Below are 55913 nucleotides of genomic sequence, written 5' to 3' on the forward strand. Positions count from 1 at the left end.
TGGTTCAGTCGACCGGTACTAATAGGCCGAGGGCTTAACCACCCTAAACATTGCGCTTGCGTCCACTGTGTGATTCACAGCAAACGAACAACCAGAAGCGCCACCCCCGACAAGGGGCCGGCTGCTGATACTGGTTTGTTTGTTCCGCTGATTGCTGTTTCGGTGGTCATAGCGGAGGGGAAACGCCCGGTCTCATTCCGAACCCGGAAGCTAAGCCCTCCAGCGCCGATGGTACTGCACTCGTGAGGGTGTGGGAGAGTAGGACGCCGCCGGACTCAACGTGAAGCCGAGGGCCGCCCCTTAACGGGGTCGGCCCTCGGCTGCTTTTGTGTGTTCGTACCCGAGTAGCTTTGAATGTCGAGGCAAGCCCGCCATGTCGAGGAGGGCCGGCCGTATCGGAAGGATTGATCCGTGACTACTGGACCCCAGGACGAGGGCGGCTCCGCCCCCCGCGATGACGAGGGCCGAGGCGGCCGCGGTCGCGAGGGCGACCGTGGCGGATTCCGGGGCGACCGGGGCGGTGACCGTGACCGCGGCGGCTCCTCCGGTGGCGACCGTGGCGGATTCCGAGGCGGCGACCGTGACCGAGGCGGGTTCCGGGGCGGTGACCGCGACCGTGGGGGCTTCCGGGGCGGTGACCGTGGTGGATCCGCCGGCGGTGGTGACCGTGGCGGCTACCGCGGTGGTGACCGTGGCGGTTCGACCGGCGGCGGCGACCGCGGGGGCTTCCGTGGTGGCGACCGTCCCCAGGGTGGCGGCTATTCCGGTGGCGGCGACCGTGGTGGTTTCCGCGGCGGCGACCGTGACCGTGGTGGCTACCAGGGTGGCGGCGGGGGATACCAGGGCGGCGGCGACCGTCGTGGCGTGACCGGCGGCGGCGACCGTGACCGGGGCGGCTACCGCGGCGACCGTCCCCAGGGCGGCGACCGTCCGCAGAGCGGCGGCTATCGCGGCGACCGTCCCCAGGGCGGCGACCGTCCGCAGAGCGGCGGCTACCGGGGCGACCGTCCTCAGAGTGGCGGTTTCCGGGGTGGTGACCGTCCCCAGGGTGGCGGCTATCGCGGCGATCGTCCGCAGACCGGTGGCTATCGCGGTGACCGTCCTCAGAGTGGTGGCTTCCGGGGTGGTGACCGCCCCCAGGGCGGTGGCTACCGCGGTGACCGTCCGCAGGGTGGCGGTTATCAGGACCGGGGGGATCGCCCTCAGGGTGGCTTCCGCGACCGTGAGCGTGGCGGCTTCCAGGACCGTGGCGACCGCCCCCAGGGCGGTGGCTACCGCGGTGACCGCCCCCAGAGCGGCGGCTTCCAGGACCGTGGTGATCGTCCGCAGGGTGGCGGCTTCCGTGACCGTGACCGTGGTGGGTTCCAGGACCGTGGCGACCGTCCCCAGGGTGGCGGCTTCCGCGACCGTGACCGTGGTGGGTTCCAGGACCGTGGCGACCGCCCCCAGGGCGGTGGCTACCGCGGTGACCGCCCTCAGAGCGGCGGCTTCCAGGACCGGGGGGACCGCCCTCAGGGTGGTGGCTTCCGTGACCGTGACCGTGGTGGGTTCCAGGACCGTGGCGACCGTCCCCAGGGTGGATACCGCGGTGGCTCGTCCGACCGTGGACCGACCCGGGACGACCGCGGTGGTTTCCGGGGTGGTGACCGTCCCCAGGGCGGTGGCTACCGCGGTGACCGTCCGCAGGGTGGCGGCTATCAGGACCGGGGGGACCGCCCCCAGGGTGGCGGCTTCCGCGACCGTGAGCGGGGCGGCTACCAGGATCGTGGGCAGGGCCGGGACGACCGGGGTGGCTTCCGCGGTGGTGACCGTCCGCAGGGCGGCGACCGGGAGACCGGTGGCCCGCGCGGCAGCTTCCAGGGCGGCTCCGGTGGCTCGGGCGGTTACCGCGGTGACCGCGACCGTGGCGGCTACCAGGATCGCGGTCAGGGCCGGGACGACCGGGGTGGCTTCCGCGGCGGCGACCGGCCGCAGGGTGACCGGCCGGGCAACCGCGGCGGCAGCGGCTACCGCGACCGTCCGCAGGGCGACCGTCCCCAGGGCGACCGTCCGCAAGGTGACCGTCCGTTCCGTGACCGCGACGACCGCGGCCCCCGCGAGGGTGGCTTCCGCGGCCGGGACGACCGTGCTCCCCGCGAGGGCGGCTACCGCGACCGTGAGGACCGGGCGCCCCGGGTGCGTGACGACCGGGAGAACCAGCACCCGGCCAACGACGAGCGGCTGCGCGACGACCAGCAGTCCTTCGTGGCGCCGGACATCCCCGAGGACATCGAGGCGACCGATCTCGACAACGAGGTCCGGGCCGAGCTGATGTCGCTGGCCCGCGAGGTCGCCGACAAGGTCTCGCGGCACCTCGTGGCGGCCGGCCAGATCATCGACGAGGACGCCGAGCTGGCGCTGCAGCACGCGATCGCCGCGCGGCGGCTCGCGTCCCGCATCGCCGTGGTCCGTGAGGCCGTGGGCCTGGCCGCGTATGCGGCGGGGGACTGGACGACCGCGATCGCCGAGCTGCGCACCTACCACCGGATGACCGGGCGGCAGACGCACCTGGCCGAGCTGGCCGACTGCGAGCGCGCGCTCGGCCGTCCCGAGCGGGCGATCGACCTCTACCGTGGCGCCGACGTCGAGAAGATGGACAAGTCCGGGGCGATCGAGCTGCTGATCGTGGCGGCCGGTGCCCGGGGCGACCTCGGCCAGCACGAGGCGGCCGTGTCGATGTTGCAGGTTCGCGAGCTCAACGCCGACGAGGACGCCGAGTGGGCCGCGCGCCTGCGGTACGCGTACGCCGACGCTCTTCTCGCCGCCGGCCGGCGCGAGGAGGCCCGGGAGTGGTTCACCCGCGCCGCCACGGCCGACGAGGACGGTCTCACCGATGCGGCCGAGCGCCTGCTCGAGCTCGACGGGGTGACGCTCCAGGACGAGGACACCGAGCCCACCGAGGGTGACGTGCGCAGCGGCACGACCCCCGACGAGGAGGAGTCCGAGCGCGACGGGCGGGCGGCTCTCGACGGCGACGAGGATGAGGACGACTACGACGAGGACGACTACGACGAGGACGAGGAAGACGACGCGCCTGCCGCCCGGTCCGACGCCGACGACGAGGACGACCTCGACGACGACGACGAGCCGGCCGCGCTGAGCGACGCCGACGGGGACGACGGCGCGGCAGCGCGGTCCGACGCCGCCGACGACGACGAGGACGACCTCGACGACGACGAGCCCGCCGCGCTGAGCGACGCCGCCGCCGACGACGACGACGAGCCGGCCGCGCTGGGCGACGCCGACAAGCCGGTCGCGCGGGTCGGCGCCGACCTCGAGGATGAGGACGACGAGCCGGTCGCCGCGGCGGACACCGACGTGAACACCGACCCGGTGGCCGTCGAGGATGTCGCGGAGGAGCTCGAGGCCGACGCGGAGGAGCTGGCGGACGAGAAGCGGGCGCAGTCCGGCGACGAGAAGCCGGCCGGCCAGGGCGACGAGTTCGTGAGCGAGCCGAAGCAGTCCCAGGAGTGAGCGGCGATCTGGTAGGCGGCTACGACCTGGTCATCTTCGACCTGGACGGCGTCGTCTACCTGATCGACAAGCCGATCCCCGGCGCGCCCGAGGCAATCGAGCAGTTGCGGCAGCGGAAGACGGCAGTGGCGTACGCGACCAACAACGCGTCCCGCCGTGCCGCCGCCGTCGCCGACCTGCTCACCGGCATGGGTGTGCCGGCGCAGCCGGCCGAGGTGCTCACCTCGGCCGGCGCCTCGGCCGCCGTGCTCGCCGAGAAGCTCCCCGCAGGCGCCCCGGTGCTGGTGGTCGGGGCCGACGCGCTGCGTGACGAGGTGTCCGAGGCCGGCCTGACCGTGGTCGAGTCGGCCGGGGACAAGCCGGCCGCGGTGGTGCAGGGCTTCGGCCCGGACGTCGGCTGGCAGGTCCTCAGCGAGGCGTCCCTCGCGATCCGGGCGGGTGCTTTGTGGGTGGCGACCAACACCGACCGCACCCTGCCCAGCCCGCGCGGCCCGTTGCCCGGCAACGGTTCGCTGGTCGCTGTGCTGCGGACCGCCCTCGACCGCGAACCCGACCTGGTGGTCGGCAAGCCCGAGCCGGCCCTGTTCACCACCGCCGCGACGCAGGCGAAGGCCGAGCACCCGCTGGCCGTCGGCGACCGTCTCGACACCGACATCCAGGGCGCGGTCACGTCGGGCGTGGACAGCCTGCTGGTGCTGACCGGCGTCAGCAGTCCGGCCGACCTGCTGGCCGCCGAGGAGTCGCGCCGTCCCACGTACGTGTCGGCCGACCTCTCCGCCCTGTTCCGCCCGGCCGAGGAGGCGACCGTGCCCCTTCAGGCGGACCAGGCAGCCGGCTGGACCGTCACCCGCGAGGGTGACACCGCCACCCTCGACGGGGCCGGCGACCCGGTCGTAGCTCTGCGTCTGCTGTGCGCCGTCACGTGGTCAGGCGTCGCCGTGCCGGCCCTCCGGCCGAACTCGGACGCCGCCCGCAAGCTGCTCGAGTCCTGGAACCTCTGACCACACCGCGCCGAGGATCCGGGCGGACGGACCCGCGCGTGGGCCGCGCCGGGCTGAGGTCTGAGTGTGGGCCGCACCGGGCTGAGGTCCGGGTCCGGGCCGCGCCGGGCTGGGGATTTCGGTGTGGACCGCACGGGGTTGAGGAGCCCGGTCGTGGACGCGACGTCCGAAAGCCGCCAGCATCCCACCGGGGCGCCGGGCGAGCATGAGGGCATGCATCTCGTACCGGGCCTCAAGGTCCTTTACTTCGGCACGCCCGTGGTTCTGATCAGCACGGTCAACGCCGACGGCACCGCCAACCTGGCGCCGATGTCGTCGGCCTGGTGGCTGGGGCAGTCGGCGATGCTCGGGATGGGCGACCGCAGCCGGACGGCCGAGAACCTGCGGCGCGAGCGGGAATGTGTCCTCAACCTGCCGTCGTCCGGGCTTGTCGGGGCGGTCGACCGGATCGCCATGACCACGGGACGGCCCGATGTGCCGGCGGCCAAGGCCGAGCAGGGCTACCGGTACGTCGCCGACAAGTTCGCGCTCGGCGGCCTGAGCGCACAGACGTCCGATCTGGTGGCGCCGCCGCGCGTCGCCGAGTGCCTGATCCAGATGGAGTGCCGCGTCGTGCGGGCGCACGGCTTCACCGGTGATCTGCACGCCACGGCGTACGAGATCGAGGTCCTCCGCACGCACGTGGACGACAGCCTGCTGATCCCGGGCACGGCCCACGTCGACCCGCTGCGGTGGGATCCGCTCATCATGAAGTTCACCGAGTTCTTCGGCGGCGGCGTCAACCTGCACCCGTCGCGGCTCGCCCAGGGCTGGCGGATGCCCGCCCTGGACCACACCGGACGCTGAGTGGCCCGCGTCAGAGAAGCTTGCGCAGCTTCAGCAGGTCGAACGGGTTGGCCTTGACCTGGATCTGGCGGGCGGCGATGGCCCGGGTGACGTCGAGCCGGCCGCCGATCAGCGCGATCAGGTCGTCGCTGCTCGCGATCAGGGCGATCTTGGCCTTGGGGTCGTCGCCGTCGGCTATGTCGGTCAGCAGGCCGCCCACGAGCCGGCCGTGGAAGGCCGTCTCGAGATCGGTGACCCGGCACGCCAGCGTGCGGTCGAAGTCGAGTCTGCCCCGCGTCTCCGCGTTGCGCTCGAGCCTCGCCGCCAGGTCGTGCAGTGCCTGCCGGCACTCGTCCACGGTGGCCATCGAACCTCTTTCCTCACGACACCGGTGCGCGTACGGCACCGTACCTCACGAAGTACTGCGAAGCGCCCGGTAGCGTGGCAACCCACGAGCCGTGAGAGGAGCGGAACATGCCGGACGCATGGCGGGCGTATCTGGAGATGGCGCTCGGATTGACCGAAGCACCGCGTAAGCGTGCCCAGAAGGTCGTGGGTGACGTGGTGAACCGTGGCGGTGCCACGGCCACCCAGTTGCAGGGCCTGGTCGACGATCTGCTGTCGGCCGGCATGGCGAACCGTGAGGCGCTGACCAACATCGTCCGCTACGAGGTGGACAAGGCGCTCGGGGTGGTCGGCCTGGCCACCGCCGAGGAGGTCACTGAGCTGACCACCCGCGTCCGGGATCTGGAACGGCAGTTGCGGGACGCCGAGTCCCGGGCCGAGACCGGGGTGGCGGCCGACGCGCCCAGCGAGGGCACCGGTGGCACCCGGATCGACCGGCCGGCGCCGTTGCCGCGACCGGCCAAGAAGGCCGTGGCGAAGAAGGCCGTTCCCAACGCGATGCCGTCGGCGGGCACCATCGGTTCCCAGCCGCCGGCCAACTCACCCCGCGAGACCCCGGCCACGAAGGCGGTCGCGAAGAAGGCGATGGCCAAGAAGGCTCCGGCCAAGGCCGTGCCGACGCCCGACGAGGTGATCCCGGCCGACCTGCGGTCGACCGCGAAGATCGCCCCGGCCACGGCGGAGGCGGAGGCGCTGGGCGCAAGCCCGGCCAAGAAGACCGCGGCCAAGAGCACTCCGGCCAAGAGCACTCCGGCCAAGAACGCTCCGGCCAAGAAGACGGTTGCCAAGAAGGCCGCGCCGGGCACGGAGACACCGGCCAGGAAGGCCGCGCCGAGCACGGAGCCACCGGCCAAGAAGGCCGCGAAGAAGGCGACGGCCAAGAAGGCCACCCCGGCCGCACCGGCCGGCACCGCCGAGGCGCCCACCGCGGGCGTCCGGGACGCCGCCGCCGCCACCGAGCTGCCCCCGGCGCAGCCGAGCCCGGAGGCGTGAGCCGATGACGTTCCCGAAGCCCGGCCCCCAGCCGGGCGGTTTCCGTCCGGGCCCCCAGCCCGGCGGTTTCCGCCCCGGCCCGCAGCCCGGCGGTTTCCGGCCCGGCCCGCCGCGCCCGTCGGTGCCGCCCACCGGCCCGGCCACCAGCCCGGCCACCGGCGGCCCGCAGGCCCCGGCCCAGGTCGCTGTCAACCTGCCGTCGGCGGTCGACGAGGCCACCGGTGAGATCGTGCGGGAGACCGGCCACCCGGCCGTCGACGCCGTGCTTAGCTCGCTGGAGAACGCGTCCCGGCTGGCGCCGTCCGAGCAGATCGCCGAGTACGAGGCGGCTCACCAGGTTCTCCAGGAGACCCTGGCGAGCATCGACCGGTGAAGCGGGCCCGGCTCGACGCCGAGCTGGTCCGCCGCAAGCTGGCCCGCTCCCGCGAGCAGGCCGCCCAGCTGGTCGAGGCCGGCCGCGTGCAGGTGCGCGGCACGGTGGCCCGCAAGGTGGCCGCGATGGTCGACCCGGCCGACCCGGTGCTGGTCACCGGGGAGGACCCGGCGACCGAGTACGTCTCGCGCGGCGGCCACAAGCTGGCCGGCGCGCTCGCCGCGTTCGGCCCGCGAGGGCTGGCCGTCGAGGGGCGTCGCTGCCTCGACGCCGGGGCTTCCACCGGCGGGTTCACCGACGTGCTGCTGCGCGCCGGCGCCCGGCAGGTGGTCGCCGTCGACGTCGGCTACGGCCAGCTGGCCTGGCCGATCCGCACCGACGAGCGGGTCGTGATCTTCGAGCGGACCAACGTCCGGGCGATCACGCCGGAGTCGATCGGCGGCCTCGTCGACCTGACTGTGGCCGATCTCTCGTTCATCTCGCTGCGGCTGGTCCTGCCCGCCCTGGCCGGCTGCACGGCGCCCGGCGGCGACCTCGCGCTCATGGTCAAACCCCAGTTCGAGGTGGGCAAGGACCGGGTGGGGGCGGGCGGCGTCGTACGGGATTGGCAGTTGCGCGCGGAAGCGGTGCTCGACGTGGCCGCGGCCGCCGCCGAGCTGGGTCTCGGCGTGGCCGGGGTGACCGCCAGCCCGCTGCCCGGGCCGAGCGGGAACGTCGAGTTCTTCGTCTGGTTCCGCCGCGACGCCCCACCCGCCGATCGAGCGGAGATCGAAGAAGTTGTCGCCGCCGGGCCCGGCGGCAAGGTAGCTTCTGCCGGGCCGGAGCAGACGGCCGCCCCCTTGGAGGACTCATGACCCGCTCGGCTCTGCTGGTCACCCACACCGGCCGGAGGCAGAGCACGCAGCATGCCCGGACGGTGGCTCAGGACCTGCTCGCGGCCGGTTTCGAGGTCCGGGTGATCGCCGAGGAGGTGGCCGATCTCGATCTGCCGCCCGAGGTGACCACGGTGGAGGGCGGTCCGACCCTGGCCGCGGCCGAGGGCGTCGAGATCGTGCTCGCGATGGGCGGTGACGGCACCTTCCTGCGCGCCGCCGAGCTGGCCCGCCCGGTCAAGGCACCGCTGCTCGGCATCAACCTGGGCAAGGTCGGTTTCCTGGCCGAGGCCGAGATCGACCACCTCGACCAAGCGGTCAAGGACGTGGTGGCCGGTGCCTACAAGGTGGACGAGCGCCTGACCCTGGACGTCCGGGCCGAGTACGGCGGCCGCGTGATCGCCGAGTCGTGGGCGCTCAACGAGGTGAGCGTCGAGAAGGGCCAGCGGGCCCAGATGCTCGAGCTGCTGGTCGACGTCGACGGCCGGCCGCTGGCCCGCTACGGCTGCGACGGTGTGGTGTGCGCGACGCCGACCGGTTCGACGGCGTACGCGTTCTCCGGTGGCGGCCCGGTGGTCTGGCCCGAGGTCGAGGCGCTGCTGCTGGTCCCGATCAGTGCCCACGCCCTGTTCAGCAAGCCGCTGGTGACCGCCCCGACGTCGACGTTCGCGCTCACCGTCGACCCCTACACCTCGTTCGCCGTGCTCTGCTGTGACGGGCGCCGCACCTGGGACCTTCCGCCGGGGGCCAAGGTGACCGTCGAGCGCGGTCAGCTTCCGGTACGCCTGGTCCGGCTGCAGCCCAGGCCATTCACCGATGTGCTCGTGGCCAAGTTCGCCCTCCCGGTGGAGGGGTGGCGCGGCAATCGGCGGTGACGGCCGGTGGGCAAATGTCGGGGGGCACCGATACTGTCTGCCGTGTGCTGGAGGAACTGCGCATCACCGGGCTCGGCGTCATCGACGACACGACGCTGCGGCTGACGGCGGGCATGAACGTCATCACCGGTGAGACCGGTGCCGGAAAGACAATGGTGGTGACCGGCCTCGGCCTGCTGTTCGGCGGCCGGGCCGACGCGGGCCGCGTACGGGCCGATCCGGGCCGCGCGGTCGTCGAGGGCCGGCTGCGGCTGGGCGGCAAGCTGGCCGGCGAGGTGACCACCCGCATCACCGACGCCGGGGGCGAGATCGACGACGACGGCTCGGTGCTGCTGAGCCGCACGGTGACCGTCGAGGGCCGCTCCCGGGCGCATGTCGGCGGCCGCAGCATGCCGGTGGCGATGCTCAGCGACCTGGGCGAGCGGGTGCTCGCCGTGCACGGCCAGTCCGACCAGCTGCGGCTGCTGCGCCCGGCCGAGCAGCGGGCCGCGCTCGACCGGTTCGCCGGGCCCGAGCACGAGAAGCTGCTGGAGACCTATCGCGAGGCCTATGGGCGCTGGCGGGCCGTGGTCGACGACCTGGCCGACCGCCGGCGCAACGCGCGGGCCCGCTCGCAGGAGGCCGATCTGCTCAAGCTCGGTCTCGACGAGATCAGCCGGGTCGACCCGCAGCCCGGTGAGGACGACGATCTGCGCGCCGAGGTGCAGCGGCTCGAGCACGCCGAGGGTCTGCGGGTGGCCGCCGCGCTGGCCGCGCAGGCGCTGGCCGGCGGCATCGAGGTGACCGACGAGGCGCCCGACGCGACCCAGCTGCTGGGCACGGCCCGCCGCACGCTCGAGGCGCAGGCCCCGGTCGACCCGATGCTGGGTGAGCTGGCCGGCCGCATCGAGGAGGCGGCCACCCTGGTCGGCGACGTCTCGGCCGAGCTGTCGGCCTACCTGAGCGGTCTTGACGCCGACCCGGCCCGGCTCGAGGAGATCTACGAGCGCCGCGCCGCGTTGCGCGCGCTCACCCGGAAATACGCCGACGATGTCGAGGGCGTCATCGTCTGGGCCGAGGAGGCGCGCGCCAAGCTGGCCGCGCTCGACTCGTCCGACGAGCTGCTCGACGAGCTCGACAAGGAACGTCAGCGCCTCTCCGCCCAGGTCGGCGAGCTGGCGGCCCGGCTCACCGCGGCCCGGGCCGAGGCCGCGGTCCGGTTCTCCGAGGCGGTCAGCGTCGAGCTCGCCGGCCTGGCCATGCCGCATTCCAAGGTCGAGGTCGCGGTCGTCCCGCGGGTGGCCGGCAGGGACGAGCCGACCGCCGGTGACCTGCCGGTCGGGCCGGACGGGGCCGACGAGGTCGAGTTGCGCCTGCTGGCCCACCCGGGTGCGCCGTCGCTGCCCCTGCAGAAGGGGGCGTCCGGCGGTGAGCTCTCCCGGGTCATGCTGGCCATCGAGGTCGTCTTCGCCGGTGCGGGCGGCCCCGAGACCCTGGTCTTCGACGAGGTCGACGCTGGTGTCGGCGGCACCGCGGCGGTCGAGATCGGCAAGCGGCTGGCCCGGCTCTCGCGCACCCACCAGGTGCTGGTGGTGACCCACCTGCCGCAGGTGGCCGCGTTCGCCGACCGCCACCTGGTCGTCGCCAAGGACACCGGCGGCGCCATCACCACCAGCGGGGTCCGGATCGTCGAGGAGACCGAGCGGGCGCGCGAGTTGTCGCGCATGCTGGCCGGGCTGCCCGACTCCGATCTGGGCATCGCGCACGCGGAGGAGTTGCTGGCCGTCGCGGGGCGCGAGAAAAGGGCCTGACCAGCGCGTTCGGTCATGGCACCATGACCGAGAGGGACTAGCGGGGCGAATGCCCCTTTTGTGGGTGAGATCGCGCATGTCGCGTGCCAGGCGTGTGACGCGGCATGTCAGGATGGCCGTGATGCGACTTCCCACTTTGCGCCGTGCGCGGAGCACCGATCCCGATGCCCTGGCCGGCACCGCCCGCCTCGACCGCCGGACCAAGCGTCTGACCGGTCGGCTGCGCCCCGGTGACATCGCCGTGATCGATCACGTCGACATCGACCGGGTGGCCGCCGACGCGCTGGTCGGCGTCGGCGTGGCCGCCGTGCTCAACGCGAAGCCGTCCATCTCGGGGCGGTACCCCAACCTCGGCCCCGAGGTGCTGATCAAGAACGGCATCGTGCTCATCGACGACCTCGGTGAAGAGGTCTTCGAGCGGCTCAGCGAGGGCGACTCGGTGGTGATCGAGGGCGACACCGTGCTGCTCGACGGCGAGCCGGTCGCCACCGGCGTGCGGCAGGACACCGAGACCGTCGCGCGCTCGATGGCCGATGCCCGCGAGGGCCTGTCGGTGCAGCTCGAGGCGTTCGCGGCCAACACGATGGACTACCTCAAGCAGGAGCGCGACCTGCTGCTCGACGGCGTGGGCGTGCCCGACGTGCAGACCCGCATCGCCGGTCGGCACGTGCTGATCGTGGTCCGCGGCTACGACTACAAGGACGACCTCGACGTCCTGCGGCCCTACATCCACGAATACAAGCCGGTGCTGATCGGCGTCGACGGCGGGGCCGACGCGCTGGTCGAGTCGGGCTACACCCCCGACATGATCATCGGTGACATGGACTCGGTGACCGACGACGTGCTGCGCTGCGGGGCCGAGGTCGTCGTGCACGCCTATCCCGACGGCCGCGCGCCCGGCCTCGAGCGGGTGCACAAGCTCGACGTGGCCGCGCTGACCTTCCCGGCCGCGGCCACCAGCGAGGATCTGGCGATGCTGCTGGCCGACGAGAAGGGCGCGACCCTGATCGTGGCCGTGGGCACGCACGCCAACCTGGTCGAGTTCCTCGACAAGGGCCGCGGCGGCATGGCCTCGACGTTCCTGACCCGGCTCAAGGTCGGCGGCAAGCTGGTCGACGCCAAGGGTGTCAGCCGGCTCTACAAGCAGAACATCTCCGGCTCGGCCCTGCTGTTGCTGGTGCTCTCGGCGACGGCCGCGATGGCCTCGGCGGTGGCGGTGTCGACGGTCGGGAAGGCTTACCTGACCGTGGTTTCCGAGTGGTGGGACAATCTCGTCTTCCAGCTCGGGCATCTTTTCTGACGTTTACGGGGCTCTGTCGTGATCAACTTCCGGTACCACGTGGTGTCGCTCACCGCGGTCTTCCTGGCCCTGGCCATCGGCCTGGTTGTGGGCACCGCGGCGCTCAACGGTCCGGTGGCCGACAACCTCAAGAGCCAGATCACCGCGCTCAACAAGGATCTCGGCAACAAGCGGGACGAGATCAACCAGTACCGCGAGGAGATCAGCCGCAACCAGGAGTTCGCCACCGAGATCGCGCCGACCGTGCTCAACGGCCGGCTCGCCGGGCGCAAGCTGGCCGTGCTGGCCCTGCCGGGCACCGACCAGTACGCGGACAAGGTGATCACGATGCTGACGATCGCCGGCGCGACGATCACCGCCAAGGTCACCGTGCAGGACAAGTTCTTCGACCCGGCGGTCGACCTCGACCTGCTCGACCTGGCCAACGAGTCGGCGCAGACCTCGATCCCGATCAACGAGGTCCCGCTCAACAGCAACGGCGTCGAGACGGCGAGCGCGCAGCTCTCGCTCGCCCTGATGCAGCGCAGCGGCACCACCGGCGCCGCCCCGGTCAGCCAGCCGACGGCCGCCGATGTGACCGCGGTGCTGACGGCCTACAGCGAGCAGAGCTACATCGCGGTCGACGACAAGGCCGTGGGCGGGGCCGAGGCGACCGTGATGATCACCGGTGCGCCCGCCGTCGACAAGGACGCGGCCAAGAAGGCGCAGTCGATGGTCTACATGGCGACCGAGGTGAGCAACGACGGCCCGCTGGTGGTGGCCGGGGTCGGCGTGGGCGAGGGCAACCTCATCTCGGCCGTGCGCGGCGACCCGACGCTGGTCAAGAAGATCTCCACGGTGGACAACGCCAGCACCGCCGACGGCCAGGTCGCGACCGGCATGGCCACCGCCGAGCGGGTGGTCGACAACAAGGTCGGGCAGTACGGTCTGGCCGCCGGCGCCGCGTCGCTGGTGCCCAAGGCCGCGTCGTAGCGCTCAGTCACTAGACTTCGCGACCATGGCCACTGGAGTTCTCCGGTCGTTCGGCGTCGGCTCGGCCGCCGCCCGAGCCGCCCTCGCCTGGATCCGCCGCGATCAGCACGCCGCCGCCCTGGAGCGCACCAATTTCCACGGCCGCACGGTCACCCTGGCCGGTGGCCCGGCGCTGGCGCTGGGGGCGACCGCGGCGGCGGCCCTGGGTGCGCCCGGCGGCCGTCTCAGCGCGGCCGCGGTCACCGCCGGCGCTGTCTCGGGAGCGGTCGGCCTCTACGACGACATCGTCGGCAACCGGCCCGAGCAGAAATCGGCCAAGGGCTTCGCGGGTCACCTGGGCGCGCTGCGCGAGGGCCGGGTCACCAGCGGCCTGGTGAAGATCGCCGGGGTCGGCGCGGCCGGGCTGATCGCGAGCTCGCTGATCGGCAGCGGCCGGTCGAGCCGGGCCGGGCGCGCGGCCGACGTGCTGATCGGCGCGGGGGTCATCGCCGGGATGGCCAACCTCGTCAACCTGCTCGACCTGCGCCCGGGCCGGGCCATCAAGGCGGGCGCGATCATCGGTGCGCCACTGGCCCTGGGTCGTCGCGGCGGCATCGCGGCGGGCACGCTCGGCGCGTCGGCGGCGCTGCTGCCGGCCGACCTGGGCGAAGAGATCATGCTGGGCGACTCGGGGGCCAACGCGCTGGGCGCACTGCTGGGCGTGGCTCTGGTGGCCCGCAGCGGCCCGGCCGGCCGGCTGGCCGCGCTGACCGTGCTGGGCGCGCTGACCGCCGCCAGCGAGAAGGTCAGCTTCACCCGGGTCATCCAGGACACGCCGTGGCTGCGCACCATCGACGAGCTGGGCCGCCGCCCTCCGCAAGCGTGAGCGAGGGCCGCGGCGGTCTGGCCCAGGCTCCCGGTGTGCGGATCGCCGGGGCGGCCGCGCTCATCACCGTGCTCACGGTGGTGGCGCGCCTCGCCGGGTTCGGGCGCACCTTCGTGTTCCTGCAGACGGTCGGTCACGGCGACCTCGGTGACATCTACAACGCCGCCAACACGATCCCGAACATCGTCTTCGAGCTGGTCGCCGGGGGTGCACTGGCCAGCCTGGTGGTGCCGCTGCTGGCCGGGGCGGTCGCGGCCGGTGACCGCGAGCGGGTCGGGGCGGTCACCTCGGCCCTGATCGGCTGGTCGGTCGTGCTGCTCGTGCCACTGGCCGTCCTGGTCAGGGTGCTGGCCGGCCCGATCGCCGGGCTCCTGCCCGATGTGCCGGCCGCCCACCAGCAGACCGCGGCCGCGATGCTGGAGGTCTTCGCCTGGCAGCTGCCGCTCTACGGCCTCGGCATCGTCCTCACCGGCGTGCTCCAGGCCCACCACCGCTTCGCCTGGCCGGTGATCGCCCCGTTGCTGTCCAGCGTCACGGTGATGACGGCCTACCTCTCGTACGCGGCGGTGGACGGCGCCCGGACCGACTTCGCCGGGCTGAGCCGCGGCGGCGAGGCGATTCTCGCCTACGGCACCACAGCCGGGGTCGCCGTGCTCGCCCTCTGTCTGCTGATCCCGTTGACGAGGCTGCGCCTGCGTCTGCGGTGGACGCTGCGCTTCCCGGGTGACGAGGGCCGGCAGGCCATCCGGCTGGGCTGGGCGGGCGCGGTCACCGTCGGCTCGCAGCAGATCATGCTGGTGGTGGCGATCGCGCTCACGGCGAGCGGCGGACTGGTCCTCTACAACACCGCCCAGACCGTGTTCCTGCTGCCGTGGGCGGTTCTGGCCGTGCCGGTGGCCACCGCGGTCTTCCCCTCGCTGTCCGCCGCCGCCAGCCACCGCGACGAGCCGGCCTACCGGGCGGCTCTGTCCGGGACCGCGCGGTCGGTGATGCTGCTGGCCGGGCTGGGCGCGGCCGCCCTGGTGGCGCTGGCCGGCCCGGTGGCCTACCTGATCGGTGCGGCCCCTGCCGCGGACGGCATCGTCGGCTTCGCCCCCGGCCTGCTCGGTTATGCCTTGTTCGCACTGCTCTCGCGTGCTCTCTACGCGCGGGGCGCGACGGTCGCCGCCGCGGGCTCGACCGCCGCCGGCTGGATCCTGGGTGCCGCGGTGGCGCTGGTGCTCGCCGGCGCGGGCGACCAGGTGTTCACCCTCGGACTGGCCAACGCCGTGGCCATGTCGGCAATCGGACTCCTGCTGGTGCTCGCCGTCCGCCGGCATGCGGGACCCGAGGCGCTGGCCGGTCTCGGGCGCACCACGCTCGTCACGCTGCTCGCCGCCGGTCTGGCCGCGCTCGCGGGCTGGGGTGCGGTGGCCGGGTCGGGTGCCTTGTTCGGCGCGACCCCGCAGGCTGTTCCCAGCATCGTGCAAGGCATATTGGGGGGTCTCGCCGTGCTCGTCGTCTTCGTGGGCGTCGCCTATCCGCTGGCCCGGCGTGACCTGGCGCCGCTGGCCCGCCGGCTGCGGCGCCGCTCGGCCTGATCGAAGGGATTTTTGTGGGCGTCGACTGGCGTGGTTCGGTGGCTCTGGTGCTGGCCTCCAGCACGGGCGGGGTCGGCCAGCACGTCGCCTCGCTGGCCCGCGGCCTGGTCGCGGCGGGCTGCGACGTGCTGGTGTGCGGGCCCGAGGCCACCGACGAGCTGTTCGGCTTCGCCGCCGCCGGCGCCACCTTCGTCCCGGTCGAGATCCCGGCCGCCCCTGGCCCGCAGGACGCCAACGCCGTCCGCCAGCTGCGCGGCGCCTTGGCCGCGCGCCGCCCCGACGTCGTCCACGCCCACGGCTTCCGCGCCGGTTTCGTCGCCCAGCTCGCCCGGTCCGGCACCCCGCTGGTCATCACCTGGCACAACGCCGTCCTGTCCCGCAAAGGCCTGCGCGGTCAGGCCTCCCTGCTCGTCGAGCGGGTCGTGGCCCGCACCGCGACGCTCACCCTGGGCGCCTCGGAAGACCTGGTGGAGCGGGCCACCGCGCTCGGCGCCCGCCGGGCCCGCCTCGGCGCCGTCGCCGCGCCCACGCTGCCCGCGCCCAAACGCAGCCGGTCGGCCGTGCGGGCCGAGTTCCGGCTGCGTCCCGGGACCCCGCTGATCGTCTCGGTCGGCCGGTTGCACCCGCAGAAGCGCTACGACCTGCTGGTCGACGCCTCCGCCCGGTGGCGTGACCTCGACCCGGTGCCGGTGGTCGTGGTGGCCGGGTCGGGCCCCAGCTACATGGAGCTGGCTCAGCGGGCGTCGCGTGAGCACGCGCCCTTTCAGCTGCTCGGGCGGCGCAACGACGTGGCCGACCTGCTGCTCGGGGCCGACCTGGCCGTGATCACCAGCGACTGGGAGGCGCGGCAGCTGTTCGCCCAGGAGGCCCTCGAATCGGGTGTCCCGCTGATCAGCACGGCCGTCGGCGGGCTGCCGGGGCTGGTCGGGGACGCGGCGGTGCTGATCCCGCCCGACGACGTCGACGCGCTCGACAACGCCGTACGGGAAATGCTCGCCGACCCCGAGATGCGCGCCGACTATGCCGCCCGGGGGCCCGCGCGAGCCGCGACCTGGCCTCGGGAGGCCGACACGGTCGCCGACGTGCTCGCGGCGTACGCCGAAGTGACGGGCGCGCGGTGAGAGCTCTCGACCGGTTCCGGCGCGTCCGCCGGGCCTCGGTTCCGGCCGGGCGGCGACGGACCGCGGCCTGGGTGCCCTATCTGATGGTCGCGCTGATCGCGGTGGCCGGCCTCGCCGGACTGTCCGTGCGCCCGGCCGGCGACAACAACACCGGCAGCGCCGACTACGTGATCCTGGCCGGGTCGGCCGGCCTGCGCTGGGACGACCTCGACCCGCAGCGCACCCCGACGCTGTGGCAGGAGGCCACAAAGGGTTCGATCGGCTGGCTGTCGGTGCGCTCGGCGATGCGGGTGACCTGCCCCTCCGACGGGTGGCTGACGCTGGGCGCGGGCAATTACGCCGCCTGGCCCCGGCGCACCACGGGCAGCCAGTGCGAGCCCGCCGCGCCCGCGCTGACCCGGCCCGACACCATCGGCGCCAACCTCACCGACCAGCGTTCGGTGGTCCAGAACAATCAGGACCAGCTCCCGTACGGCGCGGTGCCCGGCGCCCTGGCCGAGTCGGTGCGCTGCACCTACGCCTTCGGGCCGGCCGCGGCGATGGCGGCCGCCCGCCCGTTCGGCCGGGTCGACAAATACGAGCCCTCGCTGCCCGCCGATCCCAGGGCTCTGCTCACCCAGTGCAACCTGAGCATCGTCGACCTGGGCACGATCGCGGGCTCCGGCGCCCAGCGCGAGCAGGCGGTGCGGGCGGCCGACGCCATCCTGGCCCGGATCGTCGCCGCCCGTCCGGAGCGCTCGCTGCTGATGGTGGCCGGGGTGTCCGACACCGAGCGCTCGTCGCGGCTGCACGTGGCCATCGCCGAGGGGGAGGGCTGGAACGGCGGCTGGCTCACCTCGGCCGGCACCGGCCGCGACGGCTACCTCCAGCTGATCGACCTGGCCCCGACTGTGCTCACCGCGCTCGGCAAGCCCGCGCCCGAGAAACTCTTCGCCGGCCGCGCGGCCACGGCGGTCGAGGGACGCCCGGCCGACGTCGCCGACGCGATGCTGGGGGTGCACAACGCCGACCAGCGCTCGGTGGCCCAGCGTTCGGTGGCCGAGATCTTCTTCACCGTGCTGGCCGGCTTGCAGGTCCTGCTCTTCCTGCTGGCCGTGCCGGTGATGGTGCGCGCCCGCCGGCACGCCGGGCCGCGCGGCCCCGCGCTGCCGTCGGCCCGGCTGGTCGCCGTCCTGGAACTGGCCCTGATCGCGGCGGCCCTGGCCATCCCGGCGGCGCTGCTGGCCGACGCGACGCCGTGGTGGCGCTACGGGCATCCGGCCTGGGTGTTCGGCAGCGTCACCGGCCTGTTCATCGTGATCGGCACCGCCCTCGTGCGGTTGGCGCCCCGCTATCACCGCACACTGTGGCCGATGGGCGCGGTCGCCGGCATCGGTGCCCTGGTGGTCGGCCTCGACCTGCTGACCGGCGCCCAGCTCCAGCTCAACGGCGTCGCCGGCTATTCGGCGGTGTCCGGCGGGCGCTATGCGGGGGTCGGCGGCGTGGGTCTCGGCGTCTTCGTGGCCGGGCTGCTCGTGCTGGCCGGCTCGCTGGCCCAGTGGATCACCAAGCAGTGGCGGCCGGTCATCGTCGTCCTGCTCGGGGGCATCGGCGTGGTGGTCGTGGGCAGCCCCTACATGGGGGCCGACCCGGTCGGGGCGATCGCCGTGACGGCCGGGGTCTGCGTGGCCGCCGCGATCACCACCGGAGGCTGGCTGACCGTCCCGCGCTTCGCCTGGGCCGCGCTGGCCGGGCTGGCCGTCACGATCAGCTTCGCGGCGGTCGACCTGCGCCGGCCCGCGGCCGATCAGGGCATCGTCGGGCGGCTGCTGACCGAGCTGGGCAACGGCACCGCCGGGCCGGCCATGCAGCGGGCCGCCACCGCCAACGGGCAGGCCCTGCTGGACAGCCCGCTGACGGTCCTGGCCGTGGCCGGGGTGCTGATGCTGGCCTTCTGCCAGTTCTCGCCGTGGGGCGGGCTCAACCGGCTCTTCGGGCTGCACCCGGCGCTGCGGGCGGCCGGGGCCGGGGTGACCGTGGCGACGCTCATCGCCGGGGTGCTCAACGGGTCGGCGCTGACCGTGGCCGGAGCGGCGGCGGCCGCGGCGGTGCCGACCGCGGTGCTCACCACGCTGCGGGTGCTGCTGCACGCCGCCGACCGGACCCGGCCCGAGGGCGAGACGTACGGCCCCGGGGGCCCCGGGCTGCGCGAACCGGCCTCGTCGACGCCGGTGGCGTGATCGCGGACACGCGTCGCGACCAGCCCGAACGTGCGGACGCCGCGGCAGGTGTTACGGTGAACTCCCGTGGATGGGGCCCAGGCCCCGGCCGCAGTCACAATCAGGCGACCACGGGAGCAGGGCGTTGGCCTCATCAGTGCGCGAAACGCGGCACATCTTCGTCACCGGGGGCGTCGCCTCCTCGCTGGGCAAGGGCCTGACCGCCTCCAGCCTCGGTAATCTTCTGACCGCGCGCGGGCTCCGGGTCGTCATGCAGAAGCTCGACCCCTATCTGAACGTCGACCCGGGCACGATGAACCCGTTCCAGCACGGCGAGGTCTTCGTGACCGAGGACGGGGCCGAGACCGACCTCGACGTCGGGCACTACGAGCGGTTCCTCGACCGGTCGCTGTCCGGCAAGGCGAACGTCACGACCGGCCAGGTCTATTCGACGGTCATCGCGCGCGAGCGGCGCGGCGAATACCTCGGCGACACCGTCCAGGTCATCCCGCACATCACCAACGAGATCAAGTCGCGCATCTTCGCGATGGCCGACCCCGACGAGTCCGGCCGCCGGCCCGACGTCGTGATCACCGAGGTCGGCGGCACGGTCGGCGACATGGAGTCGCTGCCGTTCCTCGAGGCGATCCGCCAGGTCCGCCACGAGGTCGGCCGCGACCACGTCTTCTACCTGCACGTCTCGCTGGTGCCCTACCTGGCCCCCTCGGGCGAGCTCAAGACCAAGCCGACCCAGCACTCGGTGGCGGCGCTGCGCAACATCGGTATCCAGCCCGACGCGCTGGTGTGCCGCAGCGACCGCGAGATCCCCGAGAAGCTGAAGCACAAGCTGGCGCTCTACTGCGACGTCGACCGTGAGGCCGTGGTGGCCGCACCCGACGCGCCCAGCATCTACGACATCCCGAAGGTGTTGCACCGGGAGGGGCTGGACGCCTACGTCGTACGGCGTCTGGGTCTGTCCTTCCGCGACGTGAACTGGACGCAGTGGGACGATCTGCTGCACCGCGTGCACCACCCGAAGCGGACCATCACGGTGGCGCTGGTCGGCAAGTACGTGGACCTGCCCGACGCCTACCTGTCGGTCAGCGAGGCGATCCGGGCCGCCGGGTTCGGCAACAATGTCAAGATCCAGCTGCGCTGGGTGCCGAGCGACGACTGCGAGACCACGGCCGGCGCGGCCGCGGCCCTCAAGGGTGTCGACGGCATCGTGATCCCGGGCGGCTTCGGTGTCCGCGGCATCGAGGGCAAGATCAACACTTCGCGGTACGCCCGGGAGCACCAGATCCCGATCCTGGGCATCTGCCTCGGCCTGCAGTGCATGACGATCGACGCCGCGCGCCACCTGGCCGGGCTGGCCGGGGCCAACTCGCTCGAGTTCGACGAGCAGGCGCCGTACCCGGTGATCTCGACGATGGCCGACCAGGAGGACATCGTGGCCGGCAAGGGCGACCTGGGCGGCACCATGCGGCTGGGGGCCTACCCGGCCGAGTTGCAGGAGGGCTCGATCGTGGCCGAGGTGTACGGCTCGACCGACATCTCCGAGCGGCACCGGCACCGCTACGAGGTCAACAACGACTACCGGGCCACGCTGGCCGAGGCCGGCCTGGTCTTCTCGGGCACCTCGCCCGACGGCCGGCTCGTCGAGTTCATCGAGCTCGACCGCTCGGTCCACCCGTATTTCGTGGCCACCCAGGCCCACCCCGAGCTCAAGAGCCGGCCCACGCGTCCCCACCCGCTCTTCGACGGCCTGGTCAAGGCGGCCATCGAGTACGCGGCGGCCGACGAGCTGCCGGTGGAAGCGTCATGACCGCGTTCCAGCACGACACCCGCTCGCGGACCGCCCGCTACGAGGGCCCGATCTTCACCGTGTTCACCGACGAGGTGACGATGTCGTCGGGCGGCACGGCCAAGCGCGACGTCGTGCAGAACAAGGGCGCGGTCGGCGTGGTGGCGCTGGACGAGGTCGGCCGGGTCGTGCTGATCAAGCAGTACCGGCACGCGGTGGGGCAGCGGCTGTGGGAGCTGCCGGCCGGGTTGCGCGACGTCGAGGGCGAGGGGCTGGAAGTCACGGCCGCGCGGGAGCTGGCCGAGGAGGCCGACCTGCGGGCCGGGTTGTTCCACCTGCTGATCGATCTCTACACGTCGCCCGGCTTCGCCGACGAGACCATCCGGATCTTCCTGGCCCGGGAGCTGGTGCCGGTGCCGGACGAGGAGCGCTTCGAGCGTACGGATGAGGAAGCCGACCTCGAGATCGCCTGGATCGACCTCGACGAGGCGGTGGCGATGGTCTTCCGCGGCGAGATCACCAACGCGGCGGCCGTCGCCGGGCTGCTCGCGGCGGCCCGCGCGCGCGACGAGGGCTGGGCCACGTTGCGGCCCGCCGGCACCCCGGCGCTCTGATACCGGGTGAGCGCGGGCCGGCCGCCACCGGCCCGCGCTCACCGTTTCGCCGGCGTCACCCCCGGCGGACACCGGCCACTGTGGACTGGCGGAATGATGGTCTCCCGCGTTCCGGAGCCCGGCAATCTGCCGTTCGGCGGTCCCGGAGACGCTTGTCGGCCCCCGTTTCGACCCGTTCGGGGGAGCCTGCTCGGGCGCATTCCAGAAGTGATGCCGGGCTGCGCGTGACCCAGGCGCCACTGGCCTTTCCGGCGCACCGGCAGTCGTCGGCGGGATCTCACCAACGCGCTCTAAATCGGTTGCTTCGCGCAGTACGCCGATGCACTGTGGCGCCCGTGAATGACCATCTTCTGGCGGCCTATGACGCCCAGTTACGCACCGATGCCGAGACTCCGGGTGCGGTCTCCGTCACCCGGCTGGGGCCGCTGCGCCTCGCCACCTTCGCGGGCGGCCGTGGATTCATCACCTACCAGGATCTCGGCGGGGCCGACGCCGAAGCGATCCGGCAACTCGTCCCGCAGGCGCTCGCCCACTATCAGGCCGACCCGGAGATCGAGCGGGTCGAGTGGAAGACCCGGGGGCACGATCACGCGCCGGGCCTGCCCGAGGCGCTGACACAGAACGGGTTCATCGCCGACGAGCCTGAGTCGATCATGCTGGGCGAGGCGCGGCTGCTGGCCGTCGACGTCCCGCTGCCCGAGGGCGTGACCCTGCGGACGGTCACCGAGGAGGCGGACGTCCGGGCCATGTGCGCGATGCAGGACGAGGCGTTCGGCGAGCCCGGCGGGCACGACATGGTGGACGCCCTCCTGCGCCGGCTGGCTCGCGACGACGGGATGGAGTTGTGGGTCGCCGAGGCCGACGGCCGGATCGTCAGCGCGGGGCGGCTGGAGCCGGTGGCGGGCACGGACTTCGCCGGGATCTGGGGCGGGGCGACCCGGGTCGAGTGGCGCGGGCGCGGCATCTATCGGGCCCTGACGGCGGCCCGGGCCCGGTCGGCGCTCCGGATGGGCAAAACCTTGATCAACAGTGACTCGACCGAGTTCTCGCGCCCGATCCTGGAACGTTCCGGTCTGGTCAAGGTCTCGACCACGACCCCCTATGAGTGGCGTCGATGAGCCTCCGGTGCGGCTAATTTTCAAGATTTTCTAGCAGGCGGTCTGAGCTGGGCATTTGCTGCCCGGCAAGCGTCGATATGGGGGGTGTTCCGGCGGAGGGCGTTGAACCGGGCGACGGGTGAGGGCCGTACTGGCCCGCAACACCGGTGACATCGACGTCCAACGACGAGGAGTGGTCATGAGGTCCCGCACGTATCGACGACGGAACGACGACAGCCGGCGCAAGACGATCGGCGCGGTGGTGGTCGCGGGTGTGGTCGTCGCCATGGGTGTGACCGGGCTTCAGCTGGCCTCGGCGTCCACCGAGACCAAGGCCGTCGATCTGGTGACTGTGGACGGTCAGCAGTTCGACGTCGCCAAGTGCGCGGACGTCCAGGTCAACGCGGGCGCCGTCGTCTGTGACGGCGAGGAGCTCGCCCCGGTCGAGGCCCAGGCGCCCGGTGACGCGGCCGCTGCTTCGGCGGCGGCGCTCGAGACGGCGTGCGACACGTTCGCGGCCGACGCGGCGGCGGCCGCGGGTGGCGGCGAGGAAGCGGGCGGTCAGGACGCCGGTGAGGAAGCCGCTGCGGGCTCCCCGGCGGCCAAGGCCGAGAACAAGGCTCAGGCCAAGAAGTGGGCCAAGGTGCTGAAGGCGCGGGCCGCCGAGAAGGCTGCGGCCGGCCAGAAGGCCGGTGCGGGCAAGAAGGCGGGCGCGGAGGCCGGCGCTGCTGAGGAAGCCGGTGCGGGCGCGGAAGCCGGTGCTGGTGAAGAGGCTGGTGCAGGCGCGGAAGCCGGTGCCGGTGAGGAAGCCGGTGCTGGTGAAGAGGCGGGCGCCGGCGAAGAGGCTGGTGCTGGTGAGGACGCGGGTGCCGCGGACGCTGCGGCTGCCGCTGCGGCCAAGGCTGTCGCCTCCGCGCAGCAGAGCCTGCTCCAGGCCTGCCTGACGCTGGCCGACGCCAAGGCCGCGGCCGGTATCGGTGGCGACGCGGGCCAGGGCGACGACGCGGGCGCCGGTGAGGAAGCCGGTCAGGGCGAGGACGCCGGCGCCGGCGAGGAAGCCGGTGCTGGTGAAGAGGCCGGCGCCGGTGAGGAAGCGGGCGCCGAGGGCGGTGCGGCCGACGAGGGCGCAGCTCCCGCCGCCAAGAAGTAGAGGCGCATGAGCGGCGGCGGTGTGGGGATATCTCGGCCCGCACCGCCGCTTTTCTCTGCCCGCGATGCGGTGCTCCATCGCTTGAATACACACCCGGTGAACGGCTGGTCGCCTTGCGCGCGACCAGCCGTTCTCGGTTATCGGTGACCATTGACGAGCAATTCTGAGACGGCCGTCTCAGGGCTCTGAGCAGGTAATATGCCATTAGATCAATTCCCTCGCCATTCTTTGTGAGCCGGGTCCGATCCGGCATTCGGGCCGCCGCCGTACTCGCTTGTAGCGGACGGTCGACAGCCGCCCGCGGGGATGAAGGAGGGCACGGAAATGGCGAGAAGGCGTGTGGGGGCCCGAAAGAGCAGGCGGTTCCTGACGGTCGGTATCTGCGCGGCCGTGGTGGCGGCCGGCGCTGTCGTGACGCCGCAGGCGTTCGCGGGGACCACGGGCGGCTCGGCGGCGAGCGCCCAGGGCGGCTCGTTCTTCGAGCGGCTGCGAGCCCGATTCGGCCAGAACGGCGGAAACGCGGGCGGCGGGAACGCGGGCGGCAACGCGGGTGGCGGTCAGAACGGCGCCGGTTGCTCCGATGTGGAGCTCGTCTTCGCTCGGGGCACCGGGGAGCCGCAGGGGCTGGGCATCCTGGGCCGGCCGCTGGAGCAGGCGCTGGCCGACGAACTGCCGAACCAGTCCGTCGGCTCGTTCGCCGTCGTCTACGCGGCCGCGAGCAACCAGCAGAGTGCCGGACCGGGCGCCACCAACATGACCCAGCACCTCCAGCAGGTCGCGCAGAGCTGCCCGGAGACGCAGTTCGTGATCGGCGGATATTCGCAGGGCGCGACGGTCACCGACATCGCGATCGGCATCCGCGGCGTCGGCACCCAGGGCCAGGCCATCCCGGCCAACTTGCGTGACCGGGTCGCGGCCGTGGTGGTCTTCGGCAACCCGCTCGGCATCCGGCGGCAGACGATCGCGCGTGCCGCGCCGGAGTTCGCGGACCGGGCGGTCGAGTTCTGCGCCACCGGTGACCCGGTATGCGGCGGCGGCAACAACTTCGCCGCCCACCTCTCCTACGCGCGCAACGGCGACGTGCAGGACGGGGCCGAGTTCGCGGCGGCCCAGATCGGCGGCTGATCCCGCGCGGAGGGCCGGTCACGCTGGGCGTGACCGGCCCTTCTCGTACGTGGAGCCGGTGCCCTACCTTGACAGGCGTGATGGTCGTCGCGACTGTGGCGTTCTGTATCGGGGGCTGCCTGCTCGGCGGCGCCGGCATCTTCCTGTTGCTCAACGTGGGCGACTACCAGTCATTGCGCACGCTTCGCCGTCTGCGGGTCCGGTCGGTCGCTCAGGCGGGCGGTGGCCGGGTCGCGGTCGAGGGGCACATCGAGTACGGCCCGGCCGGCCCCCAGACAGCGCCGGTCACGGCCGAACAGTGCGCCTGGTTCCACGTACGGCTGATCCGTGAACCCAGCCGCCACTACACGAGCAGCGACGACCCCGACCACGACGTGCTGCTGGACTTCTCGTCGCCGGGCGGGTTCACACTGGCCGACCACAGTGGCCGGGTGCCGGTCGATCCGGCGCTGCTCGACGTGCTGAACACGACCGGCCCCAGCGTGGCGGTGCACACCAAGATCATGCACAAGCGCTCGAAACCGGAGACGCTGCCGCCCGTGGTCCCGCGCGAGATCGTCGATGATCTGCGCAAGAGTGAGCGCCTGACGCTGACCGAGACGAGGGTGCCCCGCGGCGCCCAGGTCTTCGCGCTGGGTCGCCTCTCGAACGGCGAGCTCAAGCGCAGTTTCGCCGGCCTCACCGTCTTCTCGTCGAACAGCCGCGACAAGGTCATCGCCAGCCGCAAGGACGACATCGGCCTCGGCGCCCGCATGGTGGTCGGTTTCGGCCTGGCCGGTCTCATTCTCGCCGCCGGCAGCGCCGCCTACCTGACCACATTGGCGTAGACCGACACGGCGACACGGCGGCGCGGCTGCACGGCGACACGGCGGCGCGGCTGCACGGCTGCACCAGGGGTGCGGCTGCACGGCTGCACGGCTGCACGGCTGCACGGCTGCACGGCTGCACGGCTGCACGGCGGCGCGGCTGCACCAGGGGTGCGGCTGCACTGCGGCACGGCTGCACGGGGGTGCAGCTGCGCGGGGGTGCACGGACACGGCGACGCCCGTCGCCGGGCTGACGGCAACGGGCGTCGCGGAACTCGTGGTGCGACCGGATGAGTGCGACCGGCTTGGTTACGACCGGCTGGGATGCGGCCGGATGCGGTGCGTGGGTGGCGGCGGTGCCGTCACCCGCGCGTACGGGTCAGGACCTGGTGATTTTGACGTTGTCGACGGCGGCTTCGACCAGCGAGGCGGTGGACGCGTCGGCCGCTTCCACGCTGAGCCGGACGGTCTGGCCGGCGAACGACGACAGGTTGGCCGAAGCGGTGGCCCAGGCCGCGGCGCGATCGGTCGCGGCCGCCGACTGGGTGAACACCGTGGTGGTGGTGCTGCCCGAGACCACCCGGATGCGGACGTAGTCGGCGCTGGTCGCGTTGTTGAGGTGCGACAGGTACCAGCTGAAGCTCAGCGTCAGCGTGCCGGTCGGCAGGGTGATCGACGGGGACAGGATCGTCGTGGTGCCGCCGTCCACGTCGTTGGCGCCGGCGCTGGCCCCGGCCGTGGCTCCGGTCACCAGGTCGTAGGTGCCGCCGACCGCGGTGCCCAGCTGCGAGGTGATGGCGGCCGGGTCGGCGCGCTCGAAGCGGCCCGAGGTGGCCGTGTCGCCCGTGCCCGCCGTCCAGCCCTTGGCCGTCTCGAAGGTGTCCTCCCACACGGTCGTCCCGGTCGGCGGGGGAGTCGTCCCGCCGGCGGCGAGGGTCCAGACCGCGTACGCGATGGCGTCCGAGTTCCGGTCGAGCGCGGTGTCGTTGATGTTCGCGGTCGTGTCGCACGACGCGTGGTAGCACGGGTCGAACGCGGCCGCCGTGCCTCCCCACAGCTGCACCTGGGCGGCGGTCTTGCGGCCCTCGGCGCCGGTGAAGATGCCGCCGGCCGGGATGCCGTTCGCGATGAACGGGCCGTAGTCGCTGCGCCCGTCGAAGTCGGTGCCGCGGGTGGGCACGCCGATCGACGTGAAGTAGGCGGCCAGGGTGGCCTCGATCTGCGCCGAGCCGGACGGGCCGGGACCGGAGCCCGTACCGTCGGAGTTGTCACCGTCGTAGAGGAAGTAGCCCGGGTTGGGCGAGCCGACCATGTCGAAGTTCAGATACCCGGTGATCTCGCGCTTCTGCGCGGTGGTCAGCGAATTGACGTAGGCGGTGGACCCGCGCAGCCCGAGTTCCTCGGCGCCCCACCAGCCGAAGCGCAGGTGCCGGTCGGGCTGGAAGCCGGTGCGGGCCACGGCCAGCGCGACCTCGAGGTTGGCGGCCGAGCCGGAGCCGTTGTCGTTGATGCCGGGGCCGGCCGTGACGCTGTCGAGGTGCCCGCCGATCATCAGCGTGTTCGCGGTGTCGCCGCCCGGCCAGTCGGCGATCAGGTTGTAGCCGGTGGCGCCGTTGTAGGTGAATGACTGCTGCCGGGTGGTGAAGCCGGCCGCGTCGAGCAGGTTCTTGACGTAGGTCACGGAGGCCAGATAGCCGGGGCGGCCGTGGGCGCGGTTGCCGCCGTTGGCCGTGGCGATGCTCTGCAACTGCGACAGATGCGCCTTGACGCTGGTGACGGAGATGTTCGGGGCCGCGGCCAGCGCCGTGGTGGGTGCCGCCGCGGCCGGCCCGGTCGCCAGGCCCAGGACGAGGGCGGCGGTGGCGCCGAGGATGAGTGGTGCTCGCACGAAGGTCCTCCGTGTAGCTCGGGGGTGTGCCCGCGAGCATGTCAGCGGAGCTGACCCATGCACTCATCCCAATCAATACATATCAGGATGCCGGGGAAAACGGCCCGCTCAGCGCGGCCCACTGCAGCAACATGATGGTCTTGGCGTCGGCGATCCGCCCGTCGGTGGTGGCCCGCAGGGCCTCGTGGAAGCCGAGCTCGACCGGTTCGATGTCCTCACCCTCGTCGGCCACGCCGCCGCCGGGGCCGGTGCGGTCGGCCGCCGTGTAGGGCGCGGCGTAGAAGTGCAGGCGCTCGGTGACCGACCCGGGGCTCATCCAGACGCCGAACACGTGCTGCAACTCGCCGACGGTCACCCCGAGCTCCTCGGCCGCCTCGCGCCGGATCGCGCGGGCCGGGTCGTCGTCGTCGAGCAGACCGGCGGCGGCCTCGACGAGCATGCCGTCCGGGTGGCCGTTGACGTAGGCGGGGTAGCGGAACTGCTTGGTCAGCAGCACGGTGCGCCGCTCCCGGTCGTACAGGAGGATGGTCGCGCCGTCGCCGCGGTCGTACGTCTCGCGTTGCTCGGTGGTCCAACTCCCGTCGCGGTGGCGGTAGTCGAACGTCGTGCGGCGCAGCACATGCCACGCGGTGGCGAGCAACTCCACGTCGCGGATGACCACGTCGGGGTTGCCGGTCAGATCGCGGCCGGCCCGGTTGAGCCCGGTGCGGCCCCGGCTGTCGGGCCGGTCGATGCCCTTGATTCCGTTCATGGTCCGGTACGCTAACCGTTAAACGCGCAACAGTCGACAACAATGAGGAGAAACACGCAATGCTGCCGGCCGAGCGCCGCGACCTGCTGCTGGCCCGCCTGAGCGCGGACGGCAAGCTCGTCGCCAAGGACATCGCCGCGGAACTCGGCCTTCCCGAGGACACCGTCCGGCGCGATCTGCGGGAGCTGGCCGCGGCGGGTCTGTGCCAGCGGGTGTACGGCGGTGCGTTGCCGGCCGCCCCGGCCGCGGCCGACTACCAGACCCGGACGGCGGTGGCGCCCGGCAGCAAGAAGCGGGTCGCCGCCCTGGCCGCGAGCCTCATCCGCCCCGGCGCGACCGTGCTGCTCGACGGCGGCACGACGGCGCTGGCCGTCGTCGGCGCGCTGCCCGCCGATCGGCCGGCCACGATCGTCACGCACAGCGTCACCGTGGCCGCCGCCCTGGTCGGGCATCCGGCCGTCGAGGTGCTCGTGCTGGGCGGCCGGCTCTTCAAGCACTCCGCCGTCACGTGCGGTGCGGCCACCGCGGAGGCGGCGTCGGGCATCACGGCCGACCTCTTCCTGCTCGGCGTCACCGGGGTGCACCACCGGGCCGGGCTCACCACCGGCGACGCCGACGAGGCCGCCATGAAGCGTCTGCTCGCGTCGCGCGCGGCCGAGACGTACGTGCTGGCCAGCGCCGAGAAGGTCGGGGCGGTCTCGCCGTACGCGGTCCTGCCGTTCCCCGAGGTCACCGGCATCATCACCGACCGGCCGGGCGACGACCCCGAGCTGGCCCGGCTGACCGCCGCCGGAGCGCCGATGATCCGGGCCACGTAGCTCGTTCGTCACAGCCAGCGGCGGACCCGGGCGCGGTAGGCGTCGTACTCCTCGCCGAAGCGTGCCGACAGGTAGCGCTCCTCGGGGCCGACGACCAGAAGCTGGATGGCGACGAGCGGCAGCGGCACCAGCAGTAGCGGCCACCACGACCCGACGACCAGGGCGCCACCGGCGTGGACGGCCGCGAGTCCCGCGTACATCGGATTGCGGGACACACGGTAGGCACCCGTCGTGACCAGGGTGGTGACCGGCCGGTGCGGAACGATGGTGGTGCCCCGGCTGAGCACGCCGCGGACGCCGCCGACGGTCAGGGCCGCGCCGAGGACGGCCACGACGATCCCAAGCACGAGGGTGGCCGGCCGCCCGCCGATCGGCAGGGGTGCCACCTGTTGTGCCACCAGGCCCAGAGCGAACGCGGCGACGTAGTAGAGCGGGGGCGGAACGAGGATCACGCGGGCGCCTCGATGCGCCTCGACCGGCAGTGCCATGGTCATCACCTTTTTTCGGTAGAGTAAAACTCTACTTAATAGAGGACTACGCTACCGAGGTGGCTGTCAAGCGTCCGTACGAGTCGTCTCGGCGTCAGGAGCAGGCCCGGCTGACCCGCGGCACGATCCTGGACGCCGCCGCCGAGCTGTTCGTCGATCCCGGCTATGCGGCCACCCCGCTGGTCGCCGTGGCCGACCGGGCCGGGGTGGCCGTGCAGACCGTCTACAAGGTCTTCGGCAGCAAGAAGGCGCTGCTCTCGGCCCTGGTCGACGTGACCGTGGCCGGCGACGACGAGCCGGTGCCGCTGCCCCAGCGGCAGTTCGTGGCCGACATCCGGGCGCTGCCCGACGCGCGCGCCAAGCTGTCCCGCTACGCCACCCACCTGGTCGAGATCCACACCCGTCAGGCCCACGTGATGCTGGCCCTGGCCGGTGCCGCCACGGCCGACGCCGAGGCGGCCGCGATCTGGCGCAAGAATCTCGACGAGCGCCGCCAGGGCATGACCATGTTCGCGGCCGAACTCCTCGGCACCGGCCAGGTGCGGCCCGAGCACACCGCCGAGACGGTCGCCGACGTGCTCTGGCTGGCCATGGATGTGCGCAACTTCGACTACCTGGTCCGCGAGCGCGGCTGGCCGGTCGAGCGCTTCCATCACTGGTACGTCGACACGGTGGCCGCCGCGCTGCTGCGCGTCACTTAAGGGCATGTCCTGGATGCGTCCCGGGGTCCCGGGCGGCCAGGGTGAAGCCATGACCGCCCGTTCGTCCTGGTCGGTGCGGAGGACCACGGAACGCCCGGCGACGATCCGACGTGGACCTCGACGTGGGCCCACCTGACCGGCTGGAAGCGCTGGCTCTCGGTCGAGGGCACCGATCACCTGTCGTTCACCGACTACGCGCCACTGGCCGATCAGGCCGGCCGGCCGCTGCAACCGCTGGCCGGCGACCGCTGCCTGGAGATCACCCGGGCCCATGTGGCGGCGATCCTCGACAAGCACCTGCGGTTGCGCCCGGGGCCGTTGCCGCGTTATCCCGAGGTGATCTTCCACCATCCGGCCTACCGTTGAGGCCATGAAGCTCACCCGTGACTCCGGCCCCGGCAACTCGGAGTGGGGCCTCGAGGTGCTGCGGGCCGAGGTGACCCGCCTGGGCGCGCTGATCGGCGCTCCCGAGGCGGGCCTGGTCGCCTTCGAGCCCCGCGACGCCGCCCAGCCCTATGTCCTCGTCGACGCCGACGGCACCTATCACTGGCTCGTGGTCGAGCGGGGCGAGGTGCTCGAGGACCGCACCACCACGTCGCGCGACGAGCTCCTCTACTGGTCGTTCGACGCGACGACCTACGCGATGGCCGGCGAGTGGGCCACCCGGCATCCGGTCGAGGGCCAGGACTTCCGGGTCACCCTGTGGCTCCAGCAGTTCGCGCTGCTGCGCACCCTCGACCCCGACTGGGAGCAGCGCCGCCGCCGCGAGCTGGCCGACCGGGTCGCCGACCTCCCGCCGCTGCCCTGATCACCGCTGCCCTGACTACCGCAGCCCGCGCTGGTGGGCGATGCGTTCCACGGCGTCCTTGGCCTCGGCCAGGCCGGTGCCGGTCCGTTCGCGATAGACCTTGATGGCCTGGATGAACTCGCCCTTGACGAGGTGGGCGACGACCTCCGGGTCCTCCGTGGGCACCGGCTCCTCGATGCCGAGGTGGCCCATCACCAGATCCAGCTTGCGCTCGATCGCCGCCAGCCGGGCCGCCTCCCGCCCGCTGCGCTGACTGCGCCCGGAGGCCACGATGAGCCCCAGCCCCACGACGGCGATGACGATGGCGACCACGGTCAGGAGATCCATTCCCTCATCGAAGCAGGCGAGCGCTACCCCGGTTCCGCCCCGCCTGCGGTCGAGGGTCAGACGTCGCGGCTGGACAGGGTCAGGGAGTGGGCTTCGGTGTCGGGCTGGTCCAGGCCGAAGCTGAGGATGCGGCGCGGATGGATCCGGATGATCGGGGCCGCCGAGCCGTGCGCGGAGTCGGTGGGGGCGTCGATCGCCTCGGCCGTGCCCCGGATCTCGAGGCAGCGCACCCGCCACGGCGACGTCGACGGGACGTCGTCGACCACGAAGGCGACCTGCCCGGTGGCGGCGACGTTGCGGTATTTGTGGCTGGCCGCCATGGTGTGACCGGCGATGTCGATCGTGCCGGTGGCCTCGTTGAGGCGGAAGCCGACCGGGCTGTTCTGCAGCGTGCCGTCGGGGCGCAGCGTGGCCAGGCGGCCCAGCATCTGGCCGGCCAGGTAGGTGGTCTCGAGCTCGGTGAAGGGCATCCACCCACCCTGCAACCTCAAGTTCCGTTGAGGTCAAGGGCGACGATAGGGCCGCGCCGGAACGGGTATACGCCGATCATGAGCGATGCACACACCGAGCAGTACGAGGAGTTCGTGACCGAGGACGGCCCCGGGTCGGCCGACGGCAAGGCGGCCCCGGCCGAGCAGGAGGCGCACGGCGGCAGCATGGCCCCGGGCCTGGTCGACGACGCCGGCAACCAGATCGCCGAGCCACCGCCCAACCCGCAGGACCGTTTCTAGGGAGCCGCCTTGCCGAAGCGCGCGGCCACGGTAGCCACGGCGGCGCGCAGCTCGGGGCCTTCCTCGACGGTGAAATCGACCGGCACCGCGGCCAGCCACTCCTGGGCGTACATCTGGGGGTTGCCCGTGGTGCCGGTCAGCACGCAGCGGTCGCCGTCGGGCTCCAGGCGGCCCATCGGACCGCGGATGTAGGGTGCGACCGCGTCGTGGGGCGCGTGGAAGATCACCTTCGTCGGGTATTTCCAGCCGGCGCCCAGGTTCTGGTCGAGCGCGGCCACCGGGTCGAGGTTGTCCGGCGGCGTGAAGGTCTGCGGCAGCCGGCTGACCGCGCGGATCCGGTCGATGCGGTAGGTGCGGATCGCGTCGGCCCGGTGCGAGTGGCACAGCAGATACCAGCGGCCGAAGCGCACCACGACCGCCCACGGGTCGACCTCGGTGTCCCACGGGTCACCGCTCTCGCCGCGATAGGTGACCAGCACCCGGCTGCGGTCGGCCACGGCCGCGACGAGCGCGCTGGTCAGGGCCGGATCGGCGCGGGACGCCCGGCGGTCGGGGGCGGCCGACGCGTACGCCCGCAGGGCCGCCGCCTGCCGGCCGATGCTCTCGGGCAGGGCGCGGATGACCTTGCTGAGTGCCGCCCCGACCAGGTCGTCGGCGTCGATCGCGGCCGGCTGCCCGTCGAGCACCGCCATGACCAGGCCGAGCGCCTGCTCCTCGGTGAACACCACCGGGGGAAGCCGGGTGCCGCGGCCCAGCCGGTAACCCCCGTACGGCCCGCGGACCGCCTCGACCGGGATGCCGGCCTCGCGCAGGATCTCGATGTAGCGGCGGGCGGCACGCTCGGTCACCCCGAGCTGCTCGGCGAGCTGGGCCGCGGTGGTTCCCGGGCGGCCTTGGAGGATCTCGAGCGTGCGCAGCGCCCGCGCGGTGGGGCTCAAACCGGTTGGCACACCGACGACCGTACCGGAAGTAGAACGTCCTGATTCGGTCCTAGGTTGCTCTCATGACTGATGAACACATCGTGCTCGTGGGTGGCCTGTGGCTCGACGCCTCGACGTGGAGCGGCGTCGTGTCCGAACTGGAGAAGCGGGACCGCCGGGCCGTACCCGTGTCGCTGCCCGTCGAGCCGGAGACGACGCTCGACGACCAGGTGGCGGCGGTGCTCGCCGCCGTCGACGCGGCGCCCGGCCCGTCCGTCGTGGTGGGGCACTCGGCGGCCTGCTCGCTGGCCTGGATCGTGGCCGACCGGCGGCCCGGCCGGGTGGCCAAGGTGGTCCTGATCGGCGGCTTCCCCAACGCCGACGGGGAGGAGTACGCGAACTTCTTCCCGATCACCGACGGTCTCATGCCCTTCCCGGGCTGGGAGCCGTTCGAGGGGGCGGACGCGGCCGACCTCGACGAGCCGGCCCGGCAGGCGTTCGAGGCGGCGGCCGTGCCGGTGCCCGAGGGCGTGGCCAAGGCGGTCGTCCGGCTGACCGAGGAGCGGCGTTACGACGTACCGGTGGTGTTGATCTGCCCGGAGTTCACCCCGGCCCAGGTGCGCGAGTGGCTGGCCGGCGGTGATCTGCCGGAGTTGTCCAAGGTCAAGCATCTCGACCTGGTCGACATCGACTCGGGCCACTGGCCGCAGCTGACCCGCCCGGCCGAGCTGGCCGGCCTCCTGGCGCCCACCGTTTGACGAGGATCGATGCGGTCGGGAGCTGGCAAAGGGGGCATTTGGTGCGAAGCGCGGAGTAGTCTTCGGGCGGGGCGGCCCGAGCGAACAGGCCGCCGGGGGACGTCACTCAGCGTTGAGAAAGGACGGTGTCGGCTCCATGAAGGTCGGCATTCCCAGTGAGGTCAAGAACAACGAATTCCGGGTGGCCATCACGCCCGCCGGGGTCTACGAGCTCCGCCGGGCCGGGCACGACGTGCTGGTGCAGGCGGGGGCGGGGGCGGGGTCGTCGATCACCGACGGCGACTTCATCGCGGCCGGCGCGACCATCCTCGAGACGGCCGACGACGTCTGGGGCGAGGCCGAGCTCGTCCTGAAGGTCAAGGAGCCGATCGCCGAGGAGTACCCGCGCATGCGGCCCGGGCAGGTGCTCTTCACCTACCTGCACCTCGCCGCGTCCAAGGAGTGCACCGACGCGCTGGTCGACCGCAAGGTCACCGGCATCGCGTACGAGACGGTCGAGCTGCCCGACCGGTCACTCCCGCTGCTGGCACCGATGAGTGAGGTCGCCGGCCGCCTCGCGCCCCAGGTCGGGGCCTATCACCTGATGCGCTCCGGCGGCGGGCGCGGCGTGCTCATGGGTGGCGTCCCCGGTGTCTACGCGGCCAAGGTCGTGGTCATCGGGGCCGGCGTCTCCGGCATGAACGCCGCCGCCATCGCGCTCGGCATGCAGGCCGAGATCCTCGTGCTCGACCGCAACATCGCCCGGTTGCGCGCGGCCGACGCCGACTACCGCGGCCATCTGCAGACGGTGGCCTCCAACGCGTACGAGATCGAGAAGGCCGTCCTCGACGCCGACCTGGTCATCGGGGCCGTGCTGATCCCCGGCGCGAAAGCGCCCAACCTCGTCTCCAACGAGCTGGTGTCGCGGATGAAGCCGGGCAGCGTGCTCGTCGACATCTCGATCGACCAGGGCGGCTGCTTCGAGGACTCGCGGCCGACCACGCACGCCGACCCCGTCTACCAGGTGCACCAGTCGATGTTCTACTGCGTGGCCAACATGCCGGGCGCGGTGCCCCACACGAGCACCTACGCACTGACCAATGTCACCCTCCCGTACGCTCTGGAACTGGCCAACCTCGGCTGGCGGGACGCCCTGCGGGCCGACCGCGCGCTCGCCCTGGGTCTCAACACCCACGACGGGCGGGTCACCTACGGACCGGTCGCGGAGGCGCACGGCATGACCGCACTCGACCTGGCCGAGGTACTCAACTGACCGTCCAGCGCACCCTCGACGCCTACCTCGACCACCTCACCGTCGAGCGTGGGCTGTCGCGCAACACCCTCCTGTCGTACCGGCGTGACCTGGAACGATATGCGCGGGCGCTCGCCGAGGACGGGATCGACGATCTCGCCTCGGTGGGCGCCGGCCAGATCAACGACCATCTGGCCACCCTGCGCGCCGAGGGGCTGGCCGCGTCCTCGGCGGCCCGGGCGATCAGCGCGGTCCGTGGCCTGCACCGCTTCGCCGCGCGCGAAGGCCTGGTCACCGCCGACGTCGCGGCCGAGGTCCGCCCGCCCGCGCCGGCCAAGCGGCTGCCCAAGGCGCTCGACGTCGACCAGGTCACCCGGCTGCTCGACGTGCCCGCCGACAGTCCACTCGGGCTCCGCGACAAGGCCCTGCTCGAGTTCCTGTACGGGACCGGGGCGCGCATCTCCGAAGCCGTCGGGGCGGCCATCGACGACCTCGACCTGGGCGACGACGCCGCGGCCATCCTGCACGGCAAGGGCGGACGCACCCGGGTGGTCCCGATCGGTGGTTACGCGAAAGCCGCGCTGGGCGCTTATCTCGTACGGGGGAGACCCGCGCTCGCCGCGGCCGGCAAGGGGACACCGGCGGTCTTCCTGAACGCCCGCGGTGGACAGTTGTCGCGGCAGAGCGCCTGGACGATCCTGCACCGCGCGGCCTCGGCGGCCGGGCTGCCCGTCGAGGGACCGCACGCCGTGAGCCCGCACACTTTGCGGCATTCGTACGCGACCCATCTGCTCGACGGCGGGGCCGACGTGCGGGTCGTCCAGGAGCTGCTCGGGCACGCGTCGGTGGCCACGACGCAGGTCTACACGCTGGTCACCGTTGATCGACTGCGCGAGGTGTACGCGACCGCACACCCGCGCGCTCGTTAGAGCATTGCCCACCCATGGACGGCGACACGCCGACCGCTGAGCCCGGATCGACGGCACGCGTGGCGTACAGTCGGGCATCGGCTCCGGCGTTAACGAGTCGGGGGAGGGGGCGCGAGGGCATGGCAGGTAACGATCGGGCAGAGGCCTGGACCTCGGCGCTCCGCGAGCAGCAGGGCTCCATGGACCTCGGAGCCGACCTCGGCCCCGCCGACCCCACGGCGTACACGATGCGCCGGCCGATCCCCGAGCCGATGCCGACCGACCGGCACGGCCCCGCGCGGATCATCGCCCTGGCCAACCAGAAGGGCGGCGTCGGCAAGACCACGACGACGATCAACCTGGGCGCGGCCCTGGCCGAGTACGGCCGCAAAGTGCTGCTCGTCGACTTCGACCCGCAGGGCGCCTGCTCCGTCGGCCTCGGCGTCAACCCGCACAACCTCGACCTCAGCATCTACAACCTGCTCATGCAGGACGACGTGACCGCCGAGGACGTCATCATCAAGACCGATGTGGCCGGGCTGCACCTGCTGCCGGCCAACATCGACCTGTCCGCGGCCGAGATCCAGCTGGTCAACGAGGTCGCCCGCGAGATGGCGCTGGCCCGGGTGCTGCGCTCGGTCCGCAAGGAATACGACTTCATCCTGATCGACTGCCAGCCCTCGCTGGGCCTGCTGGCGATCAACGCGCTGACCATCGCGCACGGCGTGCTCATCCCGCTGGAGTGCGAGTTCTTCTCGCTGCGCGGCGTGGCGCTGCTGCTCGACACCATCGACAAGGTGCGCGAGCGGCTCAACTTCGACCTCGAGCTCGAGGGCATCCTCGCCACCATGTACGACTCCCGCACCACCCACTGCCGCCAGGTGCTGCAGCGCGTGGTCGAGGCGTTCGGCGACAAGGTCTACCAGACCGTGATCACCAAGACCGTGAAGTTCCCGGAGTCCACCGTGGCCGGCGCGCCGATCACCACGCTCGACCCGGCCTCCTCCGGCGCCCGCAACTATCGCCAGCTCGCCCGCGAAGTCATCGCCGCCAAGGCGGAGCGCGGCTGACCCATGCTCTTCGCCCTCGGCGAGCCGGTGGCTTTTGTCGCCCTGGTCGCCTCCTTCCTGCTCGCGCTCGTGCTCCGGGCCGTCGCCATCCGGCTCACCGCGCGCACCGTCGGCCTGGCCGAGCGCCGCGACTCGATCACCCCGCGCCTGCGTGAGGACGTCGACCCGTTCGGCGGGGTCGCGGCGGCCATCGGCGGCATGGGCTGGGGCAAGATGCTCTCGGTCGACGAGGTCCCCCGCCACCGCGGCAAGGCGCGGGCCATCGCCGTGTTCGCGGCCGGCCCGGTGCTGTGCATCGTGCTGTCGCAGCTGATCCTGCTGGGCTACCGGCTGGCCTACCCCGAAAATGTGCTGTCGTTAATCGGACCGGCCGACGTGCTGCTCGGCATCGGCCTGCCGATCGTCCACCAGGTGCCGTTGTCGCTGGCTGTGGGCCTGTTGTGCTTCGGCCTGCTGGCCCTGATCCCGATCCCCCCGCTGGACGGCTTCGGCATCCTCTACAACGCGGTGAACCGGCCCGGCCGGGGTCTGCAGTGGATGCGGCTGTGGTTCGAGGACAAGAACATCGGCGTATTGGTGCTGCTCGTCCTGTGTCTCTTCCCGCTGGGCGCGCCGTTCCTGCTGCAGATCCTGAACGCCCTCGGGCTGGTCTTCGTCCGCGTTTGGGGATAGCTACCGTGGACGTCCTGAGATGAAAGTGACCCAGGCGTATCGGTACGCCCTCGATCTGACCCCGACGCAGCAGCGCACAGTGCTTGCTCACGCCGGGGCGGCAAGGGTCGCCCACAACTGGGCACTGGCTCGCGTCAAGACGGTAATCGACCAACGGGCGGCCGAGCTTTCCTACGGTGTGCCGAACGATCAGCTCACGGAGCGCCTGTCGTGGTCTTTGGCCGCGCTGCGGAGGGCTTGGAATGCCGCGAAGGACGAGGTGGCTCCGTGGTGGCGGGAGTGCTCCAAAGAGGCTTTCAACACTGGCCTGGATGCTCTTGCTCGAGGGTTGAAGAACTGGTCTGATTGGCGAGCGGGCCGGCGTAAGGGCCGCCCAGTCGGATTTCCTCGCTTCAAGTCACTGCGGCGGAGCTCGCCATCGGTTCGGTTCACCACCGGATCGATTCGCGTTGAACCTGACCGGATGCATATCGTGCTGCCGCGCTTAGGCCGGTTGAAGTTGCACGAGTCCGCTCGAAAACTAGCCCGGCGCATCGAGGTCGGCACAGCCCGGATCCTGTCCGCGACCGTGCGGCGTATCGGTGGACGCTGGCATGCTGCGTTCACGGTTGAGGTCGAGCGCGCTGACGTGAAGCCGACTCGGCCGGGCTCGACGGTCGGCGTCGACCTCGGTATCAGCCACCTCGCGGTGCTGTCCACCGGTGAACGAGTGCCAAACCCGCGCCATCTCAGCGCCTCCCAGATGCAGCTGCGGCGGCTGGGCAGGTCGTTGTCGCGTAAGACCGGCCCGGACCGGCGCACTGGTCGGCGTCCTTCCAAGCGGTGGCAGCGAGCCTCCGACCGGCTGGCCCGCGTGCACGCCAGGGTTGCCAATCTGCGCCGTGAGGGCCAGCACCAGCTCACGGCCCATCTCGCAAGTGAGTACGGCACGATCGTGGTTGAAGACCTCAACGTCATCGGCTTGATTGCCAACCGCCGGATGGCTCGGCACATCGCCGACGCCGGGTTCGCGGAGATCCGACGCCAGCTGACTTATAAGACCGCCTGGAACAGCGGTCGGTTGGTTGTGGCCGACCGCTGGTATCCATCCAGCAAGACGTGCTCGGGCTGCGGCGCGGTGAAAGCCAAGCTGGCCCTGTCCGAGCGCGACTACCACTGCCTGGCCTGCGGTTTGGTCATGGACCGTGACAGCAACGCCGCACTGAATCTTGCCGCGTTCGCGGCGGAGCTCGACACCGCCGGGAATGGCTCGGTGGCAGGACGTGGAGCCGACCAGAAGACCCGCGTACGTGGGCAGGTGGCTGTGAAACGTCAACCCGGCACCGCACCCGCGGGTCAGACCGGGATCGTCCCACCGCAAGGCGGGACTGCGGACCATGCACTCGCTACGGCGTGCGGGGACGTAATGGTAGTCCCGGATTCGTGCCTCCGGTGAAAACCTGGAGGCGATCTGTGGCGGGCAAGGAGCACTCTGTAGTCGGTCCACTTTCATCGGCTCGTCCACCGGAGTTGATCAAGATGCGAAGCCAGATGCTCGCCGCCCGCGCCGCCGCCCTGTTCGCCAGTGACCTGTCGTCCGGATCGCAGCCCAGCGCTGCGGTCGTCGAGAGCGCGATCGCCCTGTCGGTGCGCCGTTGTGGTGGCACGCGGGGGTGTGCGGCTGCGCTCGCCGCCGCGTACGGGGACTATCCCGAAAGCGCCATGGTGCGGATGCGCTGGGCGCGGGGCGTCATCATGAGTATGTACGACCAGAAGCAGTCGTCGCCCAGTCTGGCGCTGGCTGCCTGAGGCCGAACCGTCTGGTATTTGGCGGGACCGTCAACGTGCAGTGTTCCGTCTTTCAGCGGCGAGCCATGCGGCGCCTGGGCTCCTGCCGGGGTCGTCCACGGGGTTGCCGGTGGGAACGGCCCGGGGGCCGCTCCCGGATGAGGTCAGCGGACGGTGATCACGGCCATCGGGAACTTGCGGTCGGTCTTGGTCTCGTAGTCGGCGGCGTCCGGCCAGTAGGCCCGCCAGATGCCGTAGAGCCGGTCCCAGTCGTCGTCGCGGCCCGCGCGAGCAACGCGGTGATCGGCCTGAAGGGTGTCCGCCCCCAGCTCGATGGTGACGGGACCGTCGAGGGCCTCCAGGTTGGAGACCCACTGCGGGTCGTCCGGAGCACCGCCGCCGCTGCCGCAGACCAGGTACGAGTTGCCGTCGGGAGCGGCGACGAGCGGGTTGATGGTCACCTTGCCGGTCTTGCGGCCGGGGGTGTGCAGCAGGAGGGTGGTCTTGCCCTCCCAGTGCCCGCCGAGCTCACCGTTGTTGGCGCGATAGTTCTCGATGACTGTGTCATTGAACGAACTCATGGGCCAGACAGTAGTTGACTGCGGAAATTCCCACTGTGGACGAGCGCGGCCGCCCGTCCGATATGTCCCGCTCATGCCAGTCACTTGCTCCCTGATCCGGCGTTGATCATCAGGAGCGATGGGAGTGACCGTGACGCGGGAGCAGGTTGTCGGAGCCGTGGTCTACGGTCAGTTCGTGCCTGAAGAGTCAACCGATCCGCCCACCCCGGTCACCGGCGACGTCGCGGTTCCGGCGTCAGCTCCTGAGGGGGCTTTTGTGGGCGTGCCGACCTCCGCTTCCGACAGCGCGTCGGCTTCCGTACCCGACGGCGTGGCGGCTCCTGTTTCTGAGGCCGTTGCGGTGCCGGGTGGTGCGGACGGTGTTCTGGTCGATGCCGCGGGCAACCCGCTCGACGAGAGCAAGTTCCTCGTGCGGCTCGACAACTTCACCGGGCCGTTCGACCTGCTGCTCCAGCTGATCGGCAAGCACAAGCTCGACGTCACCGAGGTCGCGCTGCACCAGGTGACCGACGACTTCATCGCCTACATCCGGGCCATGGGCGACGACTGGGATCTCGACGAGACCAGCGAGTTCCTGCTGGTGGCGGCCACCCTGCTCGACCTCAAGGCGGCCCGGCTGCTGCCCGCCGCCGACGTCGAGGACGAGGAAGACCTGGCGCTGCTCGAGGCGCGTGACCTGCTCTTCGCCCGGCTGCTGCAATACAAGGCGTACAAGGAGGCCGCGGCCCACATCATGGAGCTCGAGGTCAACGGGATGCGCCGCTGGCCCCGGGCCGTGTCGATGGAGCCGCGCTATGCCGAGGCGCTGCCCGAGCTCGTGCTGGGCGTCGGGCCGGAGCGGTTGTTCAAGCTCGCGCTCAAACAGTTCGTGCCCAAACCCGGCCCGCCGCAGGTGTCGATCGCCCACATCCACCAGGTGCGGGTCAGCGTCCGCGAGCACGCCACCCTGCTGCGCGACCGGCTCCGCCGGGCCGGCCAGGCGACGTTCTCCCTGCTGGTCGCCGACTGCGAGAACACCCTCGAGGTGGTGGCCCGCTTCCTGGCGTTGCTGGAGCTCTACCGCGAGGGCCTGATCGACTTCGAGCAGCCGGTCTCCCTCGACGAGCTGACAGTCCGCTGGATCGGCGGCGACGCCACCGACGCCGATCTCGACATCGACGACTACGAGGGCAGCAAACCCGACCCCGCCGCCGAAGCCGACTTCGACGCCGCCGTGGCCGCAGAAGCCGAGTTGGAGGCGGCGGCAGCCGAGCCGGACGAGGACGAGCCGGACGCCATCGCGGATCCCGACGACTTCGATGCCGCCGTGGACGAGTGGGACGCTCGCGCCGGTGAGTTGCAGGCAGTGATCAGGGCAAGCGTCGACGCTGGGTATCCCGTCGCGTCCCCAGTTGACGAGTCACACGACGCGAGCGACTCGTCGGAGGATCAGGATGCGGTCGCATCCGATGCCTTGAATGCTGTTGCGAACGAGCCGGGCTCGGGCCCCCTGAACGTCGTTGCCGGTGATCCGGTTGCCGGCCAGTTCGATGTCGCTGCTGATGAGTGGAGCGCTGAGCGGGGTGAGGCACTTTCCGCAGGCGACTCTGATGTCGCTGCGGGTGGGTTAGGCGCTGAGCTGGGTTCCTTCTCGGCGGGGAAGCCTGATGTCGCTGCGGGTGGGTCGGGCACTGGCTGGGGTGAGTCGCTCTCGGTCGGCGAGTCTGATGTCGCTCTTGGTGGGTTGGGCGACGAGCGGGGCGAGTCTCTTTCTACCGGCGAGTCTGATGTTGCTGCGGGTGGGTTAGGCGCTGGGCGGGGTGGTTCGCTCTCGGCGGGCGAGTCTGACGGCGCTGCGGGTGGGTGGGGCACTGGGCGCGGTGAGCCGCTCTCGGTCGGCGAGTCTGACAGCCCTGCGAGTGGGCGGGGCACTGAGCGCGGTGACTCGCTCTCGGCGGGCGAGTCTGATGGCGCTGGGGGCGGGTCAGGCGCTGAGCGGGGTGAGTCTTTTTCCGCGGGCGAGTCTGATGTCGCTGCTGATGGGTTGGGTGCTGGGCGGGGGGAGTCTCTTTCCGGGGGCGGGTTCGATTCCGCTGCTGATGAGTGGGACACCGACCCGGATGAGTCTCTGTCCGCAGGCGAGGTTCACGCTGATGGTGATCAGGTAGGTCTCGGCGGTGTGGAGTCGGATAGTGCCTGGGGAGGAGCCGGCGTGACCAAGGGCGCAGTCGGCGGCTTTGAGGGTGGCGTTTCTGCTCGGTCGGGTAATCCCGGGGCGGATGTCCGACTTGACGCGGGTCCGGCACTTGATGATCTTGGCGGGGTAGACGACGACGCGGAGGAACGATCGTGAGCGACGACGAGCGGCCGGATTCACTCGCGGCGCAGGCCGCCGCCTGGGTGCCGCCGTGGGAGCGTGCGGCCCGCGAGCCCGACCGGGCCTATCAGGCCGCGGCTGAGGACGAGGCGCGGGCGGAGTTCGGTGCTGGTCAGCGGGATGACGCGACCTCGTCGGAGCAGTCGGCCTTGTCGGCTGAGGGGTCGGAGACTGATTCAGCGCGTTCGGAAGCTGTTGCGGCGGACCGGGCTGCTCCGGTGGATGCGATCAGTTCGGCGGATGAGTCGCCGGGCGGGGAATCGTCGGCTGGGGCGGACGCCGCGGCTGAGTCCGCCGGGGGCAGCCGGCGGTGGGAGGCTTCCGCTCGACCGGGGGGTGGGGCCGCGGATTCGGGTCCGGCCGTCGGGGCGCCGGAGGACACCGAGTCGGTCGACGAGGCGGGGCTGTCGGACGACGATGACGACTTCGACCCGGCTTTCGAAGGGCCCAACCCGACGGTCGAGACCGGGGACGACGCCGCGAGCGTGGACGCCGAGGTCGACTTCACCGGCGCTGGAGCCGGAGCCGAGGGCGGGAGCGAAGCCGGGGTCGAGCCGGAGCTGGCGTCGGTGGATGTCGCGCCGGGGCCGGAGCTGCCGCTGCCGGAGGCGATCGAGGATGCGGTCGAAGCGGCGGACGAAGACGAGCCGGGCACGCCGGTGGACGCGCCGTTGCCGCCTGAGGGGGACGACGCGGGGGACGTGTTCGACGCGGCGGCCGACGACGACGTGAGCGACGACGGGGAGATGGACCTGCCGTTCGCTGACGAGGTGCCGGTCTCGTCGACCGAGGACGACCCCGAGGAAGAATCCGACATCGTCGATGACGACGACGACTTCGACGCCGTAGCTACGCCGGCGGATGAGGCCGCGTCTGCCGGTGAAGGCGGCCCCGCGAGCGACGCCGCGCCGGCTGGTGGGGACGCGCCCGCGAGTGGCGCTGCGCCGACCGGTGACGCTGTGCCCGCGCCTGCCGGCAAAGCTGCGCGTAAGCGTGGCGTGACGCCTTCTGGTGAATTGGCGGCACGTGGTGACCGTGCGGCGGCGCCGGCCCGTGATGCGGTGTCCGACGGTGGCCCGGGCGCTGATCGCCTTCGTGACCGGGCGCCGGGCGGAGACGTGACTGCTGGTGGTGCCGTGCCTGGCGGTGGCGGTGGAGCGGTTGGTGAGGGCGCGGCGGTGCCGGGGCAGACTCGGCGGGTGGCGCCGGCTGAGCTTCCGGTTGTGGGGCCGGTGGAGGTTGATCTTCCGGGGTTGACTGAGGACTCCGAGCTGGCGGCGGCGCTTGAGGCGATCATGTTGGTGGTTGACGAGCCGGTGGCTGAGTTGCAGCTGGCGCAGGTTCTGGAGCAGCCGACGGAGCGCATCGCGTTGATGCTGGACAATCTGTCGGCGCGGTACACGGCGGCGGGGCACGGCTTCGACCTGCGGCGGGTCGCTGGTGGGTGGCGTCTCTACACGCGGCCGGAATACGCGGCGTACGTGGAAAGGTTTGTTCTCGACGGGCAGTCTGTGCGGCTGACCCAGGCGGCGCTCGAAACACTGGCTGTAGTTGCCTACAAGCAGCCGGTGACCCGATCGCGGATCAGCGCCATCCGCGGTGTGAACTGCGACGGGGTCATGCGTACGCTGGTCACCCGCGGCCTGATCGAGGAATGCGGCACCGAGAGCGAAACCGGGGCACACCTGTATCGCACGACCGGGCTGTTCCTCGAGAAGCTCGGCCTCAACTCGGTCGACCAGCTGCCGCCGCTCGCTCCATTCCTGCCCGACGACGTGGAAGAAGTGCTTGATGCCACAGGCTGACACCGCCGAACGCCTCCAGAAAGTCCTGGCGGCGGCCGGTGTTGGATCCCGGCGCGCCTGCGAAGACCTGATCTTCCGCAAGCGCGTCACGGTCAACGGCAAGGTCGCCAAACTCGGCGACAAGGTCGACCCCACCAGCGTGGAGATCCGCGTGGACGGGCAGCGGGTGATCACCGACACCAAGCTCGTCTACCTCGCGCTGAACAAACCGCGCGGCGTCGTGTCGTCGCTCGACGACGAGAAGGGCCGCTCGGAGCTCGCCGACTTCCTCGCCCAGTTCGGTCAGCGGCTGCACCACGTGGGCCGGCTCGACGCCGACTCCGAGGGTCTGCTGCTGATCACCAACGACGGCGAGCTCACCAACAAGCTCACCCACCCCCGGTACGGGATCCAGAAGACCTACCTGGCCGAGGTGATCAACGGTCCGCTGCCCCGCAACGTCGGCCGGCAGCTGCTCACCGGCGTCGAGCTCGAGGACGGCCCGGCCAAGGTCGACGCGTTCAAGCTCGTCGGCGCGCTCGGCAAGACCGCGCAGGTCGAGCTGGTGCTGCACGAGGGCCGCAAGCACATCGTGCGCCGCCTGATGGAGGCCGTCGGCCACCCGGTGACCCGCCTGGTCCGCACGTCGGTCGGCCCGGTCCGCCTCGGTGACCTGCGTCCCGGCGGCTTCCGGCACCTGTCCAACGCCGAGGTGGCCGCCCTGTTCAAGGCCGCTGGAGATTGATGTTTGTGCCCTGAAGGGCCGGGAATGCGGGCTGTCCTGTTAGGAAAGGAGACCCCGCATGACCACCCATCAGGCCGCCGGCACGTCGGCAGCCGTGCGGAGCCCGGTGCGCACCGCCGCCCTGGCCGTGAGCATCGTTTTCATCGTCGTCGGCGTGGCCGGCTTCATCCCCGGTATCACCAGCAACTTCAGTGACCTGACCTTCGCCGGGCACCACTCGGACGCCCACCTGCTGGGTATCTTCCAGGTGTCGGTGCTGCACAACATCGTCCACTTGCTGTTCGGCGTCGTCGGTCTGGCGCTGGCCCGCACCGTGCAGGGCGCCCGGGCGTACCTGGTCGGCGGCGGTGCCGTCTATCTGGTGCTGTGGCTCTACGGGCTCGTGGTCGGCCAGAACTCGAGCGCCAACTTCGTTCCGGTGAACACCGCGGACGACTGGCTGCACCTGTTCCTGGGCCTCGGCATGATCGCCCTCGGGCTGCTGACCACCCGGCGCACCAGGCGCTGAGCACTGATGGGCTGATGACAGGGGAGGAGCCGGGTGATCCCGGCTCCTCCCCTCGTTTCAGTCGGGCCGGTAGTTCGGCGAGTCGCCGGCCACCGTGCGGGTGTTGTATCCGGCGCGGTGCACCTCGGACGGCTGCGGGCTGTCGTCGTCGTCGTCGTTGCCGCGGGTGTCCTCGGGCGCGAGGTCGGCGCCCTTGTCGCTCGCGGGCGGTTCCACAGAATGCCCCGGGGGCCGCAGCGAAGCCGCGTAAGCCGTGGTGCCGTCCGGCTCGTCGGTCGGGTGATTGTCGGTCATGCCCCGATGGCTTCCCGGGTGCTCGGCGGGCAAACAGGTGGCCGCTCGGCAATCAGGTGGTCGGCGGCCGGAAGGTGGCCACTCGGCGAATCAGGTGGTTCACGGGCAACAGGTGGTCGGCAGACAAGCAAGTGGCCGCTCAGCAATCAGGTGGTTCACGGGCAAAGGTGGTCGGCAGGCAAGCATGGTTTTGTTCGCGAGTTCGGGCTCCACCCCGAGCGGGACCCGTTCAGGCGTCGCCGGTCGGCCCTGTCGTTCACCCACGGTGACGGGTGGCTGAGACAGGGCACGCCTTGTCTGCGGCAGATACGTGCACCAAACAACGTTGCGGCAGCGTGTTCTGGATTTATCGCGAGGTGATCGTCCTGGTACTGGTCAAACGGTCTGCCAGGCCCGGGCGGACAACCCTTGCAACCGGGTCGGCGCGGTACTCGGCACGGCAGTGAGCCTCTTCCCGTGCCGACGGTTACCGCCGGCTCCGTCAGGGAACGTTACGGAGATGAGTACCTATCCTGATCCGGCCTCGCACGGCGACGTCTATCCCTCTGAAGAGGAGATCGATCCGTCCGGCACCGACGGCCCGGTCGGGGCGTACGCCAGCCGGCCCGGCCCACTACCATCCTCCGCGCCTGGATCGCCGACCATTCCCGGACCGGCAGGCCGGGTTGCCACCACCGCTAATTCGATTGTCAGCCGGCGCCCGGACGGATCGATTGAGGTAGTCACCGACCTCGACGGTGACGGCATCGCCGACATGGTGCAGCTCGACCTCGACGGTGACGGGGTGCCCGACCTCACCTACCTCGACACAGACCACGACGGCCAGCTCGACACCGTGCTGCGCACCCCGAACCACTGACAGCACGGTGCTGCGCCGGCCCATTCCGGACCGCACACGCCGCCGCAGCTCATTGCGCCCGGACCGGTGACGGCCCAGGCCGGTGACGGCCCGTGCTGCCGCAGCGACCTCAGCGGCGGCGGAGTGCGGGAGAGTGCTGATCTGTCGAGGTGCTCCTACACGGATCCCGCCACGAAACCGACGGGCAACGCGCCACCAGCACACGAGTACGCTCCGCGTTTCGTCTGCGGCATGTCAGTTGAATCGATCATGGGCCGTTGTCACGCTGCGAGTGGCCCGCGAGGTACCAGAACAGGCTTTCCTGTCCGCTGATCTCCCGAACGCGCGCCGTCTCGGCCGAAGCCCTATGGGTCCGCGGTTCAGTCTCCTGGTAATAGCCAGGCGCCGCGACCAAAACCGATGGGAAGAACTGCCCGTCGTAATCCTCGGGATCGTCTGGGACACCCGGGCGCCACAGGCACAAGAGGAGGTCGGCGGGTAAAGGTGGCCGGTCGGCAATCAGTGGTCCGGGGCAACAGGTGGTCGGCGGGCGATCAGGGGTCTGCGGCAAACAGATGGTCGGCGGGCAAGAAGGTGGTCGGTCGGCGATAGAGGGTTGGCGGGGCGACGGGTGGGCGGTCGGTAGGCAGGTGTAATCGGTCGGCGGCCGGGCATGCGGGGGCCATGAACGCGGTGGCGGCGTCGAGTGAGTGGATCGGATCGGACGGCGTGCGGCAGCCCGGTGGCGAAGTGCACGCGTGGCGGCCGGGGACCAACCAGACGGTGTGCGGGCTGGCGTTGAGCCGCACCCGGTTGCGCCGCTTTCCGCACGTGCCGTTTGATTTCCGCGCCACCGACGTGGTCACGTCCGAGGACCAGGTGCGTTACATCTGCCCGCGGTGCGTGGCCGCCACGTCGCGGCGGGGCGAGCGGAACTGGACCCGGGTGTCGCCTAGACCGTGATCACCAGTTTGCCGACGGTGTGCTCCTGGGCGAAGCCGGTCAGCGCCTGCACGGCGTCGCGCAGCGGGTAGGTCGCGGCGATCGTCGGGCTGAGATCGGCCACCCCGGCCATGCCGCCGAGGCGCCCGTCGAGGTCGAGCACCAGCTCGAAGCGGATGTCGTCCCGGTCGATCATGTCGGGGCGCGGCGGCGGGAACGTGATCGTGAACAGGCGCCCGCCGGGCCGCAGGACGGTCGCCGCTCGTCGCAGCTGGTCGGTCGGCAGTACCAGGTTGAGCACGAGGTCGACGCCGGCCGGGTAGTCGTCCTCGTAGCCGATCACCCGGTCGGCGCCGAGCTTGCGCAGAAGGTCGTCGTCGCCGGGCCGGCCGGTGGCGGTCACCCGGACGCCGGCCTCTCTGAGTAGCGGCAGGAGCGTGGTGCCGACCCCGCCGGTGGCCCCGATGACGAGCGCGGTCTCGCCCGGCTGCGGCTCGGCGGTGGCGATCAGCGCGCGGGCGGTGAGCCCGACGGTGGGCAGCGCGGCGGCGTCGATCGCGGTCAGGCTCGCCGGCCGGTGCGCGATGAACGGGGTGGCGGCCTCGAAGATCGCATACTCCGCCAGCGTGCCGGTGGTCAGCGACGGCTGGGCGCCGGCCATGGCCCGCAGGGCGCGCGGCACGGCGTGACCGAACACCTCGTCACCCACCTCGTAGGTGGTGACGCCCTCGCCGATCGCGTGCACCGTGCCGGCGAAGTCGTTGCCGAGCACGTGCGGGAACGTCAGCGGTGCTTGGGCTCGGTAAACGCCGCTGGGGATGACCAGGTCACCCGGGTTGATCGAGGCGGCGGTGATGCGTACGCGAAGCTGACCTTGACCTGGCTCGGGAACCGGCACGTCGGCGAGCGTGAAGCTCTCGGGCGCGCCGTAGTCGGGGGCGATGACCGCCTGCATGGCACTGCTCCTTCGGGTCGGAAGCGGACCGTGCGGTCAGGTTAGAGGTAAACGGACCGGGCGGTCAACTTGTTAGAGTCAGGTGGTGACCGCCGACCGCCCGCTGCGCGCCGACGCCGCCCGCAATCGCTCCGCGCTGCTGGCCGCCGCGGCCGAGGAGTTCGCCGCGCGTGGTCCGGACGCTTCGGTCGCCGAGATCGCCCGGCGCGCGGGCATCGGCAAGGGCACGGTCTTCCGCCACTTCCCGACCAAGGACGACCTGCTGGCCGCGGTCGTGCTCGACCGCGTCGACGGGCTGGCCGGGCTGGCTCACGAGTTGATGTCGGCGGCCGATCCGGGCGCCGCGCTGCTGGAGTTCATGGGGTCGGCGGCCGGTCACCAGCGTCAGCTCGACCTGTCGTTCCTGCGGGAGGCAGCCGGGATCAACGACCGGCTCGACGGCGAGCGGGCGGAGCTGTTCGCCGCGATCACCGCCTTGGTCGACCGGGCCAAGCAGGCCGGCGCCATCCGGGCCGACATCACCGGGATGGACGTGATCCTGCTGATGTGCGCGCCCAACCATGTGGTCAGCTTCGTGCCCGGCGCGCCGCCCGAGCTGTGGCGTCGTTACCTGGGCATCATCTTCGACGGGCTCCGTCCCGAGGGCGCTCACCCGTTGCCCGAGCCGGTCAGCCCGTAGGGGCGGCTCGCCAGGCGGCGGCGATCAGATCCATGATCTCGTCGACTGCGGCCGCCGGGTCGGCCGCCTCCCGGGCCAGGCGAAAGACCCCGAGCACGTAATAGGCGAGTGCCCGGTCCGCCGGGATCGGTGCGGACCGCCCGAAATCGGCGGCGATGGCGACCGACAGGGCCTCGGCGTGGCGCTGCCACATCTTCGCCTCGTAGTCGAGCAGGTCGGGTGAGCTCGCGACGAGTTGCCAGAACGGCGACGCGGCGGACGGCGTGAACTCCCGCACCATGGCGTGCAGCTCCTCGCGCAGGGCGTCGGGGGCGCTCCGGCTCGGGTCGCGGTCCGACACCGCCCGGACGAGCCGGTCCTGCAGGCCCTGGTCGCGGTCGAAGACCAGCGCCTCCTTGGACGGGAAGTGCGCGAACACCGTGGTGACGGCGACGTCGGCCGCCTCGGCCACCTCGCGGATGCCGACCGCGTCGTACCCGCGCTCGAGAAACATGGCCAGGGCGGTGTTGGAGATGGCCTGGCGGGTGGCGGCTTTCTTGCGCTCTCGGCGTCCCAGCTGATCGGTCACCCCTCGTACGCTATCAGTCCTTAAATAACAGCCGTTGTGAAAAGCTAACGGTTAGCGTTATCGTGGTGACCATGGAACGTGACCTCACCCCGCAGTCGTTGCGGGCGGCCTGGGTGGCCCTGGCCGGACTCTCCGCGGTGTTTCTCTTCGAGATGCTCGACAACTCGATCCTGAACGTCGCCCTGCCCACGATCGGCCGCGAGCTGCACGCCTCGACCGTCGCCCTGCAGTGGGTGACCGGTGCCTACGCGGTGGTGTTCGGCGGTCTGATGCTGGTCTTCGGCGCGATCGCCGACCGGTACGGCCGGCGCCGGATCATGCTCCTCGGGCTGGTGCTGCTCGGCCTGGCCTCGCTGGCCACCGCCTTCGTCACCACCGCCGAGCAACTGATCGCCGTACGCGCCGTCATGGGCATCGCCGCGGCGATGACCACCCCCGGCTCGATCGCGCTGGCGTTCCGGCTGTTCACCGCCGACGGTCTGCGGGTCCGGGCGATGACCCTCATCTCGACCGTCGGCCTGGTCGGGCTCGCGATCGGCCCGACCGCCGGCGGTTTTGTGCTCGCCGTCGCCCCGTGGCAGGTGCTGCTGCTGATCAACGTCCCGATCGCCGCGCTGGCGATCGTCGGCATCCGGGCCGGCATCGCCGCCGACGACCCGGCCGACCTGCACCGTGATCCGGTCGACGTCCCCGGCGCGGTGCTGGGCACGGTGACGGTGGTGCTGGCGCTCGTCGCGCCGACCCTGTTCGTGGATCAGGGCACCGGTTCCTGGGCGCCGTGGACAGCCGCCGCGGCGGCCCTGGTCGCGGCGGTTCTCTTCGTGTTGCGCGAGCGCTCGGCTCGATACCCGCTGCTGGACCTCGCGCTGGTCGCACGCCCGCTGGTCTCGGCCGGGCTGGCCTACAAGGCGGCCACCGGGCTGGCCGTCGCCGGCATGGGTTACCTGGTGACCCTGCAGCTGCAGCTCGACTGGGGGTGGTCACCCGCGCTGGCCGCCGTCGGCCTGCTGCCGCAGGTCGTCGTGCTGGTCTTCGCCGGCCCGTTCGTCAACCGGTTCGTCGAGCGGGTCGGCCTCGACCGGGCCGCCTGGCTCAGCTCAGCCGCCGTGGTGGCCGGGCTGGCCGTCTACGGGGTGCTGGGCCGCTTCGGGTACGTGTGGGTCGCGCTCGCCCTCGCCCTGGTGGCCGCCGCGATCCGCGTGGTCGGCACCGTCGCCGGCGTCAACGTGCTGCGCGGCCTTCCGCAGAACCGCACCTCGATCGGTGCGGCCCTGGTCGACACCGCCTCGGAGGTTGCCTCCGGAGCCGGGGTCGCGGTCACCGGGACGATCCTGGCTGCCCTGTTCACCGGCACGATCGCCACCGCGAACTGGAGCACCCAGCAGACCGCGGAGTTCCGCACCTCGGTGACCACCGCCGGGCTCGTCCTCACGGCGGTTGCGGCGGCCCTCGTCGGGTGGGCCATGTTCCGTACGCGGGGAACTGACCCCCGGCCCAGCGCGCCCACCGCCGAGCCGGTCGCCGCCGCCTCCTGACCGGTCCCGCGCGACCTCCCCCTCGGGCCGCGCGGAACCGGCCGGATCAGGAAACCGCGATCTGGCCGTAGCCGATGTTGTTGCCGAACGTCGGATCGGTGGTGAGGGCCGGCGCCGTGGCCACGGGCCGCAGGAACATGAGCCCGGCAACGCCGCCGGTCATCTTGTCCTGGCTGTAGTAGGACGGCCCGCGCGAGTCGAAGTCGTCCTTCGTCCACCACATGTGCAAGAAGTGATATCGGTCGGGCGTGGTGGTCGGCAGAACCTTCAGGTGCGCCGACTCCACCTCGTACGTCTGCCCGGGCTCAAGCGTGGTGCCGAATTTGCAGATCGCCTCGTGCCGCCCCTCGCGATAGACGCAGTTGCGGTAGTTGCTGAACCAGTTGACGTCGCCCGGATCCGTGATAAGGCGTAGCACCACACCGGTGACCGCCCGCGGCCCGAGGTTGGTGATCTCGATGCGCGGCCACACGACACCGCCCGGAGCCGACTGATAGGTGATGGAGCGCGGCCCGGCGACCAGGTCCACCACATCCGGCTCGGCGGCCCGTGCGGCCGGCGTGCCCAGCGCGGCAGTCGTCAGGACGGCGACGGCTGCACCCAGCAGCCGGTGAATCAACGACACGATGGTCCTCCCTGAGATCTTTCTCGTACGAGGGGAGGCTGGGCCCCGGCGCTATCCGCTCGCTATTCCCGCCCTATCGCGGCGATCTGACATCATCGATGAACCGGGAGGACGGGGGATCCAGGTGACTTTCCGAGTGCTCGGCGATCTGAGCGCCGATGGCATGCCGCTGACCGCCAACCGGGATCGCGTGGTCCTGGCCATGCTGCTGATGAACGCGGGCCGCACTGTGTCCGCGGCGACTTTGATCGAGGCGGTGTGGGGCGAGGACCCGCCCCCGACCGTACGGACTCAGGTGCAGACCTGCGTCTCGCGGCTGCGCGGGTCTCTGCCGTCCGGCACCATCCACACCACGCCGCAGGGTTACCGGCTCGAGGTCGGACCGGAGCACCTCGACCTGCTGCGGTGGAATTCCCTGCTGACCGCGGCGCGGGCCACCGCGAATCCCGGCGAGCGGGCCGGCCTGCTGCGCCGGGCCCTCGACCTATGGCAGGGTCCGGCGGCTACCGGCGTCGACAGTGACCTCGTCCAGGTGCTCGCCGCCTCGCTCGACGACCAGCACGCCACGACCGTGGAGGCGTGGGCTGGTCTGCGCATCGCCGACGGCGAAGCAGCGGAGGTGCTCGAGGATCTCAGCGCGGCCGTGGCCCGCCATCCGCTGCGCGAGACGCTGAGGGAACGTCTGATCGCCGCCCTGCACGCCACCGGGCGCATGGCCGACGCGCTGGCCGAGTACCGCCGGTTCCGCTCGCTGCTGCGCGAGGAACTCGGCGTGGAGCCCGGCGCCGAACTGCAGGAAGCGCACCGGCGGATCCTGGTCGGCGACCCGCCGCCGGTTCGCCGTCCTTCTCGGCCGCGCCCGGCGGCTCGGTCCCGGCAGTGGACGGCGAAACGCTCCACCCACCGGCACCGCCACGGCCGTTACTCCGCCACGGCCACCTCCTGCACGGTGACCTGGCTGATCCTCGCCTCGGGCTGGCTGATGCTGCGAGCCCGGGTCAGTCCAGTGTCTGCAGGGCTTGCAGCACCGGGGCGTACAGGCGGGTCTTGATCGTCTCGAGCGTGGAGCCGGCCTTGCCGGCCTGGGCGGCGGCGAGCGTGATGGCTGAGCTGAGGACGTCGGTCTCGGGCGCTGCGTGGTCGACGATCTGCCGCTCGTACGCCTCCTGGCCGCCGAACCGGCGTGCTGTGACCATCGCCTCGTGTGCCGTCTGCGGGGTGAGACGAGATTGGATGAGTGCTGACATTCCGGGCGTGAACGGGATGTTGATGTCCGCCTCGGGCAGGCACCAGAAGCCGCGGTCGGCCCGCATCACCCGCAGGTCGTGGGCCAGTGACAGCATGGCGCCGGCAGCGAACGTGTGGCCCTGCAGCGCGGCCACCGTCACGCAGGGGAGGGTCAGGACGCGGGCGAGAAGAGCTTGCACGCGTACGCCGTACGCGGTGAACTGCTCCGGGTTTTCGCCGAGCCACTGCAGGTCGAGGCCGTTCGACCAGATCTTGCCGCGCGCGGTGGTCACCAGCGCGTGCGGTCCGTCGGTCTTGGCGATCTCGTCGAGGGCCGACTCCACCTCGGTCAGCCAGTCGGGATGGAAGCGGTTCTCACTGTCGCCGAGATCGAGGACGAACACGGCGTCCTGGCGCTCGAGGGTGGGCATGACGGCTCCCTTCGACGTTACTAGCCGGTAACATACCCTAGTTAGTCGCTCGCCGGGGGTCCGGGCACAATAGGAGGGTTGGTCGGGCAGGCGAACTCAGGAGGAACGGTGGCGGAAGAAGTACGGCCGGAAAAGTGTGTGGTCGCGGTCGACGGCCCCTCCGGTTCCGGCAAGTCCACCGTGTCCCGGCGGCTCGCCACCCGGATCGACGGCGTCTACCTCGACACCGGTGCCATGTATCGTGCCGTGACCTGGGCCGTTCTGCAGGCCGGGGTCGACCTCAACGACCCTGACGCCATCGCGAAGATCGCGCTCGAGACCGAGCTGTCGATCGGCACCGACCCGTCCGCTCCGCATTTCGCGGCCAACGGCGTGAATGTCGATGAGCCCATTCGCGGCGCCGAGGTCACCCAAGCCGTCTCGGCCGTGGCGGCCGTTCCCTCCGTACGGAAGCAGTTGGTCTCTCTGCAGCAGGCGATCATCGCCGCCCACCCGCGCATCATCGTCGAGGGCCGCGACATCGCCTCGGTCGTCGCGCCCGACGCCGACCTCAAGGTCTATCTGACTGCCTCGTCGGCGGCGCGTGCCCAGCGGCGCAGCGCCGAGGACGCGGTCGATGTGGCGGCCACCGAGGCCGACCTGGCCCGGCGCGACAAGCTCGACTCGTCCCGCGCGACCGACCCGCTGCGTCAGGCTTCCGACGCGATCGAGGTCGACACCACCGGCATCGGCATCGACGAGGTGGTCGCGTACCTTTTGAATCTTTTGAACAGCAAGGTGAGTTCGTGAGTGAAGTTCCCGTTTTCGATGTCGACCACGAGGTCGACGACGACGAAGTAACCGGCCCGGTGCCGGTCGTCGCCGTCGTCGGCCGCCCCAACGTCGGCAAATCAACCCTGGTCAACCGCATCATCGGCCGCCGCCAGGCCGTCGTTGAGGACGTCCCCGGCGTGACCCGCGACCGCGTCCCCTACGACGCCCAGTGGAACGGCCGCCATTTCACCGTCGTCGACACCGGCGGCTGGGAACCGGACGCGCGCGACCGCGCCGCCGCCATCGCCAACCAGGCCGAGATCGCCGTGCAGACCGCCGACGTGGTGGTCTTCGTCGTCGACGTCACAGTCGGTGCCACGGACGTCGACGAGGCCGCGGTGAAGATGCTGCGCCGCTCGCACAAGCCGGTCATCCTGGTCGCCAACAAAGCCGACAACCAGAACCTCGAGATGGAGGCGGTGTCGCTCTGGTCCCTCGGCCTCGGCGAACCGCACCCCATCTCCGCCCTGCACGGCCGCAGCTCCGGCGACCTGCTCGACGACATCCTGGCCGCGCTGCCCGAACCGCCACCGATCGTCGAGGGCGGACCGCGCGGCCCGAGGCGAGTGGCCCTGGTCGGCCGCCCCAACGTGGGCAAGTCGTCGCTGCTCAACCGCGTGTCGAAAGAGGAACGCGCGGTCGTCGACTCGGTCGCCGGCACCACGGTCGACCCGGTCGACAGCCTCGTCGAGATGGACGGCGAGCTCTGGCAGTTCGTCGACACCGCCGGCCTGCGCAAGCGAGTCAACCAAGCTTCCGGTACGGAGTACTACGCCTCCCTGCGCACAGCCGGCGCCGTCGAGGCGGCCGAGGTAGGCGTCGTCCTGCTCGACTCCTCCGAGGTCATCTCCGAGCAGGACCAGCGCGTCCTGAGCCAGGTGGTCGACGCCGGCCGCGCGCTGGTGATCGCCTTCAACAAGTGGGACCTGGTCGACGCCGACCGCCGGATCTTCCTCGACAAGGAGATCGACCGCGAGCTCAAGCGCATCCCGTGGGCTATCCGCGTCAACATCTCGGCCAAGACCGGCCGAGCGGTGGACAAGCTGGCCCCAGCCCTGCGCCGAGCCCTGGCATCGTGGGAGCAGCGCATCCCGACGGGCGCGCTGAACCAGTGGCTGACCGCGCTGACCCAGGCGACTCCGCACCCGGTGCGAGGCGGGCGCGCGCCGCGCATCCTGTTCGCGACGCAGGCCGGCGTGGCGCCGCCGCGGTTCGTGCTGTTCACGACGGCGCCGCTGGACGCCGGGTACCTGCGGTTCATCGAGCGCAAGCTGCGCGAGGAGTTCGGGTTCGAAGGGTCGCCGATCGAGCTGTCGGTGAAGCCCCGCAAGAAGACCGGCCCGGGGGGTCGCGGAAAGGCCCACGGGTAGGGTTGCTAGTCTGTACAGGTTGCCGCGCGGTGCTAGTGCCGGGCGGCGGCGGGCTGTAGCGCAGCTTGGTAGCGCACTTGACTGGGGGTCAAGGGGTCGCAGGTTCAAATCCTGTCAGCCCGACCAGCATCTGAAGGCCGTTGAAATGGGCATAAGTCCAGTTCAACGGCCTCTTTGCTGTCCGCTCTTGGGCCCCTCGGATGCGGCGAGAACCTGAGGGCTGGGGACCACCTGGGGACCATTAAGCGCTGGAGCACCTCGGGCAGGTGGCTCATGATTGGACGGAGCTGACAACCAAGGAGCCTCGACGTGCGCTACTTCCCGCCGCCCTCGTGGCCGCCCTCGTCATCGTGGCCGCCTCCCGCGGATGGCTGGACACCTCCGGAGGGGTGGAAGCCGCGCAATACGCTACCGATCGCACCTGATGGTGGTGGCTACTTCCTCCCGCCGCCTCCAGACGCTCCGAAGCGCCCTGAGTTGACGCCGGGCGAGAAGGCGGAGATTCATCTCCGTCGGGTCACCCGCATGTTGGGCATGTGGGCGCG

The 55913-nt window shown here is 71.5% G+C and carries 55 protein-coding genes, 1 tRNA gene, 1 rRNA gene and 1 pseudogene; 44 read left to right on the plus strand and 14 right to left on the minus strand.

The window, feature by feature from the left end; all coding sequences use genetic code 11:
* The first annotated feature begins 158 nt into the window (after positions 1-158).
* A 5S ribosomal RNA gene (gene rrf / locus NAG42_RS25350) occupies positions 159-275 on the plus strand.
* Positions 276-300: 25 nt separating this feature from the next.
* On the opposite strand, the gene NAG42_RS25355 is transcribed toward rrf, so the two are convergent.
* Positions 301-2202: a ribonuclease E domain-containing protein gene (locus NAG42_RS25355; protein WP_250033504.1), complete on the minus strand. Its 1902-nt coding sequence runs from the start codon at positions 2200-2202 to the stop codon at positions 301-303.
* Here NAG42_RS25355 and NAG42_RS25360 point away from each other — a divergent pair.
* From NAG42_RS25360 to NAG42_RS25370, 3 genes are all read left to right on the plus strand, one after another.
* On the plus strand, positions 2176-3513 hold the full coding sequence (locus NAG42_RS25360) for a hypothetical protein (protein WP_250033506.1): 1338 nt from the start codon (positions 2176-2178) through the stop codon (positions 3511-3513). The two genes, NAG42_RS25355 and NAG42_RS25360, sit on opposite strands and share 27 nt — an antisense overlap.
* The gene (locus tag NAG42_RS25365) at positions 3510-4514 is read left to right on the plus strand and encodes an HAD-IIA family hydrolase (protein ID WP_250033510.1); all 1005 of its coding nucleotides are present in this window, start codon (positions 3510-3512) and stop codon (positions 4512-4514) included. Before NAG42_RS25360 ends, NAG42_RS25365 begins: the two co-directional genes overlap by 4 nt.
* Positions 4515-4727: 213 nt before the next feature.
* Positions 4728-5360, plus strand: coding sequence for a flavin reductase family protein (locus tag NAG42_RS25370; RefSeq protein WP_250033512.1), 633 nt, complete (start codon positions 4728-4730; stop codon positions 5358-5360).
* Between the two features lie 10 nt (positions 5361-5370).
* On the opposite strand, the gene NAG42_RS25375 is transcribed toward NAG42_RS25370, so the two are convergent.
* Complete coding sequence (locus NAG42_RS25375; protein ID WP_250033513.1) at positions 5371-5706, minus strand: SCP2 sterol-binding domain-containing protein; 336 nt, start codon at positions 5704-5706, stop codon at positions 5371-5373.
* A 107-nt stretch (positions 5707-5813) separates the two neighbouring features.
* Between NAG42_RS25375 and NAG42_RS44365 the strand changes: the two genes are divergently transcribed.
* The 17 genes from NAG42_RS44365 to NAG42_RS25460 all read left to right on the plus strand — a co-directional run bounded on the left by NAG42_RS44365 (position 5814) and on the right by NAG42_RS25460 (position 25300).
* On the plus strand, positions 5814-6737 hold the full coding sequence (locus NAG42_RS44365; RefSeq protein ID WP_284045891.1) for a phasin family protein: 924 nt from the start codon (positions 5814-5816) through the stop codon (positions 6735-6737).
* Positions 6738-6741: 4 nt separating this feature from the next.
* Positions 6742-7110 carry a hypothetical protein gene (locus tag NAG42_RS25385; protein WP_250034556.1) on the plus strand — a complete coding sequence of 123 codons (369 nt, stop codon included), beginning with the start codon at positions 6742-6744 and terminating at the stop codon, positions 7108-7110.
* A complete protein-coding gene (locus NAG42_RS25390; protein ID WP_250033514.1) occupies positions 7107-7964 on the plus strand; it encodes a TlyA family RNA methyltransferase in 858 nt (285 codons plus the stop codon). Before NAG42_RS25385 ends, NAG42_RS25390 begins: the two co-directional genes overlap by 4 nt.
* Positions 7961-8857 (plus strand): NAD kinase, encoded by an 897-nt coding sequence (locus tag NAG42_RS25395; RefSeq protein WP_250033515.1) that lies wholly within the window; start codon positions 7961-7963, stop codon positions 8855-8857. Before NAG42_RS25390 ends, NAG42_RS25395 begins: the two co-directional genes overlap by 4 nt.
* A 44-nt stretch (positions 8858-8901) precedes the next feature.
* Positions 8902-10647 (plus strand): DNA repair protein RecN, encoded by a 1746-nt coding sequence (gene recN / locus NAG42_RS25400; protein ID WP_250033516.1) that lies wholly within the window; start codon positions 8902-8904, stop codon positions 10645-10647.
* A 121-nt stretch (positions 10648-10768) separates the two neighbouring features.
* Positions 10769-11947, plus strand: a complete 1179-nt coding sequence (gene steA / locus NAG42_RS25405; RefSeq protein WP_250033517.1) for a putative cytokinetic ring protein SteA — start codon at positions 10769-10771, stop codon at positions 11945-11947.
* Positions 11948-11965: 18 nt separating this feature from the next.
* Positions 11966-12919, plus strand: coding sequence for a copper transporter (locus tag NAG42_RS25410; RefSeq protein WP_250033518.1), 954 nt, complete (start codon positions 11966-11968; stop codon positions 12917-12919).
* Positions 12920-12944: 25 nt separating this feature from the next.
* On the plus strand, positions 12945-13784 hold the full coding sequence (locus NAG42_RS25415; protein WP_250033519.1) for a hypothetical protein: 840 nt from the start codon (positions 12945-12947) through the stop codon (positions 13782-13784).
* The gene (gene murJ / locus NAG42_RS25420; RefSeq protein WP_250033520.1) at positions 13781-15364 is read left to right on the plus strand and encodes a murein biosynthesis integral membrane protein MurJ; all 1584 of its coding nucleotides are present in this window, start codon (positions 13781-13783) and stop codon (positions 15362-15364) included. The genes NAG42_RS25415 and murJ overlap by 4 nt, the downstream gene beginning before the upstream one ends.
* 14 nt (positions 15365-15378) lie before the next feature.
* The gene (locus NAG42_RS25425) at positions 15379-16485 is read left to right on the plus strand and encodes a glycosyltransferase family 4 protein (protein ID WP_250033521.1); all 1107 of its coding nucleotides are present in this window, start codon (positions 15379-15381) and stop codon (positions 16483-16485) included.
* Positions 16482-18704, plus strand: coding sequence for a hypothetical protein (locus NAG42_RS25430; protein WP_308201188.1), 2223 nt, complete (start codon positions 16482-16484; stop codon positions 18702-18704). Before NAG42_RS25425 ends, NAG42_RS25430 begins: the two co-directional genes overlap by 4 nt.
* A 124-nt stretch (positions 18705-18828) precedes the next feature.
* Positions 18829-20508, plus strand: coding sequence for a CTP synthase (gene pyrG / locus NAG42_RS25435; protein WP_250033523.1), 1680 nt, complete (start codon positions 18829-18831; stop codon positions 20506-20508).
* Complete coding sequence (locus NAG42_RS25440) at positions 20505-21101, plus strand: NUDIX domain-containing protein (RefSeq protein ID WP_250033527.1); 597 nt, start codon at positions 20505-20507, stop codon at positions 21099-21101. Before pyrG ends, NAG42_RS25440 begins: the two co-directional genes overlap by 4 nt.
* A gap of 335 nt (positions 21102-21436) precedes the next feature.
* Positions 21437-22219, plus strand: a complete 783-nt coding sequence (locus NAG42_RS25445; RefSeq protein ID WP_250033528.1) for a GNAT family N-acetyltransferase — start codon at positions 21437-21439, stop codon at positions 22217-22219.
* A 178-nt stretch (positions 22220-22397) separates the two neighbouring features.
* Positions 22398-23348, plus strand: coding sequence for a hypothetical protein (locus NAG42_RS25450; RefSeq protein ID WP_250033531.1), 951 nt, complete (start codon positions 22398-22400; stop codon positions 23346-23348).
* Positions 23349-23672: 324 nt separating this feature from the next.
* Positions 23673-24473: a cutinase family protein gene (locus NAG42_RS25455; protein WP_250033534.1), complete on the plus strand. Its 801-nt coding sequence runs from the start codon at positions 23673-23675 to the stop codon at positions 24471-24473.
* A 77-nt stretch (positions 24474-24550) separates the two neighbouring features.
* Positions 24551-25300: a hypothetical protein gene (locus tag NAG42_RS25460; protein WP_250033537.1), complete on the plus strand. Its 750-nt coding sequence runs from the start codon at positions 24551-24553 to the stop codon at positions 25298-25300.
* Between the two features lie 358 nt (positions 25301-25658).
* Here NAG42_RS25460 and NAG42_RS25465 read toward each other — a convergent pair whose 3' ends face one another.
* The gene (locus tag NAG42_RS25465) at positions 25659-27152 is read right to left on the minus strand and encodes a M28 family metallopeptidase (protein ID WP_250034526.1); all 1494 of its coding nucleotides are present in this window, start codon (positions 27150-27152) and stop codon (positions 25659-25661) included.
* A gap of 97 nt (positions 27153-27249) precedes the next feature.
* On the minus strand, positions 27250-27918 hold the full coding sequence (locus tag NAG42_RS25470) for an NUDIX domain-containing protein (RefSeq protein WP_250033539.1): 669 nt from the start codon (positions 27916-27918) through the stop codon (positions 27250-27252).
* Positions 27919-27977: 59 nt separating this feature from the next.
* On the opposite strand from NAG42_RS25470, the gene NAG42_RS25475 reads away from it, so the two are divergent.
* Positions 27978-28736, plus strand: coding sequence for a DeoR/GlpR family DNA-binding transcription regulator (locus tag NAG42_RS25475; protein WP_250033542.1), 759 nt, complete (start codon positions 27978-27980; stop codon positions 28734-28736).
* Between the two features lie 8 nt (positions 28737-28744).
* Here the strand turns inward: NAG42_RS25475 and NAG42_RS25480 are convergent, their stop codons facing one another.
* On the minus strand, positions 28745-29224 hold the full coding sequence (locus NAG42_RS25480; RefSeq protein WP_250033545.1) for a methyltransferase family protein: 480 nt from the start codon (positions 29222-29224) through the stop codon (positions 28745-28747).
* Between the two features lie 59 nt (positions 29225-29283).
* Between NAG42_RS25480 and NAG42_RS25485 the strand changes: the two genes are divergently transcribed.
* Positions 29284-29925, plus strand: coding sequence for a TetR/AcrR family transcriptional regulator (locus NAG42_RS25485; protein ID WP_250033547.1), 642 nt, complete (start codon positions 29284-29286; stop codon positions 29923-29925).
* A 370-nt stretch (positions 29926-30295) separates the two neighbouring features.
* The gene (locus NAG42_RS25490; protein ID WP_250033556.1) at positions 30296-30733 is read left to right on the plus strand and encodes an Imm63 family immunity protein; all 438 of its coding nucleotides are present in this window, start codon (positions 30296-30298) and stop codon (positions 30731-30733) included.
* Between the two features lie 15 nt (positions 30734-30748).
* Here NAG42_RS25490 and NAG42_RS25495 read toward each other — a convergent pair whose 3' ends face one another.
* The gene (locus tag NAG42_RS25495; RefSeq protein ID WP_250033558.1) at positions 30749-31060 is read right to left on the minus strand and encodes a ribosomal L7/L12 family protein; all 312 of its coding nucleotides are present in this window, start codon (positions 31058-31060) and stop codon (positions 30749-30751) included.
* A 56-nt stretch (positions 31061-31116) separates the two neighbouring features.
* Entirely contained in the window at positions 31117-31530 is a 414-nt protein-coding gene (locus NAG42_RS25500) for a PPOX class F420-dependent oxidoreductase (RefSeq protein ID WP_250033572.1), read from the minus strand.
* A 78-nt stretch (positions 31531-31608) separates the two neighbouring features.
* Between NAG42_RS25500 and NAG42_RS25505 the strand changes: the two genes are divergently transcribed.
* Complete coding sequence (locus tag NAG42_RS25505; protein WP_250033575.1) at positions 31609-31791, plus strand: hypothetical protein; 183 nt, start codon at positions 31609-31611, stop codon at positions 31789-31791.
* On the opposite strand, the gene NAG42_RS25510 is transcribed toward NAG42_RS25505, so the two are convergent.
* Entirely contained in the window at positions 31788-32741 is a 954-nt protein-coding gene (locus NAG42_RS25510) for a helix-turn-helix transcriptional regulator (RefSeq protein ID WP_308201189.1), read from the minus strand. The genes NAG42_RS25505 and NAG42_RS25510 overlap by 4 nt on opposite strands.
* Before the next feature lie 53 nt (positions 32742-32794).
* Between NAG42_RS25510 and NAG42_RS25515 the strand changes: the two genes are divergently transcribed.
* From NAG42_RS25515 to NAG42_RS25545, 7 genes are all read left to right on the plus strand, one after another.
* Complete coding sequence (locus NAG42_RS25515; RefSeq protein WP_250033577.1) at positions 32795-33469, plus strand: alpha/beta fold hydrolase; 675 nt, start codon at positions 32795-32797, stop codon at positions 33467-33469.
* 136 nt (positions 33470-33605) lie between these two features.
* Positions 33606-34721, plus strand: a complete 1116-nt coding sequence (gene ald / locus NAG42_RS25520) for an alanine dehydrogenase (RefSeq protein WP_250033580.1) — start codon at positions 33606-33608, stop codon at positions 34719-34721.
* A complete protein-coding gene (locus NAG42_RS25525; RefSeq protein WP_250034528.1) occupies positions 34718-35629 on the plus strand; it encodes a site-specific tyrosine recombinase XerD in 912 nt (303 codons plus the stop codon). The genes ald and NAG42_RS25525 overlap by 4 nt, the downstream gene beginning before the upstream one ends.
* Before the next feature lie 119 nt (positions 35630-35748).
* On the plus strand, positions 35749-36678 hold the full coding sequence (locus NAG42_RS25530; RefSeq protein WP_250033582.1) for a ParA family protein: 930 nt from the start codon (positions 35749-35751) through the stop codon (positions 36676-36678).
* A gap of 3 nt (positions 36679-36681) precedes the next feature.
* On the plus strand, positions 36682-37350 hold the full coding sequence (locus NAG42_RS25535) for a zinc metalloprotease (RefSeq protein ID WP_250033583.1): 669 nt from the start codon (positions 36682-36684) through the stop codon (positions 37348-37350).
* 19 nt (positions 37351-37369) lie between these two features.
* Complete coding sequence (gene tnpB / locus NAG42_RS25540; RefSeq protein WP_250033585.1) at positions 37370-38785, plus strand: IS607 family element RNA-guided endonuclease TnpB; 1416 nt, start codon at positions 37370-37372, stop codon at positions 38783-38785.
* An 83-nt stretch (positions 38786-38868) separates the two neighbouring features.
* On the plus strand, positions 38869-39138 hold the full coding sequence (locus tag NAG42_RS25545) for a hypothetical protein (RefSeq protein ID WP_250033588.1): 270 nt from the start codon (positions 38869-38871) through the stop codon (positions 39136-39138).
* A gap of 143 nt (positions 39139-39281) precedes the next feature.
* Here NAG42_RS25545 and NAG42_RS25550 read toward each other — a convergent pair whose 3' ends face one another.
* Positions 39282-39698, minus strand: coding sequence for a nitroreductase/quinone reductase family protein (locus tag NAG42_RS25550; protein WP_250033590.1), 417 nt, complete (start codon positions 39696-39698; stop codon positions 39282-39284).
* 118 nt (positions 39699-39816) lie between these two features.
* On the opposite strand from NAG42_RS25550, the pseudogene NAG42_RS25555 reads away from it, so the two are divergent.
* From NAG42_RS25555 to NAG42_RS25570, 4 genes and pseudogenes are all read left to right on the plus strand, one after another.
* Positions 39817-40872 (plus strand): annotated as a pseudogene (locus NAG42_RS25555) (segregation and condensation protein A); the annotation flags it as partial.
* A 2198-nt stretch (positions 40873-43070) separates the two neighbouring features.
* On the plus strand, positions 43071-43859 hold the full coding sequence (gene scpB, locus NAG42_RS25560; protein ID WP_284045918.1) for an SMC-Scp complex subunit ScpB: 789 nt from the start codon (positions 43071-43073) through the stop codon (positions 43857-43859).
* Positions 43846-44583 (plus strand): pseudouridine synthase, encoded by a 738-nt coding sequence (locus NAG42_RS25565; RefSeq protein ID WP_250033593.1) that lies wholly within the window; start codon positions 43846-43848, stop codon positions 44581-44583. The genes scpB and NAG42_RS25565 overlap by 14 nt, the downstream gene beginning before the upstream one ends.
* 58 nt (positions 44584-44641) lie before the next feature.
* Complete coding sequence (locus tag NAG42_RS25570; protein ID WP_250033594.1) at positions 44642-45091, plus strand: DUF4383 domain-containing protein; 450 nt, start codon at positions 44642-44644, stop codon at positions 45089-45091.
* Between the two features lie 57 nt (positions 45092-45148).
* On the opposite strand, the gene NAG42_RS25575 is transcribed toward NAG42_RS25570, so the two are convergent.
* Entirely contained in the window at positions 45149-45385 is a 237-nt protein-coding gene (locus NAG42_RS25575; RefSeq protein ID WP_250033596.1) for a hypothetical protein, read from the minus strand.
* A gap of 499 nt (positions 45386-45884) precedes the next feature.
* Here NAG42_RS25575 and NAG42_RS25580 point away from each other — a divergent pair, with 499 nt between their 5' ends.
* Positions 45885-46244 (plus strand): hypothetical protein, encoded by a 360-nt coding sequence (locus NAG42_RS25580; protein ID WP_250033599.1) that lies wholly within the window; start codon positions 45885-45887, stop codon positions 46242-46244.
* Between the two features lie 663 nt (positions 46245-46907).
* Complete coding sequence (locus tag NAG42_RS25585; protein WP_250033601.1) at positions 46908-47186, plus strand: hypothetical protein; 279 nt, start codon at positions 46908-46910, stop codon at positions 47184-47186.
* Here NAG42_RS25585 and NAG42_RS25590 read toward each other — a convergent pair.
* Positions 47176-48120, minus strand: a complete 945-nt coding sequence (locus tag NAG42_RS25590; RefSeq protein WP_250033603.1) for an NADP-dependent oxidoreductase — start codon at positions 48118-48120, stop codon at positions 47176-47178. The two genes, NAG42_RS25585 and NAG42_RS25590, sit on opposite strands and share 11 nt — an antisense overlap.
* A gap of 85 nt (positions 48121-48205) precedes the next feature.
* Between NAG42_RS25590 and NAG42_RS25595 the strand changes: the two genes are divergently transcribed.
* Positions 48206-48799, plus strand: coding sequence for a TetR/AcrR family transcriptional regulator (locus tag NAG42_RS25595; protein WP_250033605.1), 594 nt, complete (start codon positions 48206-48208; stop codon positions 48797-48799).
* Here NAG42_RS25595 and NAG42_RS25600 read toward each other — a convergent pair.
* The gene (locus tag NAG42_RS25600) at positions 48789-49367 is read right to left on the minus strand and encodes a TetR/AcrR family transcriptional regulator (protein WP_250033606.1); all 579 of its coding nucleotides are present in this window, start codon (positions 49365-49367) and stop codon (positions 48789-48791) included. The two genes, NAG42_RS25595 and NAG42_RS25600, sit on opposite strands and share 11 nt — an antisense overlap.
* Before the next feature lie 71 nt (positions 49368-49438).
* Between NAG42_RS25600 and NAG42_RS25605 the strand changes: the two genes are divergently transcribed.
* Positions 49439-50902: an MFS transporter gene (locus NAG42_RS25605; RefSeq protein ID WP_250033608.1), complete on the plus strand. Its 1464-nt coding sequence runs from the start codon at positions 49439-49441 to the stop codon at positions 50900-50902.
* Positions 50903-50948: 46 nt separating this feature from the next.
* Here NAG42_RS25605 and NAG42_RS25610 read toward each other — a convergent pair whose 3' ends face one another.
* Positions 50949-51527 (minus strand): hypothetical protein, encoded by a 579-nt coding sequence (locus NAG42_RS25610; RefSeq protein ID WP_250033610.1) that lies wholly within the window; start codon positions 51525-51527, stop codon positions 50949-50951.
* 124 nt (positions 51528-51651) lie between these two features.
* On the opposite strand from NAG42_RS25610, the gene NAG42_RS25615 reads away from it, so the two are divergent.
* Positions 51652-52578, plus strand: coding sequence for an AfsR/SARP family transcriptional regulator (locus NAG42_RS25615; RefSeq protein ID WP_250033612.1), 927 nt, complete (start codon positions 51652-51654; stop codon positions 52576-52578).
* On the opposite strand, the gene NAG42_RS25620 is transcribed toward NAG42_RS25615, so the two are convergent.
* Entirely contained in the window at positions 52526-53185 is a 660-nt protein-coding gene (locus NAG42_RS25620) for an enoyl-CoA hydratase-related protein (RefSeq protein ID WP_250033615.1), read from the minus strand. The two genes, NAG42_RS25615 and NAG42_RS25620, sit on opposite strands and share 53 nt — an antisense overlap.
* A 108-nt stretch (positions 53186-53293) precedes the next feature.
* On the opposite strand from NAG42_RS25620, the gene cmk reads away from it, so the two are divergent.
* The 3 genes from cmk to NAG42_RS25635 all read left to right on the plus strand — a co-directional run bounded on the left by cmk (position 53294) and on the right by NAG42_RS25635 (position 55494).
* Positions 53294-53974, plus strand: coding sequence for a (d)CMP kinase (gene cmk, locus NAG42_RS25625; RefSeq protein ID WP_250033618.1), 681 nt, complete (start codon positions 53294-53296; stop codon positions 53972-53974).
* Complete coding sequence (gene der, locus NAG42_RS25630; RefSeq protein ID WP_308201190.1) at positions 53971-55368, plus strand: ribosome biogenesis GTPase Der; 1398 nt, start codon at positions 53971-53973, stop codon at positions 55366-55368. Before cmk ends, der begins: the two co-directional genes overlap by 4 nt.
* Positions 55369-55417: 49 nt before the next feature.
* A tRNA-Pro gene (locus tag NAG42_RS25635) sits at positions 55418-55494 on the plus strand.
* Positions 55495-55913: the final 419 nt, after the last annotated feature.

This window comes from Paractinoplanes maris, from assembly GCF_023544465.1.
GTDB lineage: Bacteria > Actinomycetota > Actinomycetes > Mycobacteriales > Micromonosporaceae > Actinoplanes > Actinoplanes maris.

Coding starts and splice junctions, on each gene's coding strand:
- NAG42_RS25545 (WP_250033588.1), top strand. CDS start 38,869: ATGCGAAGCCAGATGCTCGCCGCCCGCGCCGCCGCCCTGTTCGCCAGT.
- NAG42_RS25440 (WP_250033527.1), top strand. CDS start 20,505: ATGACCGCGTTCCAGCACGACACCCGCTCGCGGACCGCCCGCTACGAG.
- NAG42_RS25385 (WP_250034556.1), top strand. CDS start 6,742: ATGACGTTCCCGAAGCCCGGCCCCCAGCCGGGCGGTTTCCGTCCGGGC.
- NAG42_RS25455 (WP_250033534.1), top strand. CDS start 23,673: ATGGCGAGAAGGCGTGTGGGGGCCCGAAAGAGCAGGCGGTTCCTGACG.
- NAG42_RS25605 (WP_250033608.1), top strand. CDS start 49,439: ATGGAACGTGACCTCACCCCGCAGTCGTTGCGGGCGGCCTGGGTGGCC.
- NAG42_RS25495 (WP_250033558.1), bottom strand. CDS start 31,060: ATGGATCTCCTGACCGTGGTCGCCATCGTCATCGCCGTCGTGGGGCTG.
- NAG42_RS25585 (WP_250033601.1), top strand. CDS start 46,908: ATGAACGCGGTGGCGGCGTCGAGTGAGTGGATCGGATCGGACGGCGTG.
- NAG42_RS25415 (WP_250033519.1), top strand. CDS start 12,945: ATGGCCACTGGAGTTCTCCGGTCGTTCGGCGTCGGCTCGGCCGCCGCC.
- NAG42_RS25620 (WP_250033615.1), bottom strand. CDS start 53,185: ATGCCCACCCTCGAGCGCCAGGACGCCGTGTTCGTCCTCGATCTCGGC.
- NAG42_RS44365 (WP_284045891.1), top strand. CDS start 5,814: ATGCCGGACGCATGGCGGGCGTATCTGGAGATGGCGCTCGGATTGACC.
- NAG42_RS25535 (WP_250033583.1), top strand. CDS start 36,682: ATGCTCTTCGCCCTCGGCGAGCCGGTGGCTTTTGTCGCCCTGGTCGCC.
- NAG42_RS25570 (WP_250033594.1), top strand. CDS start 44,642: ATGACCACCCATCAGGCCGCCGGCACGTCGGCAGCCGTGCGGAGCCCG.
- NAG42_RS25370 (WP_250033512.1), top strand. CDS start 4,728: ATGCATCTCGTACCGGGCCTCAAGGTCCTTTACTTCGGCACGCCCGTG.
- NAG42_RS25490 (WP_250033556.1), top strand. CDS start 30,296: ATGAAGCTCACCCGTGACTCCGGCCCCGGCAACTCGGAGTGGGGCCTC.
- NAG42_RS25530 (WP_250033582.1), top strand. CDS start 35,749: ATGGCAGGTAACGATCGGGCAGAGGCCTGGACCTCGGCGCTCCGCGAG.
- steA (WP_250033517.1), top strand. CDS start 10,769: ATGCGACTTCCCACTTTGCGCCGTGCGCGGAGCACCGATCCCGATGCC.
- NAG42_RS25500 (WP_250033572.1), bottom strand. CDS start 31,530: ATGCCCTTCACCGAGCTCGAGACCACCTACCTGGCCGGCCAGATGCTG.
- NAG42_RS25580 (WP_250033599.1), top strand. CDS start 45,885: ATGAGTACCTATCCTGATCCGGCCTCGCACGGCGACGTCTATCCCTCT.
- NAG42_RS25505 (WP_250033575.1), top strand. CDS start 31,609: ATGAGCGATGCACACACCGAGCAGTACGAGGAGTTCGTGACCGAGGAC.
- NAG42_RS25515 (WP_250033577.1), top strand. CDS start 32,795: ATGACTGATGAACACATCGTGCTCGTGGGTGGCCTGTGGCTCGACGCC.
- NAG42_RS25470 (WP_250033539.1), bottom strand. CDS start 27,918: ATGAACGGAATCAAGGGCATCGACCGGCCCGACAGCCGGGGCCGCACC.
- NAG42_RS25550 (WP_250033590.1), bottom strand. CDS start 39,698: ATGAGTTCGTTCAATGACACAGTCATCGAGAACTATCGCGCCAACAAC.
- ald (WP_250033580.1), top strand. CDS start 33,606: ATGAAGGTCGGCATTCCCAGTGAGGTCAAGAACAACGAATTCCGGGTG.
- NAG42_RS25575 (WP_250033596.1), bottom strand. CDS start 45,385: ATGACCGACAATCACCCGACCGACGAGCCGGACGGCACCACGGCTTAC.
- NAG42_RS25450 (WP_250033531.1), top strand. CDS start 22,398: ATGAGGTCCCGCACGTATCGACGACGGAACGACGACAGCCGGCGCAAG.
- NAG42_RS25395 (WP_250033515.1), top strand. CDS start 7,961: ATGACCCGCTCGGCTCTGCTGGTCACCCACACCGGCCGGAGGCAGAGC.
- NAG42_RS25565 (WP_250033593.1), top strand. CDS start 43,846: ATGCCACAGGCTGACACCGCCGAACGCCTCCAGAAAGTCCTGGCGGCG.
- NAG42_RS25375 (WP_250033513.1), bottom strand. CDS start 5,706: ATGGCCACCGTGGACGAGTGCCGGCAGGCACTGCACGACCTGGCGGCG.
- NAG42_RS25475 (WP_250033542.1), top strand. CDS start 27,978: ATGCTGCCGGCCGAGCGCCGCGACCTGCTGCTGGCCCGCCTGAGCGCG.
- tnpB (WP_250033585.1), top strand. CDS start 37,370: ATGAAAGTGACCCAGGCGTATCGGTACGCCCTCGATCTGACCCCGACG.
- NAG42_RS25480 (WP_250033545.1), bottom strand. CDS start 29,224: ATGGCACTGCCGGTCGAGGCGCATCGAGGCGCCCGCGTGATCCTCGTT.
- NAG42_RS25590 (WP_250033603.1), bottom strand. CDS start 48,120: ATGCAGGCGGTCATCGCCCCCGACTACGGCGCGCCCGAGAGCTTCACG.